At 43.8% G+C, this 57,671-nt stretch carries 46 protein-coding genes and 1 pseudogene (1 of these 47 running past the window's edge); 19 read left to right on the top strand and 28 right to left on the bottom strand.

What is annotated here, in order from left to right:
• A protein-coding gene (locus tag B2866_RS00735; protein WP_296189561.1) for a cation:proton antiporter crosses the window boundary here: on the top strand, window positions 1–801 show its 3' portion. The gene continues 453 nt to the left of window position 1, outside the view; 801 of the gene's 1,254 nt are visible here — the last part of the coding sequence; its start codon lies off the left edge, out of view; its stop codon occupies window positions 799–801.
• A 133-nt stretch (window positions 802–934) separates the two neighbouring features.
• Here B2866_RS00735 and B2866_RS00730 read toward each other — a convergent pair whose 3' ends face one another.
• The 4 genes from B2866_RS00730 to B2866_RS00715 form a co-directional block, all read right to left on the bottom strand.
• Window positions 935–2,365 carry a serine hydrolase domain-containing protein gene (locus B2866_RS00730; protein ID WP_296189558.1) on the bottom strand — a complete coding sequence of 477 codons (1,431 nt, stop codon included), beginning with the start codon at window positions 2,363–2,365 and terminating at the stop codon, window positions 935–937.
• Window positions 2,366–2,533: 168 nt separating this feature from the next.
• The gene (locus B2866_RS00725; RefSeq protein ID WP_313474484.1) at window positions 2,534–3,043 is read right to left on the bottom strand and encodes a beta-lactamase hydrolase domain-containing protein; all 510 of its coding nucleotides are present in this window, start codon (window positions 3,041–3,043) and stop codon (window positions 2,534–2,536) included.
• A gap of 99 nt (window positions 3,044–3,142) precedes the next feature.
• A complete protein-coding gene (locus tag B2866_RS00720; RefSeq protein WP_296189553.1) occupies window positions 3,143–4,057 on the bottom strand; it encodes a MaoC family dehydratase in 915 nt (304 codons plus the stop codon).
• Window positions 4,058–4,363: 306 nt separating this feature from the next.
• Window positions 4,364–5,764, bottom strand: a complete 1,401-nt coding sequence (locus B2866_RS00715; RefSeq protein WP_296189550.1) for a 3-oxoacyl-ACP reductase — start codon at window positions 5,762–5,764, stop codon at window positions 4,364–4,366.
• A gap of 479 nt (window positions 5,765–6,243) precedes the next feature.
• On the opposite strand from B2866_RS00715, the gene B2866_RS00710 reads away from it, so the two are divergent.
• Together B2866_RS00710 and ppk2 are read left to right on the top strand one after the other, a co-directional pair.
• Entirely contained in the window at window positions 6,244–7,959 is a 1,716-nt protein-coding gene (locus tag B2866_RS00710) for an acetyl-CoA C-acetyltransferase (protein WP_296189547.1), read from the top strand.
• Window positions 7,960–8,191: 232 nt separating this feature from the next.
• Window positions 8,192–9,205, top strand: a complete 1,014-nt coding sequence (gene ppk2, locus B2866_RS00705) for a polyphosphate kinase 2 (RefSeq protein WP_296189545.1) — start codon at window positions 8,192–8,194, stop codon at window positions 9,203–9,205.
• Between the two features lie 135 nt (window positions 9,206–9,340).
• On the opposite strand, the gene B2866_RS00700 is transcribed toward ppk2, so the two are convergent.
• From B2866_RS00700 to rsmG, 10 genes are all read right to left on the bottom strand, one after another.
• On the bottom strand, window positions 9,341–9,688 hold the full coding sequence (locus tag B2866_RS00700) for a PilZ domain-containing protein (protein WP_068408248.1): 348 nt from the start codon (window positions 9,686–9,688) through the stop codon (window positions 9,341–9,343).
• Between the two features lie 38 nt (window positions 9,689–9,726).
• Window positions 9,727–10,857: a DNA polymerase III subunit delta' gene (locus tag B2866_RS00695; protein WP_296189540.1), complete on the bottom strand. Its 1,131-nt coding sequence runs from the start codon at window positions 10,855–10,857 to the stop codon at window positions 9,727–9,729.
• Between the two features lie 134 nt (window positions 10,858–10,991).
• Window positions 10,992–11,834: a 3-deoxy-manno-octulosonate cytidylyltransferase gene (gene kdsB / locus B2866_RS00690; RefSeq protein ID WP_296189537.1), complete on the bottom strand. Its 843-nt coding sequence runs from the start codon at window positions 11,832–11,834 to the stop codon at window positions 10,992–10,994.
• A gap of 21 nt (window positions 11,835–11,855) precedes the next feature.
• Complete coding sequence (lpxK, locus tag B2866_RS00685; RefSeq protein ID WP_296189534.1) at window positions 11,856–12,974, bottom strand: tetraacyldisaccharide 4'-kinase; 1,119 nt, start codon at window positions 12,972–12,974, stop codon at window positions 11,856–11,858.
• A 105-nt stretch (window positions 12,975–13,079) separates the two neighbouring features.
• On the bottom strand, window positions 13,080–14,867 hold the full coding sequence (msbA, locus tag B2866_RS00680) for a lipid A export permease/ATP-binding protein MsbA (protein WP_296189531.1): 1,788 nt from the start codon (window positions 14,865–14,867) through the stop codon (window positions 13,080–13,082).
• A gap of 145 nt (window positions 14,868–15,012) precedes the next feature.
• On the bottom strand, window positions 15,013–15,456 hold the full coding sequence (locus B2866_RS00675; RefSeq protein WP_296189529.1) for an ExbD/TolR family protein: 444 nt from the start codon (window positions 15,454–15,456) through the stop codon (window positions 15,013–15,015).
• Window positions 15,457–15,514: 58 nt separating this feature from the next.
• Entirely contained in the window at window positions 15,515–16,246 is a 732-nt protein-coding gene (locus B2866_RS00670) for a MotA/TolQ/ExbB proton channel family protein (protein WP_296189527.1), read from the bottom strand.
• 70 nt (window positions 16,247–16,316) lie between these two features.
• Window positions 16,317–17,438, bottom strand: coding sequence for a ParB/RepB/Spo0J family partition protein (locus tag B2866_RS00665; protein WP_296189524.1), 1,122 nt, complete (start codon window positions 17,436–17,438; stop codon window positions 16,317–16,319).
• A gap of 170 nt (window positions 17,439–17,608) precedes the next feature.
• Window positions 17,609–18,385 (bottom strand): ParA family protein, encoded by a 777-nt coding sequence (locus tag B2866_RS00660; protein ID WP_296189522.1) that lies wholly within the window; start codon window positions 18,383–18,385, stop codon window positions 17,609–17,611.
• A 179-nt stretch (window positions 18,386–18,564) separates the two neighbouring features.
• The gene (gene rsmG / locus B2866_RS00655; RefSeq protein WP_296189517.1) at window positions 18,565–19,281 is read right to left on the bottom strand and encodes a 16S rRNA (guanine(527)-N(7))-methyltransferase RsmG; all 717 of its coding nucleotides are present in this window, start codon (window positions 19,279–19,281) and stop codon (window positions 18,565–18,567) included.
• Window positions 19,282–19,653: 372 nt separating this feature from the next.
• Between rsmG and B2866_RS00650 the strand changes: the two genes are divergently transcribed.
• From B2866_RS00650 to B2866_RS00640, 3 genes are all read left to right on the top strand, one after another.
• On the top strand, window positions 19,654–22,533 hold the full coding sequence (locus tag B2866_RS00650; RefSeq protein ID WP_296189515.1) for an ATP-binding protein: 2,880 nt from the start codon (window positions 19,654–19,656) through the stop codon (window positions 22,531–22,533).
• Between the two features lie 105 nt (window positions 22,534–22,638).
• Complete coding sequence (locus B2866_RS00645) at window positions 22,639–23,811, top strand: helix-turn-helix transcriptional regulator (protein WP_296189514.1); 1,173 nt, start codon at window positions 22,639–22,641, stop codon at window positions 23,809–23,811.
• A 115-nt stretch (window positions 23,812–23,926) separates the two neighbouring features.
• Entirely contained in the window at window positions 23,927–24,589 is a 663-nt protein-coding gene (locus B2866_RS00640; RefSeq protein ID WP_296189512.1) for a TerD family protein, read from the top strand.
• A gap of 128 nt (window positions 24,590–24,717) precedes the next feature.
• Here the strand turns inward: B2866_RS00640 and B2866_RS00635 are convergent, their stop codons facing one another.
• Entirely contained in the window at window positions 24,718–25,698 is a 981-nt protein-coding gene (locus B2866_RS00635; protein WP_296189510.1) for an ion transporter, read from the bottom strand.
• Window positions 25,699–26,387: 689 nt separating this feature from the next.
• Here B2866_RS00635 and B2866_RS00630 point away from each other — a divergent pair.
• Window positions 26,388–27,014, top strand: coding sequence for an OmpW/AlkL family protein (locus B2866_RS00630; protein ID WP_296189508.1), 627 nt, complete (start codon window positions 26,388–26,390; stop codon window positions 27,012–27,014).
• A gap of 163 nt (window positions 27,015–27,177) precedes the next feature.
• Here the strand turns inward: B2866_RS00630 and B2866_RS00625 are convergent, their stop codons facing one another.
• Both B2866_RS00625 and aceE read right to left on the bottom strand, forming a co-directional pair.
• The gene (locus tag B2866_RS00625) at window positions 27,178–28,947 is read right to left on the bottom strand and encodes a 2-oxo acid dehydrogenase subunit E2 (protein ID WP_296189506.1); all 1,770 of its coding nucleotides are present in this window, start codon (window positions 28,945–28,947) and stop codon (window positions 27,178–27,180) included.
• A gap of 38 nt (window positions 28,948–28,985) precedes the next feature.
• Entirely contained in the window at window positions 28,986–31,799 is a 2,814-nt protein-coding gene (gene aceE, locus B2866_RS00620) for a pyruvate dehydrogenase (acetyl-transferring), homodimeric type (RefSeq protein WP_296189503.1), read from the bottom strand.
• Between the two features lie 800 nt (window positions 31,800–32,599).
• Between aceE and B2866_RS00615 the strand changes: the two genes are divergently transcribed.
• Entirely contained in the window at window positions 32,600–32,971 is a 372-nt protein-coding gene (locus B2866_RS00615; RefSeq protein ID WP_296189499.1) for a hypothetical protein, read from the top strand.
• Window positions 32,972–32,985: 14 nt separating this feature from the next.
• Entirely contained in the window at window positions 32,986–33,768 is a 783-nt protein-coding gene (locus B2866_RS00610) for a hypothetical protein (RefSeq protein ID WP_296189497.1), read from the top strand.
• Window positions 33,769–33,926: 158 nt separating this feature from the next.
• Here B2866_RS00610 and B2866_RS00605 read toward each other — a convergent pair whose 3' ends face one another.
• From B2866_RS00605 to glpK, 4 genes are all read right to left on the bottom strand, one after another.
• Window positions 33,927–34,619, bottom strand: a complete 693-nt coding sequence (locus B2866_RS00605; RefSeq protein WP_238060396.1) for a TetR/AcrR family transcriptional regulator — start codon at window positions 34,617–34,619, stop codon at window positions 33,927–33,929.
• A 213-nt stretch (window positions 34,620–34,832) separates the two neighbouring features.
• Window positions 34,833–35,861 (bottom strand): endonuclease/exonuclease/phosphatase family protein, encoded by a 1,029-nt coding sequence (locus tag B2866_RS00600; RefSeq protein WP_296189495.1) that lies wholly within the window; start codon window positions 35,859–35,861, stop codon window positions 34,833–34,835.
• A 403-nt stretch (window positions 35,862–36,264) separates the two neighbouring features.
• Window positions 36,265–36,735 carry a hypothetical protein gene (locus tag B2866_RS00595; protein WP_198329031.1) on the bottom strand — a complete coding sequence of 157 codons (471 nt, stop codon included), beginning with the start codon at window positions 36,733–36,735 and terminating at the stop codon, window positions 36,265–36,267.
• 539 nt (window positions 36,736–37,274) lie between these two features.
• Window positions 37,275–38,867, bottom strand: coding sequence for a glycerol kinase GlpK (gene glpK / locus B2866_RS00590; protein ID WP_296189493.1), 1,593 nt, complete (start codon window positions 38,865–38,867; stop codon window positions 37,275–37,277).
• Between the two features lie 405 nt (window positions 38,868–39,272).
• Here glpK and B2866_RS00585 point away from each other — a divergent pair, with 405 nt between their 5' ends.
• The 4 genes from B2866_RS00585 to B2866_RS00570 all read left to right on the top strand — a co-directional run bounded on the left by B2866_RS00585 (window position 39,273) and on the right by B2866_RS00570 (window position 44,966).
• On the top strand, window positions 39,273–41,054 hold the full coding sequence (locus B2866_RS00585; protein ID WP_296189491.1) for a TolC family protein: 1,782 nt from the start codon (window positions 39,273–39,275) through the stop codon (window positions 41,052–41,054).
• A gap of 106 nt (window positions 41,055–41,160) precedes the next feature.
• Window positions 41,161–42,438: an HlyD family secretion protein gene (locus B2866_RS00580; protein ID WP_296189488.1), complete on the top strand. Its 1,278-nt coding sequence runs from the start codon at window positions 41,161–41,163 to the stop codon at window positions 42,436–42,438.
• A 3-nt stretch (window positions 42,439–42,441) separates the two neighbouring features.
• Window positions 42,442–43,734, top strand: a complete 1,293-nt coding sequence (locus tag B2866_RS00575) for an ABC transporter permease (protein ID WP_296189485.1) — start codon at window positions 42,442–42,444, stop codon at window positions 43,732–43,734.
• The gene (locus B2866_RS00570; RefSeq protein ID WP_296189482.1) at window positions 43,734–44,966 is read left to right on the top strand and encodes an ABC transporter permease; all 1,233 of its coding nucleotides are present in this window, start codon (window positions 43,734–43,736) and stop codon (window positions 44,964–44,966) included. The genes B2866_RS00575 and B2866_RS00570 overlap by 1 nt, the downstream gene beginning before the upstream one ends.
• Window positions 44,967–45,078: 112 nt before the next feature.
• On the opposite strand, the gene sthA is transcribed toward B2866_RS00570, so the two are convergent.
• Both sthA and ppsR read right to left on the bottom strand, forming a co-directional pair.
• Window positions 45,079–46,722 carry a Si-specific NAD(P)(+) transhydrogenase gene (sthA, locus tag B2866_RS00565; protein WP_068404833.1) on the bottom strand — a complete coding sequence of 548 codons (1,644 nt, stop codon included), beginning with the start codon at window positions 46,720–46,722 and terminating at the stop codon, window positions 45,079–45,081.
• Between the two features lie 189 nt (window positions 46,723–46,911).
• The gene (ppsR, locus tag B2866_RS00560) at window positions 46,912–47,808 is read right to left on the bottom strand and encodes a posphoenolpyruvate synthetase regulatory kinase/phosphorylase PpsR (protein WP_296189479.1); all 897 of its coding nucleotides are present in this window, start codon (window positions 47,806–47,808) and stop codon (window positions 46,912–46,914) included.
• Between the two features lie 427 nt (window positions 47,809–48,235).
• On the opposite strand from ppsR, the gene ppsA reads away from it, so the two are divergent.
• The 6 genes from ppsA (at window position 48,236) to B2866_RS00530 (ending at window position 53,730) form a co-directional block, all read left to right on the top strand.
• Window positions 48,236–50,620 carry a phosphoenolpyruvate synthase gene (gene ppsA / locus B2866_RS00555; protein ID WP_296189475.1) on the top strand — a complete coding sequence of 795 codons (2,385 nt, stop codon included), beginning with the start codon at window positions 48,236–48,238 and terminating at the stop codon, window positions 50,618–50,620.
• A 153-nt stretch (window positions 50,621–50,773) separates the two neighbouring features.
• Window positions 50,774–51,760, top strand: coding sequence for an RDD family protein (locus tag B2866_RS00550; protein ID WP_296189473.1), 987 nt, complete (start codon window positions 50,774–50,776; stop codon window positions 51,758–51,760).
• A gap of 297 nt (window positions 51,761–52,057) precedes the next feature.
• Window positions 52,058–52,456 (top strand): 30S ribosomal protein S6, encoded by a 399-nt coding sequence (gene rpsF / locus B2866_RS00545; RefSeq protein WP_068404828.1) that lies wholly within the window; start codon window positions 52,058–52,060, stop codon window positions 52,454–52,456.
• A 16-nt stretch (window positions 52,457–52,472) separates the two neighbouring features.
• Entirely contained in the window at window positions 52,473–52,703 is a 231-nt protein-coding gene (gene rpsR, locus B2866_RS00540; RefSeq protein WP_010198808.1) for a 30S ribosomal protein S18, read from the top strand.
• A 26-nt stretch (window positions 52,704–52,729) separates the two neighbouring features.
• Window positions 52,730–53,239 (top strand): 50S ribosomal protein L9, encoded by a 510-nt coding sequence (rplI, locus tag B2866_RS00535; RefSeq protein ID WP_201619517.1) that lies wholly within the window; start codon window positions 52,730–52,732, stop codon window positions 53,237–53,239.
• 266 nt (window positions 53,240–53,505) lie between these two features.
• Window positions 53,506–53,730, top strand: coding sequence for a hypothetical protein (locus tag B2866_RS00530; RefSeq protein WP_296189468.1), 225 nt, complete (start codon window positions 53,506–53,508; stop codon window positions 53,728–53,730).
• A 79-nt stretch (window positions 53,731–53,809) separates the two neighbouring features.
• Here the strand turns inward: B2866_RS00530 and B2866_RS00525 are convergent, their stop codons facing one another.
• The 5 genes and pseudogenes from B2866_RS00525 to B2866_RS00505 form a co-directional block, all read right to left on the bottom strand.
• Entirely contained in the window at window positions 53,810–54,388 is a 579-nt protein-coding gene (locus B2866_RS00525) for a histidine phosphatase family protein (protein ID WP_296189465.1), read from the bottom strand.
• A 37-nt stretch (window positions 54,389–54,425) separates the two neighbouring features.
• Window positions 54,426–55,301: an adenosylcobinamide-GDP ribazoletransferase gene (cobS, locus tag B2866_RS00520; RefSeq protein WP_296189463.1), complete on the bottom strand. Its 876-nt coding sequence runs from the start codon at window positions 55,299–55,301 to the stop codon at window positions 54,426–54,428.
• Window positions 55,301–56,359, bottom strand: coding sequence for a nicotinate-nucleotide--dimethylbenzimidazole phosphoribosyltransferase (gene cobT, locus B2866_RS00515; protein ID WP_296189461.1), 1,059 nt, complete (start codon window positions 56,357–56,359; stop codon window positions 55,301–55,303). Before cobT ends, cobS begins: the two co-directional genes overlap by 1 nt.
• 68 nt (window positions 56,360–56,427) lie before the next feature.
• Window positions 56,428–56,850 carry a tetratricopeptide repeat protein gene (locus tag B2866_RS00510; protein ID WP_296189458.1) on the bottom strand — a complete coding sequence of 141 codons (423 nt, stop codon included), beginning with the start codon at window positions 56,848–56,850 and terminating at the stop codon, window positions 56,428–56,430.
• Between the two features lie 257 nt (window positions 56,851–57,107).
• Window positions 57,108–57,390: pseudogene (locus tag B2866_RS00505) on the bottom strand (transposase); the annotation flags it as partial.
• Window positions 57,391–57,671: the final 281 nt, after the last annotated feature.

The following is a 57,671-nucleotide window of genomic DNA, read 5'->3' as shown; positions in this document are numbered from 1 at the left end:
GAGGATACACCACGCTTTACGCTGACCTCAGAGGCAGGGTTAAATGACGGTTTGGCGTTCCCATTTGTCTATCTGGCGATTAAAGTAGCGGAAGCTTATAGTAGCGGCCAGCAGTTCACAGGTCAGATGCTGTGGTCATGGTTTACGACTGATGTGCTGTGGAAAATTGGCGCAGGTTTGATAGTGGGAATTGTGGTTGGTAAAGTGCTGGCAAAATTGGTGTTTTCAAAATACAGCCACAATACCACCATCTCTCAAGGTTATGTGGTGATAGCGCTCACCTTACTGGCTTATGGTTTGGCAGAATATGTGCACAGCTATGGCTTCATTGCGGTATTTGTCGCCGCCTTTGCTTTTCGGCGCTCGGAGCGTGAACACAGTTATCATCAAAAGCTGCACGATTTCGCTGAGCAGTCAGAGGGCTTACTGATGTCCTTAGTTCTTGTGGTTTTTGGTATGTTTTTAGGTCAAGGACTGCAAGCTGGCGTTGAGCTGACATGGCGCGTCTATATCGTCAGCTTTACCTTTTTATTATTGATTCGACCGATTGGCGGATTGATTGCTCTATCAGGATTAAAGCTGCCCTATACTGAAAAATATGCCATTTCTGCGCTCGGTATACGCGGTATTGGCACCTTATATTATCTGTCTTACGCCCTCAATCAAGGCTTCTTTGATGAAGTAGACGCCGTTAAACTTTGGATAGTCTGCTCAATTGTCATTTTAGCCTCTATCTTTATTCATGGTTTGATTTCCCCAAGGCTGCTTAAGCTCACGCCTAATAAGCCGCGCCATGGATAGCCATGGATAATTTTGGACGCCTATCTCAAGTATTTTGTGAGTTATAATCTTGCTGCTTATCCTTTAAGCATCTGTATTTCTATTTTTCATACGGGCAACAAGAATATTGAGGTAAGTTCAAGAGTCACGTCTACTAGATTTCAGCATCAATTAAACTTAATACCGCTTCCGTTAGCGCAAACTGACGGACGTCATTGAGCATCGTTATATCAAAATTATGGATAAAGGCAAATGACAATTGCCGTGCAGGATCACACCACGCAACCGAACCGTTATAACCCATGTGCCCAAAACCTTGCGCGCTCATATCAGAAGCTTCACTTTGACACATACTAAACCTGCGATGATAGCCCAAGCGCCAGTTCATTTTCGCCGGCATCACCGCATCCATACCAGTGGTTTGCGGGGTAGAGAGTCGCTTAAATGTTGCGTCGTCAATCAATGTCTGCCCCTGCCATCTGCCGCCGTTAGCTAGCATGGCATAAATAATCGCTAATGCTTGCGCTGACGCCACGCCGTTGGCAGCGGGAATAATGGCTTGTAGCGTTCGTTTATCGTAATAATCGATAGGTTGTTTATTAGCCAGTACGAGGGCTGATTTATAATTGTTTAGATTAAGCTGACTGTTATTAAAGTATAAACGGTTGATTTTTGCTGTATCGAGACTAAGTAGCTCATCTGCCTTTATACTTTCATTTATACTTTCATTTTTACTTTCATTTGCGCTTTCTTGATTGGTTAGCGCTATTTTTTGCCAACAAGCATAGCTTGGTAGATTTGAATAAATGCGCAAAGTATTTTCAGAATCTGCCCTTAACACAGGTTTGCTGCGGCGGGGTCGCGCTTGCGACTGCTGTTGATTACTTTCTTGCTCTGCTGTTTGAAAATATTTAACCAAATGAGCCACTTCATCTACTTTATCGTCTGGTACCCCAAAATAACAGCTGTCTGCAATCCCTAGCGGCGCTGTCAAGTAATGGCGCAAGGCGTTAGCTAATGACATATGGGTAACAGCTTCTATCACGCCGCCCAGTACCCAACCATAAACCAAGGCGCTATAAGCACTCTCATATAACGCGCCGTCTTCAGGCGCTTTTACTGGCATAGCGGCAACTTTTTCTAGCATGAGCTGCCAATCAAGCACTGTGTCATTATCGACATCGATACTTTGAATCGAAAACAAGTTGCCCTGATGTGACATGACGCTACGCAAAGTAATCTGCCCTTTTCCTTGCGCGGCAAAAGCGGGCCAATAATCCGCAATCGCTCGGTCATAATCGAGCATGTGCTCGGAGACCAACACATGCACCAATGTCGCCAACACCCCTTTCCCTGTTGAAAAATTCAGCGATAAAGTATCGGCGCTCCATGATAAATCTACGCGCGCCATCCCAACACTGGCTTGAGCAATACATTGCCCTGCTTGATAAACCACCAAGGTACCGCCAGCTGGCGCGTCATCAAGCTGTAAATCCGTTAATAATTGTTGTAATTTTTGCTGAATAACAGGATCAATAGACGTATTGACGTTTTGATTATCAGATTTTTCATTATTATTTTTCATTCTTCACTCGCTTTATTTATAAAAATGCTTCTTATATCCAAAAAACTGCTTAACTACTTAATGACGAAATTTGCTCATAAAAAAGGCAACCTATTGGTCGCCTCTTTGTTGCATGTCGCTCATATGTAGCGTGTACAGTTTGTCATACATAGTTAGTATGCCATGAGTCTAGCGTGGAACCAATAAACGATTATGAACCTCTTCTTCCAGCTTCGTCAAACCATGACTGCGTCCGCGCTCCAAAGCCGTATCCATTTTGCGTCCACGTAACCAGCCCGCACGCAGTGCTACAGCCGCGCCAGCGCGATTACCAGAACCACAATGCATGACGGTTTTTTTGCCGTGGTACTGACGCAAGATGTTATCAAATGCCAATATATTTAACTGTTTTAAATCGTTAGCCCCGCTGATAGGTAGCTGCTCATAATGCATACCGGCGCGCTCTACCGCCGCGCGCTCATCAAAATTTAGCTCTTCATCTGGCTGCAAGTTAAGCACTAACTCGACGCCAGCCGCCGCTAAAGCAGCGACTTTTTCATCGTTGAGGGCGCCGCATACGATAGTATTTGCCTCTGGACGAAAATAAGGCTCAAAGATACTTGCTAAATTGATACCGTTATCTATAGCGTTTTGTTCGTTAGCGTCGTTTTGCTCATTGACAACGCTTTGGTCTATCATAGCTGAGTTATTAGACTCAGCTACGCTTTTTGCATTTTCATGTAAAGTCATAATGAATAATTGATTGGTAAAATATAAAGGTTAAAAGTATGATGCAATCTACTTGTTTTCGTCTTGCAATTTAATCACTCCAGCAAGATGCGGCTTGTCGTTTTTAGCGCTAAATAAGCCAAACTCGCAAGTATCGGTTGGGCTCTTCAACGCTGCTATCGGCTCAGCGATCAGCTCTACTTCTGCTGGCAAAAAGATAGGTAGCTTAAATGATACATTAACCGTGCAAGCATCTGGTAACTCATCCATCAAGGCGAGGCACTTAGCTTTTGACCACATACCGTGGGCGATGGCTTTTGGAAAACCAAATGCGCGTGCCGATAGTGGATGCAAGTGAATAAGGTTAAAGTCACCTGAAACAAATGCATAGCGACGACCGATATCTTCTGGTACTTCAAAGATACTGTGCACGCCTTCCTCATTTACTAAAGGCTTAACAGTCACTGGACGCGGCGTACTTTTTTTATCTTTGTTGCTTGATTTTTTGCCACGTGACAAATAAGTAGAGGTGCCTTCCCAAATCACTTCGTCGTGTGATTTCACCGTGGTGACAAAATCAAACTGCTGGCCTTGCGCATGGTCACGCAAATTATCAAACTTCACTGCCATCGCTACCGTTTCACGCTCACCGATAGGACGATACTGTGTCACGCTATTATCCACATGCACCAAACCTAGCATAGCAAAGGGGAACGGCTCTTTGACCATCATATTCATCTGCAACGTCTGTGATAAAACAGAAAAATAGGTAATCGGCACTTTGCCGTTGTCGGCGAAACCACAAATCTTACGATAATCATCAAGATTGCTTTGGTCGATGTGTAAATTGTCTACATAATACGTCGCTTGTGGCAACTGATCGCGGCTAACCTTGTCGTTATTACCGATAGGCAATAGGCTCTTGACGATATTGGCATAGGTGGTATGCGCTTTTGGCAACGCATCATAATGTTTGTCTGACATAATAAATCCTAAATGGGGTTGAGCTAACTGAGGCTGGAGCAAATTTTTTGACTATCTGTAAACAGCGAAGCATTCTTTTGTCTGCTTGTTCGTTTATTCATTCATTTACTGGCACATGCTTTTATTCATACCTGTTTTTATCATAAAAAAGCCACCCTCGGGCAGCTTTATTACAATTTATCAGCAATTTTTCGTAAGCATATGTGAGGTCGATTTAAAAATCTTGTCCCTCTTACCTACTTAATACAGGCTTACTCGATATTATTTAGTCATTTATCAAGCAATATTCTACCTATATTTTATCAATTATGCACCCAACAAGCTTTGACCGCAAACACGCACGATATTGCCATTTAGACCACCAGAAGCTGGTGACGCAAGCCATGCAATGGTTTCAGCAACGTCTATTGGTAAGCCGCCTTGGCTCATTGAGTTCATACGACGACCAGCTTCACGAATGGCAAACGGAATGGCTTCTGTCATTTGCGTTTCGATAAATCCTGGCGCTACAGCGTTGATAGTCATGCCTTTAGAGCCATCTTCTAGCTGCTTAGCAGTCGCATTTACCAAACCAATGACGCCCGCTTTAGAGGTAGCATAGTTACTTTGACCTAGGTTACCAGCGATACCTGAGATAGATGAGACGCAAACAATACGGGCATGGTCTTTTAGTACATCATTATCTAGCAAGTAGCGATTCAGCTTCGCAATACTGCCCAAGTTGATGTTGATAACCATGTCCCACTTTTTCTCATCCATTTTTGCCAGTGTCTTGTCACGGGTCACGCCTGCATTATGAATAACGGCATCTAAACCGCCACGCTTTTGCGCCGCTTCTGCGATTTCTTTACCTGCCTCTTCACTAGTGATATCGACGGTTAATACAGAGCCACTGATTTCGCTGGCAACTTTTTGTAAGTCCGCTTGCTGCTGCGGTACATCAAGGCAGATAACATGGGCGCCTTCGCGTGCCAACACACGAGCAATAGCTTCACCGATACCGCGACTTGCGCCAGTGACCAGCATAGTTTTACCGCCTAAGGGCTGCGTCCAATCGACATCAACGTTGTCGCCATTGGTAACACGTACCACTTGTCCTGACACATAAGCTGAGCGCGCTGAGGCAAAGAAGCGTAACGTTGAGTCTAGGTTCTTTTCAGCGCTTTCTGCCACGTAGATAAGCTGGGCGGTGATACCGCGCTTAAACTCTTTACCGACAGATTTCACAAAACCTTCAAGCGAGCGCTGTGCCAATGCCGCCTCAATATCGCTCAAATCTTCTGGTGGACGACCGATAACGATAACACGACCTGATTTTTCGACGCGGCGCGCTACTGCATGAAAGAACTCATACACTTGTTTGAGCTCATCAGCATTACTGATATTGCTGGCATCAAACAATAAAACTTTAAACTTGTCATCGCCGCCGGTATTGGCTTTGGCTTTCACGCCTGCATCAGCCAGCGCGTCTTTTACTGCATCACGGCTATTTACAAATACATCAGCGTGCAAATCTGACAAAATACGGGCAACTGATTCGCTGATGGCAGTATTGTCGCCATCAGCACGGCCAACCAATACACTACCGCGTACTGACGGCTGACCACTATCAAAACGGTCTAGCTCTACTGGCATCGGCAACCCTAAATTTTTTGCCACTTTTCGGCCAATAGAAGACTGCACAAAATCACCATAACGGTCTGACATAATATAATCCTATAATTAATGAGAAGAAAAAAAATTATTAATATGAGTAAACGGGTTAAAAACTGCTGTAACTATACACTTCCATGCAAAACAAGTCCAAAAGCTGCGCCTGTCTATCATAATCTGTAGACAAGCCAGTATACAAGATAGCAACTTTTTCTCGCGTTAAAAACACCCCACTTATGTTAAAATCTAACGTATAAGTTATGGCAAATGCATTTATAGATAACAATATATTATCAAAAGCTTCGTTATGCAATGTTATTAATCAATACTAACCAGTATAATCCGTAGCTATTGATGGCTAGCATTGATTGCCTGAGCTTAAAATTAGCGTCACATCGTTTGCTAAAGAGATACAGTAAGCGCGTAAAAAGCGCCTTATGCTAAGCTTCTCTGCCGTGTATTATGTTTTTCTCTTTTATTTTTATTTTGTTTTTCCCTTTTATTTTCTACCCATATTTTTTAAGGATAATATTATGAGTACTAAAAACAATCACCCTGATAGTCCTGTTGTTGAAACGACCGTTGTAAAAGCTGGTGATAGCCAAAATACCGATACAGCGACTGACGCAGCAACCAAAAAAGCAACAACTGAAGACGCCAAGCAGCCAAATGTTTTTGACACAATGGCAAACTCAAAAACGGCCGAGCCAAAAAAAGCAGACGATAAAAAGTCGAATGCCAAAACAGCGGATACTAAAACAGACAGCGCTAAGAAAGATGACTCGAAAAAAGATGATGCTAAAAAAGATAGCAGCGCTGAAAAAAGCACGAAAGACAGCAAAAACACTGCCACTACTAAGACTAAAGATGATGGCGCGGCTAAAGATGCCAATAAAAAGGCTGACACTGCTGAGACAAAAACAACTGCTACGACGGCCAAAAAATCAAGCCAAACTGGCCTAAGCTCAGGGCAACATCGCGTGGCTATCTTAGGCGGCAACCGTATTCCTTTTGCTCGCTCAAACGGTACATACGCAGATGTCAGCAACACAGACATGCTAACCGCAGCGTTAGATGGTTTGGTTGAACGCTTTAACTTACAAGACGAAAAAATTGGTGAAGTGGTTGCTGGCGCGGTGATGAAATTGAGCCGTGATATCAACTTAACACGTGAAGCAACGCTAAGTACGGCATTGAACCCACATACGCCAACGTATGATATCTCACAAGCTTGTGGTACTGGCTTGCAAGCAACCTTTGCTTCTGCCAATAAAATCGCGCTTGGTATCATCGATTCAGCCATTACTGGCGGTGTTGATACGACTTCTGACGCTCCTATCGCCGTTGGCGATGGTTTACGTAAAGTATTGATTAAATTGGGCGCCGCTAAAGACAATAAACAACGTCTAAAAGCATTAATGGGCTTAAATCCTAAAGATTTGATCGACTCACCACAAAATGGCGAGCCGCGTACGGGTTTATCCATGGGCGACCATCAAGCGATTACTACTCTTGAGTGGAACATCAGCCGTGAAGATCAAGACGAGCTTGCTTTCAATAGCCATAAAAACCTAGCACGCGCGTATGATGAAGGGTTCTTTGATGACCTAATCACGCCATACAAAGGTTTGACTCGCGACAATAACTTACGCCCAGATACGACGTTAGACAAGCTTGCTAAGTTAAAGCCGGTGTTTGGCAAAAAGAACGCCAACCCAACCATGACAGCCGCTAACTCGACGCCGCTAACCGATGGTGCCTCTTGTGTGCTATTGGCCAATGACGAATGGGCCAAAGAGCGTGGTCTTAAACCACTAGCATACATCGTTCATCAAGAAACGGCTGCCGTTGACTTTATCGGTAAATCTGGCGATAAAGAAGGTTTACTCATGGCGCCAGCTTATGCGGTACCGCGTATGCTTGAGCGCGCTGGTTTAACGCTGCAAGATTTTGACTTCTATGAAATTCATGAAGCGTTTGCCTCACAAGTGCTATCGACGCTAGCAGCTTGGGAAGATGAGAAGTTCTGCCAAGAGCGTTTGGGTCTTGATGCACCACTAGGCTCTATCGATCGTAGTAAGCTAAACGTCAATGGCTCATCACTTGCCGCAGGTCATCCGTTTGCCGCAACCGGTGGTCGTATCTTAGCCACTGCTGCCAAATTGTTAGACCAAAAAGGTTCAGGTCGCGCGCTTATTTCTATCTGCGCCGCTGGCGGGCAAGGTGTGACTTGCATCTTAGAGAAATAATATTCTCACTGATGTCATTAGCAATAAGCCATTAGTTAATAAATAGCGTTAAGCTTTTAAAACACCCTTTAATCTGATGATTAAAGGGTGTTTTTTGTTGTGGCTGAAAAAATGACTGCAACAAGCAAACACGGCTCACTCATCGCCTTATTGTAAATATGCTAAAGTAATAGCCATATCAAGAGCCACCACTATGAATAATAACCATAAAAATATTTATTAGGAGATTACGATGAGTAAAGGTCCATCATCTATTGGTCGGCAAACCTTAAGTGCTCCAAAGCGGCAAGAACTGTCAGCACTCGAACAAGACAGCTTTGTTACCCGTATGGACAAAGAAGTGTTTGGCGATGAGCTACGCCGCAAAATGCATCAGGATTTAATAGACAGCTACGATGAAGAGCTGGAAAATGAAATAGACGATTACGTGCGTGACTTTCGTTTTGATGGCCGCGAGATGAGCGAGCAAGAAAAACTCGATCGCCGCACCTATTTTCAAGAATTACTGCGACTACAGCGAGAGCTTATCAAGCTGCAAGATTGGGTGGTTGAATACGGCGAGCGCATTGTAGTGATATTTGAAGGGCGCGATTCGGCTGGCAAAGGCGGCGCTATCAAGCGTATCACTCAGCGCTTAAACCCGCGTGTTTGCCGCGTGGCTGCCCTACCTGCGCCAACCGAACGCGAACAGTCGCAATGGTATTTTCAGCGCTATGTGGCGCATCTACCTGCCGCTGGTGAAATCGTCTTATTTGATCGCAGCTGGTACAACCGGGTTGGCGTCGAGCGCGTTATGGGGTTTTGTACTGATGCCCAGTACGAAGAGTTTTTCCAGTCAGTACCTGAATTTGAGCGTATGCTGGTGCGCTCAGGTATTCGATTGGTCAAATACTGGTTTTCGATTACCGATGACGAGCAGCATTCGCGCTTTATGAGCCGGATTCATGACCCGCTCAAGCAGTGGAAGTTGTCAGCGATGGACTTGCAATCACGCCGCCGCTGGGAAGATTATACCAAGGCCAAAGAAACCATGTTTGAGCGCACTCATATTCCTGAAGCGCCGTGGTGGGTGGTAGAAGGCAATAATAAAAAGCGCGCACGGCTGAACTGTATTGCTCATTTACTTGAGCAAATTCCCTATAAAGAAGTACCGCGCGATGAGATTGAATTGCCTGAACGCAAGCGTGATGATGAATATTACCGCGAGCCAATTCCCGATGATATGTATGTACCACCACGCTATTAGCTAAATGCATGCACGTATTATTTAACAAAATACAGCGCATAAAAAAAGCAACCTTATAAATATAACGGCTGCTTTTTTATTTTTCGCTAAACTTATTAGGCTGCTGGTAAATAACATTCAAGCTCTGTAAAAACACTACATCGTATAAGTCGACTGCAAGCTATCAAGCTTACCGGCCAATAAGCGCTCGACTTCATTTTTGATTCTTAGGCCAGCGACATCTGTACCTATTTGCACCGCAAAACCTGCTGGACGGCCGCTTTGGCTTTTAGAGTTGATCCAAACGACTTTACCATTCATTGGTAGGCGTTCGCTAGAATTGGGCAAAGTGACAGCAATAAACACTTCATCGCCCAGTTTTTGGGTTTTGTCGGACGGCACAAATAACGCGCCATTGGTCACAAAGGATAAATAGCTTGCGTATAACGTTTCCATATCTTCAATATGACAGGTTAAAATCCCGCCACGTCCTGGCATTGCCATAGTCCGCTTCCTTTATAAGTGAGGTGTACTTTTTTAATTTATAAATAAGCCAATTCTTGCATCAGCTTATCATAAGCGAATTTTTCTTGCACATTTTGTTGTAGAGCGGTTTTTATTTCTTGCAGACTATTTATAAAGACCTCTAACACGCTCTCAGTAGGTTGATGACTGTGTAAAGACGCTGGTAAATCAATATCCTTTTGTAGCGCATCAAGACCCAAGCATACGCGGCGTATATCAACGAGCATTAGCTCCGACAATTGAATAAACTCGCTTATACTAAGCTGGGTTTGCCAATAGTCGCTTGCTGCTATGCTACTACGCTTGCCGCTACGCAGCGCTTGCCACGTTGTTAACCATAGGGCGCGCTTGCTATACCATGGTGCTTGCGCAAGGGCGACCGCGGCTAAAGGTGCGCCATTTGCCAACTGTATCAGCTGCTCAATGGCTGCCGTACCGACCGCCTCACGATTGACCGTACTACCTAAAGCATGAGTCACATAGTCAACTGCAACGGCAGGTTCAATGGTCTGTAGTGCTAACTGCTGAACACGGCTTTTAATCGTGGGTAACAGCTGTGCCGGAGTATCACTGATTAAGAATAAATGTACTTGCGCTTGCGGCTCTTCCAAGGTTTTGAGCAGTGCATTAGCCGCAGCAATGGTCATTTGCTCTGCGTAATCTAGCACACAAATCCGCATGCCCTGCCCGCCTTGATAAATAAATGGCTGCAAAGCACGGATATCATCAACTTTTATTTTTAACGCAGCGTTACTGGCAGCTTTGGCAGATTTTTTGTCTTTTGCGCTGTTAGTTGCTGCTTCTTTAGCATCAGCATGGTCGGCACTGACTGGCATACTAATCATTGGCAGGATTTGTAAGCTTGGATGCGTCCCCGATCTGAGCCATTGACAGCTCTCGCAACTCCCGCAAGCGCCAAGCGGATGGCTATCGCGCTCACGGCATAATAACCATGCGACCAAACGCCAGACAAAGGCACGCTTACCCATACCTTGCATGCCTGCCGCTAAGAGCGCGTGCGGTAAAGATTGCTGCGGCATTAATACCCGCTTGGTCAGCTGTGACCACAACTCATTTTGCCACGGTAATAGCGGTGCAAAATATATATTATCCGTCAAAGGCAATGCGCTGGTCATTTCAGTTGTCATTTTAGTTATCTTACTCATAATCGCCTAATCGCCGCTTAATACCTTTAGTATGCTATACATGCTAATACACGTAAAATATTTGAATAATTGAACATACCAATTAGCTTGCTTAGGCTATTGCCAATTATATTGTATCAGCAATTTTGAAAATCAATTAAACTCATGGCATTGAGCCGGTCTAAGTCTTCTTGGGTATCAACGCCGGCTGGTAGATGACAGCTTGCAGTGGCAATAGCAATATGACCACCATTTTCTAAAACTCGTAATTGCTCTAGGCTTTCTAATACCTCGAGTGGCGTTTGTGGCCAGTGTACAAATTGCTGTAACAAGCTAACGCGGTAGGCGTATAACCCCAAATGACGATAAGCGTTTTTTGGTGGTTGCTCCTGTATATTTTTATCGTTTGCCAAAACCACATCACGGTCGCACGGAATCGGTGCACGGCTAAAATACAGCGCGCGCTGTAAATGGTTTGACGTCTGACTGACAACTTTCACGACCGATGGGCGCATAAAAGTCTCGTAGTCCTCGATAGGCTCGCATAAAGTCGCCATCACGCTGTCGCTATCTTGCACTAGTAGTGCTTTGACTTGCTCTAATAATAACGGCGGTACCAAAGGCTCATCACCCTGCATATTGACCACAATATCATGCTCAGCCCAGCCTTTGATAGCAGCAACTTCAGCCAAACGGTCGGTCCCTGATGCATGCTCACTACTGGTCATCACCACATCAAAACCTGCCTCTGTGCAAACTGTAGCAATCGCCTCATCATCAGTCGCAATACACATATCATCAGCAAAATCAGCCAACTGTGCTTTTTCAGCCACCCAAAGTATCATCGGTTTGCCATGAATTTTTAATAATGGCTTACCAGGCAGGCGCGTACTTTTAAAACGCGCAGGAATAACGATATGAGTTTTGACTGGCGCGGTTTCAATTGGCATTGTTGCGGCTGATGCTAAGACTGATGACATGGTTTATTCCTAAAAAATCATTTATGCTTTTGTGCCTTTAGATAAATTAATATTTAAAGCTTTTAATTGCTGCTGTAAGCTGATATAGCAACCGTCTGATAACACTGCAGTCACTGGCAAGACCCATAAGCGATTAATAAGCTCTTGATACTCTTCGCTAAGTGTCTGGCGGCTAGTCATATCTATTAGCAGCGCTCTGATTTTGACCGCGTCTTTACTGGTCACAATAATAGGCTGCTCGCTATACTGTAAAAGCTCATCTAAGCTAAAATCATAATGATCCGGATAAGCATGACCAATGACATCAAAACCGAGCGACAGTAAAGTATCAAAAAAACGCTGCGGATAACCGATACCGCTTACCGCATGTACCCGACCATTTGGTATAGGTGGCATAGGCATTTTTTCTGCTGCAGTTAAACCTTCTATCTCAACAGCAGAAGGCCATAAAGGCTGCAATTTATCCGCTTGTAGATGCATGGTTAAACGATTGGATTGAGCTTGCTTATTATCTTTGGTCGTCCTATCAGTTTTTTCATGGTAAACCACATTGGCACCTTGCAAGCGCGACATGGGTTCACGTAAAAAACCGGTTGGTAGCAGCTGCTGATTACCAAAGCCACGCGACGCATCGACCACAATCCATTCGATATCACGTTGTAGCGCATAATGCTGCAAACCATCATCAGCAATAATCAGTTGTAAGTCAGGATAATCGTTTAACAAAGTGGTAATAGCCTGCTTACGATTGGGGCAAACGGCCATCGCCGCGCCTGTCATATTGACGATTAAACAGGGCTCGTCACCTACGATGCTTGGCAAGCTATCGGCATGCACCAAAGCTGGCATCTGACTGCTATCACCGCCATAACCGCGGCTAATGACACCTACTTTGACACCTTGCTTTTGCAGATGATTAACCAAGGCAATAATCAACGGTGTCTTACCGCTACCGCCTACTGTAATATTACCAATCACCATCACTGCAATAGGCGCACGATAACTGGCAAACAAACCTATCTTATAAGCCTGACGGCGCACCATCGTAATGAATCCATATAACCAGCTGACAGGCAGCAGTAGCCAGAGCCAAGCGGCCTGACGTTGCCAGGCACGCGTCATTGTGGTTTCAATACTCATGGTGATGTATTACTTATCCTATTTATGCAGCCATATTTACTACTAAAGTACCATCACGGCTTGCAGTGGTTTTACTCAAACAATAGCTTTACTCTAACAGTAGCTTTATTCAAAATCACGCGCGTACATTTGCGCATAATGGCCATGTAATTGCATCAGCTCTTCGTGGGTGCCTAGTTCAACAATCTGACCACTATCTAACACTGCAATACGATCAGCCGATTCAATGGTCGTTAAACGGTGGGCAATCACCAGTGTCGTCCTATCTTTCATGACGTTATCGAGTGCTTTTTGAATATAGTATTCTGACTCGTTATCTAAGGCACTGGTGGCTTCATCTAAAATCAAAATCGGTGCATCTTTCAATAACGCACGCGCAATCGAGATACGCTGACGTTGACCGCCTGAGAGCTGCAAGCCTTCAGCGCCAATCTCACTTTGATAGCCATTTGGCATTTTCATAATAAAATCATGGGCAAAAGCGTCTTTTGCAGCTTGCTCGACCTCAGCTTGGGTTTTATCCGCTAGGCTACCATAGGCAATATTATTGAACACCGTGGTATTAAAAAGCACCACTTGCTGATTGACCATCGCTATCTGCGCGCGCAAGCTTTCAAGCTTGATATCGTCAATTGGCATACCGTCAAGTGTGATTTGCCCCGAGGACGTATTTAAAGTACGCGTGAGTAAGTTAACGAGTGAAGACTTACCAGCGCCGCTACGCCCGACCAGTGCTATCGTCTCGCCTGCACGCACATCCAAAGTAAAATCACGCAGCGCTACCGTTGAATCAGGATAAACCAAGCTGACATTATCGAACTGAATGTCACCTGCTAGAGTCGGGCTAAGTATGCCTGTATCTTGTTCTTCTGGCTCATCCAACAAAGTAAAGATTGACTCACCGGCGGCAAGCCCTTTTTGCAATTTTTGGTTGATATCAGTGAGTGAACGCACCGGCTTACTTAATAATCCTGCGGCAGCAATATAGGAGATAAACTCACCCGCCGAGATATTATCTATTACCGCAGGGCGCAGCGCCAACCATACAACGACCGCCATCGCCATCGCCATTAGTAACTGCACCGCTGGGGTATTAATGCTATTGGTCACCACGACCTTCATCCCTTGGCGCAGGTTTTTCTTCGAGGTTATATCAAAACGCTTGGCTTCATACGCTTGTCCGCCATAGTTTTTCACTACCTGATAGCCGCCGATGACCTCATTGGTGATGTGGCTGACACTACCCATGGTTTCTTGAATGCCTTTAGACAGCTTTAGATAGCGCTTTGAAGCCACGCGTATCAGCCATAAAATAGGTGGCAGCACCACAAATAAAATCAAAGTTAAACGCCAATTGCTATAAAGCAAGAAGCCTATCAAAGCCACCACGGTCAAACCATCGCGCAACAAAGTTTTCATCGAATCGGTACTGGCAGCAGTCACCTGTTCAACATCAAAAATAAGCTTGGATGAAATCGTCCCTGCTGGATTTGCCAGATAGAATGAGCTTGGCAAACGCAAAAGCTTATTGAACACTTGAACGCGTAACTCGTAAACAAGATTGCGCGACACCAATGCCGTATAGTAATTACCCAAAAAACTGCCCACGCCGCGGACAAAAAACAGCGCCACAATAATAAATGGAAATAAGTCCTGTTTGCTTTGATCGTTTTGATTGATGGCATCAGTGATATATTGCAATAATTTGGCAATCCAAATCTCTGTTGCCGCATTAATCGCAAAGCCTATTATGACCAATACTAGCGCCCACCAATAAGGTTTAAGGTAGCTTAACAGACGTAATAAAGTCCTATGCCTAGGCGTATTTGATGGCGCTGCCGATAACTTTTTAGCAGAATTTTTTTTAGCGTCAGGTTGATAAGCTTGGCTCATAAAAGCCTCAATTTAGGTATAAGAACAAATGATACAAATGCGGCAGTGGCAAGTGAAGATCAAATAGAGCCGTAAAAGCCTCAAGAATAATGATAGTGGCGCTTGATAATCTCTTTACTATAACAAATATCAAATGCCCTAAAGTTTACTGCGGCGCAGATGTTGGTAAAGGCTGCCCAAGTGGCACAACCGTACTGATATTGAGATTCAAAAAACCCAGTTTACCAGCGATATCCATAACCCGTACCACCGATTGATGGGTGGCATTGGCGTCAGCAGCAATGACAAATAGCATATCACGATTGCTTCCCGCCTCTTGCTGAAGCATGCTGGTCAGCTCGGCCTCATCGCTACTAGCAAGGGTAATGCCATTAACAAGATAACTGCCATCTTCTTGCACCGCCACTTCAATACTGTTTTTTTCTTCTGTTAATGCCACTCCTTCTGCTTCCGGAAGAATAATATTTAAGCGGCTAAAGTGATTAAACGAGGTTGCAAGCAGTAAAAATACGATTAAAAATAATAAACAATCAATCATCGGCGTCAAATTGATTTCAAGTGGCTCAACGGTCGGTTTTCTAAAACGCATATCGCTCTCTTTAATGGTCTTAAATGTACGGATTCAACAAATAAGTGACATCACACAATTAAGTTGCTGTAGCGGCTGTCTCTAAATCCGAGGTGTCAAGTGAAAGCTCATAACCCTTAGTTTTAGTTGTTTCTACACCATTAGCAGGTAGAGAGAGGGTAGAGGCTTGCATATTGTCCAACAATTGATAATCATACAATTCTTGAATCATCAGTCCCGCTTGCGTCTCAAACTGCGCATTGATATCGATAATACGGCGCTGAAAATAACGATAGGCAACCAGTGCTGGGATGGCCACAATCATACCAGCCGCCGTAGTAATCAATGCCTGTGACACGCCAGCAGCGAGCATCGTTGGGTCTTGCATCGCGCCATCCGTAATCGCCAAAAACGACGAGATAATACCCAACACCGTACCTAGCAAACCAAGCAGCGGCGCAATCGCCCCAATCGTACCGAGCATATTGATATTTTTTTCTAACTGATGCACTTGTACACTGGCGCGGTTTTGCATATGCATGGTCATCGAGTCTAGGCCGTATTGACGGTAAAGCAGACCGGTCGCCAAAATATCACCCAAAGGGGTTTTTTCTTTGACATTCATCAGCTGCGTACGACCGATGTCGCCGTTTTCACGTAGACGAGTTATCAGCTGTTCACGCAATCTATTGGGTACAATCTTATTAAACTGCAACGTATGGCTACGCTCGATAATAATTACTAACGCCAATATTGAGCACACCACGATAGGCGTCATCAGCCAACCACCTGCTTTTACCAGCTCCCACATACACACTCTCTTCTATGTTTTTATAAAGTTGTCAAAAGATGGTTTTACGTTTGTATCTTTAATACAAATACTAAGCCTGCGCTTCTATATGTTTTATCAAAGCTGCTAGCTGATCATGATTGTGGAAGAATATCTCAACACTACCCTGCCCATCTTTTTTATGTTTAAGCTTTACTTCTGCGCCTAACATATCAGTTAAGCGCTGGGTTAAGCGCTCAACATCGCGAGACTGTACTTGCTCGGTGCGATTGGCTTTTGGTGCTGGCTGCAAGATTGACTTAACCAATTTCTCAGCCTCGCGCACCGTCATGCCGGCATCGATGATTTTTTGCGCAATGATAGGTTGCTGTTCTGATGATAATGCTAACAGGGTACGCGCATGCCCCATATCTAACGCACTGGTTGCTAAATGATCTTTAACCGTATCGTGTAGCTGATTCAAGCGCAAAAGGTTTGATACCGTGGTACGCGCTTTGCCAACAACTTCAGCAATCATGGCATGACTCATACCAAACTCGGTATGAAAGCGCTGCAGGGCAGCTGCCTGCTCAATCACCGATAAATCTTCGCGCTGAATATTTTCAATCAAGGCCAGCGCAATGGCCAACTCATCGGATAACGCACGCTCAATGGCTGGTATAACCGATTTACCCGCCATTTTTGCTGCACGCCAGCGGCGCTCACCAGCGATAATTTCGTGCGTTACCAACGCTTCGCTTTTATCTTCATTCGCCAGTAAAGGACGAATAACAATCGGCTGCATAACGCCATGCTGTTCAATAGAAGAGGCCAGTTCTGCCAGCGCCGTTTCACTCATATCACGACGTGGCTGATACTTACCTGCTTGCAGACGTGTCACATCGATTTGTACCAAGCTGATTTGGTCTTCAGAGGTACTATTTTCTGTGACGTTCGCGCGAGCTTTATTAGCAGGAGCTTTTTTCATCGTCCGCGCTTTACGATTATTATTGTTAGTAGTTTGTTCAGACACTGGCAAGGCAGAAAGCTTGTTAACAGCCGCAGCTGTGCTATCCTCTTGCTCAATAGGTTGTGGTATTTCGGTTGACTCAGCACGCTCACGCACTACCGTGTCATCTTGTAAGGCAGAGGCGGCAATTTGCTTTTCTTTTTTGATTGACCCTAATAAGGCATCTAAGCCTCGATTGGCAGCCAATCCTCTTTTCTTTGCCATGATTACCTATCCTCTAACGCTAAAATAAAAAGCCAAATACTGCTAAATACCGGCTTACTGATAAATATAATATGCTGTTTTTAATGTTTAACTTAATAAGCCAACTGATGGTGAGCAGCTTTTGATTAAGAACTGATGACCAGCGACTTATAACGATGAGCTTATAACGATTAACTTTGCTTCATTACTTCAGCTGCCAGTTTTTGATACGCGCGCGCGCCTTTTGACCATCTTTCATACGCGATAACTGGTAAACCATGTGCTGGCGCTTCTGCTAGACGAATATTTCTTGGAATATGTGTCTTATACATAATATCGCCAAAGTGCGCCTCTAATTCAGCCGACACATCACGCGCTAAGGTATTACGCGCATCAAATAAGGTTCTGACCACCCCGCGAATATAGAGCTTAGGATTAAGTTCGGTAAGACGCTCAATCGTCTGCGACAAGTCCGCCAAACCTTCTAACGCATAATATTCACACTGCATCGGAATAATAACGCTGTCGGTGGCAACCAATGCATTAATCGTCAATAAATTTAAGCTTGGTGCACAGTCGATAATCACATAATCATAAGCCGGTTTATTGGTCGAGATTTGATCATTGACCAACTGCGCCATTGCCGTTTTAAACAGCTCATGGCTATTGGTTTTACTCATTAAAGTGATGTCCATCCCCGCCAAATCACGGTTGGCGCCGATGACATCAAACCCAGCTGGGCTGCTCACAATCGCCTCAGACAGCGACACCCCATCGAGCAATACATCAGCGATGGTCAAGTCCAATGCGTTCTTATCGACGCCCGTGCCACTGGTCGCATTACCCTGAGGGTCTAAGTCAATCAGTAGTACATGCTTGCGCTTGGCCGCTAAGCTGGCGGTCAAATTTACTGCCGTCGTGGTTTTACCCACGCCGCCTTTTTGATTCGCAATCGCTATGATTTCCATACACTCACTCAATTTAATTAGAATCTGTTACTGATTTTACTAAAGTATGTTCGCTACTTGGGCGTGTTATTTTACTCAAATACCTGACACTTACCTATAAGGCTATTTAGACAGCAGCGTACAAATCATTTATGACTATAGAACAATTGTTGCCTCGTATAGCGTTACGTGCTCATAGCTTAGACATTTTTATAAGATAATTCAATTAAATGACGACTATCTTGTAAACGTGGTACTTTTAATGGAATCGTCTTTATCTGCCAAACCTCACTTAACGCCTGTAGCTCTTCATTACTTGGTGCTTTGCCTTTCATCGCGCATAAATAGCCATTTTCTGCCAAGCGCGGCTGAGCCACTTCAACAAAATCAATCAAACTGGCAAAGGCTCTTGAGGTGACCACCTCATAGCTGGCTTCATGCGCTTCAATACGCGAGGCGATTGGGTGCATGTTAGTCAACCCAAGCTCGCTGCTGATTTGCTTAATAAACCGAATCTTTTTCTGATTGCTATCGAGAGCAGTACATTGGCGCTCAGGCTGACAGATAGCAATAATTACCGCTGGCAAACCCGCTCCTGTACCAATATCAAGCAGCGACCCTGACGGTAAATGCGTTATAATAGCCAAACAATCGATGATATGTTTGATCAGCGCTTCGACTGGATCGCTAATAGCGGTCAGATTATACGCTTTATTCCATAATAAAAGCTGGTCTAAATACAATAATAACGTACGCTGCTGCTGCACGCTTAACGTAAGACCCAACTCATCTATTGCTTGCCCCAGCATAGTTGCCAGTGTAGGTAATTGCGCACCGAGCTTTACAAAGCCTGTCGGGTCAATATGGCTTTTACCCGTGCTAGCAGATGATGATGAAGTTTTAGTAGAATCTGACATACGGGCTATCCAGTTTTGACATGTGAACCGTCTATTTTATCATGCGCTCCGCCCATTGAATAGTTGCAGATTGCGCCAATGTACGCCATCTTATACTATCTACGCCTATGTTGAGGGCTTATCTTCTTCAATAACCAGCAAGTCATGGTAGCAAAACCTCCATTGTTGCAGCCTAATAAGCCAAACCTCTCACTTTACTATGATACAAAACTGTGCTGAATGTCTTGTCTAAAACGCGCCGATATCTTGTAAGATGTTCTTATTTACTCTCATAAATGTAAGCATGATTAAAAACACATTCCTAAACTTAAAGCGCAAACAGCAAAAAATCAATAACCATTCCGCCCTTTTAAAACGACTTACTATATAACTATGACCGAACCGCAAAACACCCATATAAATCAAGACTCAAAAGACAGCAAATCTATGGCAACACCTGTTAAAAATTCAGCAGTAACAAAAGCCTCTAAGCCAGCCAATACAAAGCCGACGGCAATAAAGTCGGACGAGACTGATGAGCAAGAGCGCACTTTAGATACGCCTAATATGCCTCATCCGGTATTTATCGAGGTTAATGAGCGCTGCCTTATTAGTGCCGAGCAGCTTAAGCGTTATACCAATCCTGATGAACTACCGAGCGATACCCGCACTGCCCCTGATTTAGATGTCGGCTTTGGGCAACAGCGCGCCCTAAAAGCCTTGCAGACGGCGCTGGATATTCATGCCAGCGGCTATCACGTATTTGCCGCAGGCGAAAATGGCTTAGGTAAACGCACAGTGATCAGTCGCTTGCTACAGCGCATTGCCGCTGATGCACCGACGCCTGATGATTGGGTTTATGTGCACAATTTTACTGATCCGCGTACACCGCAAGCACTGCGCCTACCTGCCGGGCAAGGGCAGATATTGCAGCAGCAGGTCAATCAGTTGTGGCAGCAAGCCAAAAAACGACTTAGCCAACGTTTTCGTAGCGACCAGTATCAAAGCAAAATAGAAACGATTAAAAATGAGACCCATCAAAAAGAAAGTCAGGCTTACGACGACCTAAACACCGAGGGTAAGCAGTACGATTTGGCACTGACGTTTCGCGCATTTGATAATAAAGCGGTATTTGTACATCCTAGCAAATTATCTACCGAGGAAAATAATCAGAGCACGGACCATTTAAAAATTTCTAGTAGCCAAAAAAATCAAACAACAGCAGAAAAAACTGCGCACCCTACTAAAAACAATCTTGATGATGATAATGCTAACAGCGAGTATGGCAACGAATACAGCAATGACTATGGCAAAAGCGAGTACGAAGCTGAGCTGAATAATTTTGCCCAAAAAAACCATATGCAAAAGCGCTTAAGTCAGCTAACCATCGCTTTAGAGCAATTAGAAGACGAAGCCAATGATGCCATTGAAGCGCTGCATCGCAATATTGCCCGTCGTGCGCTGCAGCCTTTATTTACGCCTATTTATGAGCAATTTTCTGCTCATCCCTTGATCGTTGATTATCTCAAAGCGGTATTCGCTGATATGGTCACCCATGTCGAGCGTATCGTCAATGGTGATGATGAGGAGTTTGTGACGGCAGTTCTGGCGACGACTCCGAGCCGCTATGCGGTCAACGTTATTGTTAGCCACACGCCAGATAGTGGTGCACCCGTTGTCTTTGAAGATTTGCCGACGCATTTAAACCTATTGGGTCATGTCGAGCAAATCACCCAATTGGGCACAGTAACCACCGATGTCAGTATGATTCGCGCTGGCGCCCTGCACCGTGCCAATGGCGGTTATCTATTGTTAGAAGCCAGTCATCTCCTTGAGCATCCTTACGCTTGGCAAGGCCTTAAGCGCGCGCTGCAATCACGTAAAATCAGGCTATCCAGCCTTGAGCAGATGCTGACCTTAACAGGCAGCTTGTCACTTGCGCCCGCACCCATTGACCTTGATATTAAGGTAATCTTGCTTGGCGAAGCGGATTTATATTACGAACTACTAGAGCTGGAGCCGGAGTTTGATGCGGTATTTAAAGTACGTGCCGATTTTCATGACGATGTAACTCGTAGCCCTGAGCACGAATTGGCCTTGGTGGCAAAAATGGCAGACATCATTGATTATGCCAATCTCTATCCTTTTGATCGTAGCGCCCAAGCCGCCCTACTTGAGCATTTAAGCTTACAAGCAGAAGACCAAGACCGCTTAAGCTTGCATAGTGATTTATTGATTAAGCTATTGCACGAGTCCAACCGTCATGCACGTTTAAGCGGTAAAAATATCGTTAGCGCCATTCACGTCACCCACGCTATTGACGATATGGACGAACGATCAGGATATTTGCGCGACCTTTATTGGGATGAGTTAAAAAATGGCCAGCAGCTGATTCAGACCCAAGGCGATGCTGTCGGGCAAGTCAATGCACTCACCGTCGTCAGTTACGCCGATAGCGAGTTTGGTATGCCCGCTCGTCTGACCGCAGTCATTCAGCCAAATATTGGCGCGGGCGAAATCCTCGATATCGAGCGCGATGTGGATTTGGGCGGCAGCTTACACGCCAAAGGTATGCTGATTATGACCAGCTATTTGCGCGCCCTATTTAGTCAGCATCATGCGCTAAACTTTAGCGCCTCGCTCGCTTTTGAGCAAAGTTACGCCCATATCGATGGTGATAGTGCGACGGTCAGTGAAGGCTGCGCGCTACTCTCCGCCTTGGCAAACGTCCCTATCAATCAATCTTTTGCGATTACCGGTTCGATGAATCAGTTAGGCGAAGTCCAAGCGGTTGGCGGCATCAATTCTAAAATCGCTGGTTTCTTTGACGCTTGCCGCGAGCAAGAGCTGACGGGGCAACAAGGCGTGGTCATTCCAATAGCCAACGTCAAACAGTTAATGCTACGTGACGACATCATCGCCGCCGTTCAAGCAGAGCAATTTCATATTTATGGCGTGCAGACGCTTAGTGAAGCCTTGACTCTAATGACCGGCCTGCCTGTCGATACCATGAATAAAAAAGGTCGCTACCGTAAAGACACCCTATTTGGTAAAGTGTTAAGTCGTTTGATGCTTTGGGATGAAAATCAAAACGCCGATGACGAAGTCGATGATAAAAAAACAAAGAAAAAGGACAAAAAGAAGCGTAAGGCCAAGCGTCAAAAAAAACAAGATAAGCAAAAAAAAGCCAAGAAAGAAAAAGGTGATATAGATACAGGTTCAGACGTAAACCCAGACGCAACTATAGAAGCAAATACAGAAGGGCATCGCTAGACGTTGTCCTGCTTTTCTGCGATGATTAACTTTTTGCGATCGGCTTCCATAATAAATAACGCCCTTATGAAAATTAAACTCGTGACTGAATAAAGGTTATCTTTAATGACTGTACATTCTACTGACGCCAATGCTCTTCAAGCGCAAGCAGCTGTTGATGATTCAGCAACTGCCCTAGTGCTAGGAGACGTGCCTAAAAAAGTTACTGAGCAAAATGACGAAGTTACTGCAGAAAATAAAGCGTCTGAGGAAGCAGCAGATAATCGTCATGGCGCCGCGACGACCGCGCGGCAATGGCAAGTACTGTCGCAGTTGCAGCGCAATCGCTGGGTAGGCACCACCCATGTCTACGAGCAACTTAAATTGGCAGGTTTTGATATCAGTTTACGCACCGTGCAACGCGATTTAAATGCACTTGCTAAGCGCTTCCCTATCGAAAAAAATAATGCCAATCCGCAAGGTTGGCGCTGGAAAGACGATGCGCCGCTGCAAAGCTTACCGCATATGAACTTATCGCAAGCGGTTGCCTTTAATATGGTCGAAGCCAATCTAAGCCAGCTGCTGCCACCGGTTATTTTAGATGAGCTTTTTCCTTGGTTTGATTTGGCACGCCGGCAACTGAAAAACAGTAAAGTCACCCATTCATGGATTGACAGAGTGCGTATTGAGCCTGCCTCGCAGCCTTTGATTGCGCCGCATATTGATTTGGAAAGTAAAGACAACATTTACCACGCACTGTTTTATCAATTACAAATAAAAGCCAGTTATACCCGCAGCGATAAATCACAAGCCAGTGAATATACCTTAAATCCTATCGCCATCATTCAGCGTGGGGTGATTATTTATCTCTTGGCGACGCGCACCGATGATCCAGAGATGATTATCCGTACCTTTGCCCTCCACCGCTTTACCAGCGTTGAGATACTAGAAAGCGCGGCTCAAACACCAGATAATTTTCAATTAGATACCTATTTAGATGCAGGTGGCATGGGCTTTAGCCATCCTCTATTTAGTCAGCTGCCCAATCATGGCAAACATACCGCCGTTGAGCTACAATTTACCAAACAAGCGGGCAAAAGCTTAACGGAAAGTAAGCTTAGTGATGACCAAACTGTGACCATCAATAACGATGAAACCCTAACCATACGTGCGACCGTTAACTTAACCTCGCAGCTGGTTTGGTGGTTACGTGGTTTTGGTAGCGGTTTATTAGACGCCAAACCCGCACTCCTCTATCAAGCGGTTTTAGATAAACCAATAAATGATGAGCTGCAATAACAAAGAAAAATAGCTCATTATTAATGACGATAAAACCTAATAGCTATACTCAAATGCACTGACGCTTATATTATTTAAAAAACAATGGCGAAATTAAAAACCCAAAAGGAATATTATGTCAACCACTACCCCATCACCATTACTTTCAGACAGTTTAAGAGGGCTGGGCTTAGATACGGGGACATTATTTTTTGCGCTCAATTATGAATTCACTAAAATTGAGCAAAAAGGCTTATTTAAAAACCTAAAGAAACGCCTTAAAAAAAATGCAGGCGCGATTGATATCGATTTGGCCTGCGTACTATATAACGACAACTGCACCATCAGCGATATCGTTTGGTTTAAGCAGTTACGGGATAAAGCAGAATCTATCAAACATCAAGGTGATAGTCTCAACGGCAAAGACCGCGGCGAGCAAGCGATGTACCTTGCGCCGCTTGACCAAGAGCAAATCAGGCTTTATTTGGATAAAATACCTGCGCATATTACCCATATAGCCTTAATCGCCAACTCCTATCACGGCCTACCTTTTAGTAGAGTCAAAAAAGGCGAGATACATTTAAGTGATGATGAAGGCAACCGCGTTTTTGAAATTAACTTAAAGCAGCTACCACGTGATTGTGTAACACTTTGGGCAGCGCACTTGCGCCGAGAAGTCGACGATTGGCATCTGACTTTAGAAAGTCTGCCATTACCGGCAAAAGATTTAGCAACCGCCGCGCAAGAAGTGGCTCATGAATTGGCACGCGCTCTACCGATTACGCCAGCTATGAACTGATATATAACCAATATCGGATTGGTTTTTAGCTGTCAATTAAAAAACCTATCGATTAAAAAGGGCAAAATGCTATTGAGATTTCACGTTTTGCCTTTTTTATTTTTGTCCAAAATTTTTAACTATTCGCTTTATTCTAACGGCTCACCGCAATGCGGACAAAAATTCTTTTGCCGCACTTCCTTTTCTCGGCGCTCAAGCTCTTTTTCACGCAATACTTGCAGCACTATCTCTTGTGCTTGCTCTTTGTCTAGTCCAAGCTCGCGGCGAATCTTTTCAATCATCATCTGATTTTGCACCAAATCAAAATCACTATCGACCAGTTGTTCGCGAAAATCTTGCTCGAGCTCTTCTCGGCGCTGACTGAGCTCATTTGCCAGACCCGTCGCCAAAATACCCGCTGGCAAAGCCGCAAGACCAACGCCGAGTATGGTGATAAGTGCACCCAATATCTTACCAGCACTGGTGATAGGCGTGACATCTCCGTAACCAACCGTCGTCAGGGTGACCACCGCCCACCACATAGCTTTGGGTATCGACTCAAACTCCTCGGGCTGGGCGTGGTTTTCGACCAAATAAATGCCACTCGACGCCGTCACAATCATAATAATTAGGATAAAAATGACCGCTTGAAACGAGCCTTTTTCTTTACTAATAACCACCAATAAAATACGCAATGAGGCAAAATAGCGGGTAAGTTTCAGAATCCGAAATAGACGCAAAATACGTAAGAAGCGCAAATCGATACTGACAAAGAAATTCAAAAATGCGGGGGCAATGGCAATAATATCAATCAATGCAGATGGACTTTTTAGCCAATCCCAGCGCTGACGCCACGTCGTATTATCAGGTTTGGCTTCAGCGACACTCCATAACCTCAGTAAATACTCGATAGAAAATACCACGATAGATAAGTTTTCAAACCACGTAAAATACGCCTGATACGGATAATACCAGTTGTCGACCGACTCAGCGATGACCGCCGTGACGTTCGCCATAATCAAAAAAATGAGAAAGTAATCGACATAGCGACTAAAGAGCGTGTCATGCTCATCGTTTTGGAGAATGTTATAGACGAAAAGACGCAAGCGCCGAATAGATTGGAATAGCATGCCGTCCCTATGTGGTGTAATATCGGTTTTATGTTATAAAAATCAGATAGGAGATATCAACAAAAAGGCAGTTGCGCTTGCAGCATCAATGAGGATTTTTAAACAATTTATAGCAATTTTTTTTAAACATTATGATTATACAAAATTTATGTAATAAATGTAGGTCGCGATTAATAATACCACTACCGTGGCAAAAAAGACCAAACGTAAAAAGCGTTCATCCGCCCGTAATTGATTGCTTAAGTTTTGTGCTGGTAATAAAAACAAGCCACATTTAGGGCAACAGGCATCCATTTGGTTTAAAAGCTTAATTGAGCGAGCATTTTCACAGCGCAGCGGAGAGTTACTACAATAACCGAGCATAATATCCAATCTATCCTTCTATCTGTTTATTTCTATTTATTCATTTCTATCGTTTAATAATGACAATTGAAAATGCAGGTTTAGCATAAGAAGAGTATTTAAAAATAGAAAGGGTAATTTAACCTATAAAATCCGCCATGACTGTAACATACAATACAATTATGCCAACTTCCTGTTTAAAACCTTACTTCTCGTGAGGTTTTTGTATTATAATAGAGAAATAATGTTACGAGTTATATCTTAACTCTGACGTTATATAACGGTCACTGATGCCATCCCTCATTAGAAACTGACCAATAACATCTATTATGTTGAGGAACTTAACGATGAAACTACAATCCCTAGTTTTAGCTGCTGCAACTGCCCTTACTATGACTACTGCTTTTGCAGTACCTGCTGGTACTTGGTCTATCGCTGCTGGCGCACATTATGTTGATCCTAAAAGCGATAACGGTACTTTAAATAACGGTCTATCTGTTGATGTTGATGGCGATGTACGCCCAACCATCAGTGGCGAATACTTTATCGCTAATAACGTTGGTGTTGAACTACTAGCAGCAATTCCATTTCATCATGATTTTGATCTAAATGATGCAGCTGGCAATCGTGTTTTGACAGGTAAAACTCAGCATTTACCACCTACTCTTTCACTACAATACCATTTCGATGGCTATAACACGCCTATGAACGTGAAACCTTTTGTTGGTGTTGGTGTGAACTACACGACTTTCTTTAAAGAAAAAGTTTCTAACGGCGCGGACCTAGATCTTGACGATAGCGTTGGTGTTGCTGGCCATATCGGTCTTGATATTCCATTTGCACCGACTGAGTCATTCCGTATCGATGCACGTTACATGGACATCAAAACTGATGCTAAGTTGAACGGTGTAGATGCTGGTGAAATCGATATCAGCCCTTGGGTATATGGCGTTGCTTTCGTAAAACAGTTCTAATATAGTCCATTGCTATAAACTGAACACCATAAATAAGAGAAGCCAGCTTAATAGCTGGCTTCTTTTTGTCTGGGTATAGATATTTTTATAATAAAGGATATAAAAAAGACCATCCGCAGATAGTCTTTTCTATTAACCATGATATGTTTACTTAACCCTAAAACTATAGCAAGATACGGCGTGGATCTGCCAATAAGCTTGCAATATAGCGGGTAAATACCGCGGCATCAGCGCCATTAATCACGCGATGATCGTAAGACAAAGATAACGGCAACATCAGACGCGGCTCGAAAGATTGCTTACTAGCATTCCAACGCGGCTGCATACTGGCTTCTGAGACCCCTAAAATACCTACTTGCGGCCAATTTACCAGTGGCGTAAATGCGGTACCACCTAAGTTACCTTGACTAGATATCGTAAAGCTTGCACCTTGCAATTCTTTAGCCGTCAGCTTTTTATCACGCGCTTTGACCGCAAGCTCACCTATCTCAATGGCAATTTGCTTTAGGCCTTTATCTTGCACATTTTTGATAACAGGGACAATCAGGCCATCATCAGTCGCAACCGCAATGCCCATATTGACGCTTTTACGTAAGATAACTTGGGTATTATCGTCACTCAAATGACTATTAAAGCGCGGATGCTGGGTTAATGCATAAGCAGTTGCTTTAACGACAAAAGCCAAAATAGTGAAGCCGATACCTTCCGCTTTCATAGCACCTTTAAGCTCACCACGTAACTTTTCAGTTTCCGTGATGTCAGATAAGTCAAACTGCGTCACTTGCGGCAATAAGGTATTATAATTAAGCTGCGGTATTGAGACTTTTTGTAGACGGCTTAAATCTTGTACTTCGCTCTCGCCCCATATCTCAGCATTGCTCATATCAGGTAAGCTTGGCAGGCTCGAGCTTACAGTACTACTACTGGTAGGCGCAGTTTTTTGCTTACTTAAGCTGTCTTTTACATGCGCAAACAAATCTTCTTTTAAAATACGGTCGTTAAGCGCAGAGCCAGTCACTTGGGTGATATCAACTCCTAGCTGACGCGCAAGCTTACGCACGGCAGGACCAGCATAGATATCGACCATTTTTTCATTGACTTGCGATTCGGTTAGCTTAGCATTTGCAGCGCTAATATTAGTCGTAGACTTAGCGGCTTGTTTAGGCTCACCAGTCGTTTGCGACTTAGCTGACTGATCAGCTGATTTCGTTTGCTTGGTTGATTCAGCTGGCTTGGACGCTTGCGACTCAGAAGTATCAGCCTTAGATTCACTAGCATTATTATTGGCGCTCTCTGAACCCTCACCAATAATCACGATAAAATCTTGACCATTGGCGACCATATCACCCGCTTGCACCAATATTTCTTCAACCTTGCCTGCTTCTGGTGCTGGCACTTCGACCGACGCTTTATCAGATTCAATGAGCAAAATGGATTGATCCGCAGTGACCATATCACCGACACTGACCATGATCTCAGACACTTGCGCTTCATCGACGCCTAGGTCTGGCAAAGCATGCGTGGTTGCTTTTCCTGCTTGCTCGCTTGCTTGTTTTGCTGGTTGAGAAGCATTTGTCTCAGCTGGATTAGTATCTGCTTGCTGATTATCCTGCGCTGCATCTTTTTTGTCGGCAGCAGCGTCTGTTTTGTTTTCTGTATCAGCGCTAGTGCTTTGACTGTCGCTGTCACTGTCACTGTCAGCATCATTATCGCTTTCAAGCTCAATGAGCACCATACCTTCGCTGACTTGATCGCCTACTGCCACGCTTATTTTAGTCACTTTACCGGCAGCCGAGCTTGGTACTTCTACTGAGGCTTTATCAGATTCTAATAAAATAATATTGTCGTCTTTTGCAATAACGTCGCCAACTTCGACCATAATCTCACTGACTTCGGCGCTATCAACACCCAAATCGGGGGCTTTAATGTCCATCCGTAATTCTCCTTTTATTATATTGCCTTGTCTTTCGGCTATTCTTTGATGTCGTCATCATTGAGTAAGGCGGCATCGGCTGGATCTTCTGCGCGACCTTCGCTACTTATTTCGTCATCATCTTCACTGACAAACTCTGGCACAGGGTTCGGATGTACATTGTCAGGACCTGGGGCATCTGGGAAATGATCATAATGAGGCTGCTGTTGCCATGCAGGCGGTTGATCCGCTTCGATACCAAAGCTTGAAATCGCATCTTTTACCAGACGCATTTCAACCTCACCTTCATCAGCTAAGCGCTTAAGCGTGGCAACCACAATGTGCGCGGCATCGACGTGGAAGAAGCTACGTAACTGCTCACGGGTGTCTGAGCGACCATAGCCATCAGTACCTAAAGTCGTATAAGGGCGATTGTCAGGCAACCAAGCGCGGATTTGCTCTGGATAATTGCGCATATAATCGGTTGCTGCGACGACGATACCTTCGTGCGGGGCAAGCTGTTCAGTGACCCATGGCACCACTTCTTCATCCATTGGATGCAGGCGGTTATAGTCATCACAAGCCATACCATCGCGGGTCAGCTCGTTAAAGCTGGTTACGCTCCAGACGTTAGATGAGATATTAAACTCATCTTTTAGTATTTTCGCCGCTTTTTGCACTTCACGTAAAATCACGCCTGAACCTAATAGCTGAACTTGGCTTGAACCATTGTCTTCTAATAAGTACATTCCACGCTTGATGCCTTCTTCCACGCCTTCTGGCATAGCAGGTTGTTCGTAGTTTTCATTCATCAAAGTTAAGTAATAATAAACGCGCTCGCCCTCACCATACATGCGGCGTAGACCATCATGCATAATCACTGCCAGCTCATAACCGAAGCAAGGATCATAAGTCACACAGTTCGGTACGACGTTAAATAAAATTTGTGAATGACCGTCTTGATGCTGCAAGCCTTCGCCGTTTAGCGTGGTACGACCAGCCGTTGCGCCAAGCAAGAAGCCTTGCGCCTGACAGTCACCCGCTGCCCATGCCAAGTCGCCAACGCGCTGGAAGCCAAACATAGAGTAATAAATATAAAGTGGAATCATCGGCAAGGCGTTGACAGAATAACTGGTTGCCAGAGCAATCCATGTACTCATTGCACCCGCTTCGTTGATACCTTCCTCTAACATATGACCATCGATGGCTTCTTTATAGCCCATCAAAGCTTCACTATCCTCTGGCGTATATTTTTGTCCAGAAGCTGAATAAATGCCCAATTGGCGGAACATACCTTCTAGACCAAAGGTGCGCGCTTCATCAGGAACAATAGGCACAACGCGATCTTGGATATCTTTATTTTTTAGCATGGCTGCTAGCAAGCGCACAAACACCATGGTAGTCGACTGCTCTTTACCATTACTGCCTTTTAGCACGCGATCGAAAATAGACAATTCTGGAATATTTAATGGAATATGACCACTACGGCGATTGGGCAGATGACCACCTAAGGCTTCACGGCGACCTTTTAGGTATTTCATCTCCAGCGAATCTTCTTTTGGACGATAAAACGGTAGCGTTTCTAACTCTTCATCGGTAAACGGCAAATCAAAGCGGTCGCGGAAGTACATCAAGGCTTCATGATCAAGTTTTTTGATTTGGTGCGTTTTATTGACCGCTTGGGCTTGATTAGACAGACCATAGCCTTTAACCGTTTTCACCAAGACCACGGTCGGTTGGCCTTTAGTTTTCATGGCTTCACTAAAAGCAGCATAGACCTTCATCGGATCATGACCGCCACGGTTTAAGCGTGAGATATCATGGTCAGACAGCTCGTTTGCCATCTCCTCTAACTCTGGATATTTACCAAAAAACTCTTTACGTGTAAATTCAGGCGTACGGGCTTCATATAGCTGATATTCACCGTCGACCGCTTCTTCCATGCGATATTTAAGCACGCCTGTCACATCTTTATCTAACAAGGTATCCCACTGACCGCCCCAAATCACCTTAATCACGCGCCAGCCTGCACCGCGGAATACCGACTCAAGCTCTTGAATAATCTTACCGTTACCACGTACAGGACCATCGAGGCGCTGTAAGTTACAGTTAACGACCCAAATTAAATTGTCCAACTTCTCACGACCAGCAAGCGAAATGGCACCCAAGCTTTCTGGCTCATCAGTTTCGCCATCACCCAAGAACGTCCAAATCTTGCGATCTTCTTTTTCTAATAAACCGCGGTTTTCCATATAGCGATGCACGTGCGCATGATAAATGGACATAATCGGACCCAAGCCCATCGACACGGTTGGGAACTGCCAATAATCTGGCATCAAATATGGGTGCGGATAGCTTGACAGGCCCTTACCGCCCACTTCACGGCGAAAATTATCCAGCTGCTCTTCATCTAAACGACCTTCTAAATAAGAGCGCGCATAAATACCGGGCGCTGAGTGGCCTTGATAATAAATCATGTCACCGCCGAAATGATCGCTTGCCGCCCGAAAGAAATGGTTAAAGCCGGTTTCATAAAGGGTCGCACTTGAAGCAAAAGTTGCTAAGTGACCGCCTAAATCATCATCATTCTTATTGGCGCGCATAACCATAGCCAAAGCATTGTAGCGAATCAAAGCTCGAATTTTGCGCTCGATCGTCAAGTCACCTGGGTACATTGGCTCATCTTCGACCGCGATGGTATTGATATAAGCGGTATCGAGACGGTTAAATGGCAGCCCTTCTTGTACCGCCATGTTATATAGCGCTTTTAATAAAAACTGTGCCCGATCCTTATCGGCATGTTTGATAACGGACTCAAAGGCTTCCAGCCATTCTTGGGTTTCGGTGCTATCAGCATCCTTATAATAATTCATCTTTATTAATCCTTTTTATCAGTCAGCCCTGTACGATAACAGGGTGTTATTAAATCAGAGGGTGGTACGTATCTTAATGAGCAATCGATTGACTTGATGCCTTCCCTATAACTTCCTTGCCGCATCTAAGCATTGCATTTACGTTCATGGTTATAACAGAGAATTTTAAATAAATCGTATCACTGTAGAGTAGCATTAGGCGCAAATAAACACCGTTGTAAAATTAAACGGTAGTCACTATGCAATTCTCACTATCAAATGATAATGACACTCTATTATAGGTACTTATTGTGGATTTGTTTATAGCTATGGAGAAATGCCGATATGACAAGTATTTTTGAAATAAATAGTGATTATTCTTTTTGTGATATTTTAGAATATTGTTTAGTCGTTTTATTTTACGGAGCCACTACTTAAATTTAGCATTTTAATGTGTTTAGACATACAAAAACTACCATTCGTCCGTTTTTTAGAGTTGCTATAAGATAATTGATAAAAGACATTTATAATCTAGTAGAGAGCTATAAAAACAAAAGCGTACATATTTATAACTGCACAGATTAGCAAATATTTCAACACCCCTATAATTAAATAGCATCTTTCTTATAATTACCTCATAATCTCTAAATAATTAAAGTGGTATCTCATTTAACATTGATACAGTCAGCAATTAGATAGCGATATGGGAATTAAGGAAGAAATATACTATGAATTGCCTTAGATTTTTAAAGGTTATTTTGTCAACAGTTCTATTATTTATGCTCTCATTAAATCTGGGATATGCTAATAATGGAGTAAAAATGGAACTGACAACTAATAAAGTAGTGAGTGATGAGCAAGGCAAAGTAGTTTATATACCTGTCAGAACTGCTCTAGTAGGCACTATTATCCAGTATAAAGCTACTTACACTAATACTTTGGCCAAAGATATCAATGACTTAATTATTACTCTGCCAATTCCTTCAAGTATGACATTTACTGGTGAAGCATATCCTACTAGTGCTCAAGCTAGTACCGATGGAAAAAACTTTGCTGATATACCCTTAGTGCGTCAAATAGCTGGAAAAATGACTAATACGCCACTTTCTGAATACCGCTATATCCGTTGGAATATCAAACTTTTACCTGCAAGAAAATCTGCCAATGTATCTTTAAATACGACAGTCAATTGAATAAGGTTGTTCTTATGCCTCACACTAGCACTCAAGCCGCTGGCTATAAAAAACCTTTATATACTGTCTTATCAGCTGCGTTACTATTATCAGCGGTTTCTTGTGTATCAACAACAGGCACCGCGCCAAAAGAGAATGCTCTAAAGACAGCAGATTACTGTCTTAGCAGCAACAATACTGAAACCTTAGCCTCTTCTAAAGCTCAAAGCACACAGCAGCGTGCTATGGATTGCATGCTGAACGAATTACAAACTTATCAGCAAAAAAACATGAGCGCGCGGCAACAATACTTTGCTTACAAAGCCCAAGCTTGGCTAAACTATGCAAATCATAAAGACAGTATGAATAGTCGCTCAGACATTGGTGTGGAAGCTGCCCAAACGGCAGAAAATATCTTGCAAGCGTTAAAAAATGATAAGGTTGAAGAGCTTGCACTTATTGATGACATTCCGTCTACTTCTGCACTCATGCGACCTGATTTATGGGCAACTCTAAGTGCACTTAAAGATAGTGGCGGTATCAATAGTGCGGCACGCGAAATCGCCCTTAGCGAAGTCTCATTAATATGGGCAGCTACCGACCAGTGTGAGCGCGGCGCAAAATCATCGAACAGTCACTTTCGGATGGCCGATCGCTGGCTTGAGCAAGCGCGCGAGGCTTTCGTCAATGCCCACGACTCAAGAGTGAACGTCGCTTTAGAAAACCTTATCGTGCGCTATTATGAAGAATACGCGCCTTTAGATTCAAGCGATGACCGTTGTAACGGTCAAGCGTTAACAAAGATTGATAAAAAGTAGGTGACTTATGCTTGTATTGAATAGTCTTTGACTACACAATAAAATTTCAATCAATGTTTAATAAACGTTTATTAAACACGCCCAAAAAAAAGCCGATATCATGTCGGCTTTTTAACATCTGTTATTTAATTTTACATTCTAGGCTAACTCAATAAAAATTAACGGTTTTTACGCGGTAATTTTTCTGGTAAATAGCAGCGCAGATAGGCGATAGACGCAGTATTAGCTTCTTGCAAATACTTATCAGTAATGCTCTGATGACGGCGATAAGAAACCGTAAAAATGGCATTGATAATGCTAAAGGTAATCAATAATACATCTTGAATATCTTCGAATTTTGGCATCTCATAACGCTCTGATAAGCGCTTATAGACCAATTGTACCACTTGATTGTCCATATGCTCACCATAGCTGTCTCCTTCAAAATCAGGCGTATTGGTGTCATAAATCAATTTGGCTTTGGTTTGGTCTTCATCAAATATTTGTACACAGCGCTCAATCAGCGCGGTCAAATACGCTTGCCATCTGTCATAATCAACCGTTTCAACAGTGGTAAGCACTTCTAAAATATCGATAGCATTTAAAAAACGCAGGGCTAAAAATATCGCTTCGATATTTGGGAAGAAATGATAAGCAGAAGCTCTTGGAATACCCGCTTCTTCGCAGACAGCCGCCAAAGTGATGTCGTTAATTGCTTGAGTTTCACTCAATTTTTTCGCGCCCATCAATAGTTTTTGACGGCGTGCGCGGCCTTGCTGACTGGTAAATTTGAATTTGTTCGGTACCAGCTTTTTCGCCAGCTCAGAATCTACCAGTACATCTTCAATCTTGTCGTCTTTATTTTCAATCATCATAAATCTCTTAAGGTTACGCCCTATCTTTATATAGTCTTCATCAGATAGTATTTGTCCTAAATCGAAGGACTATTTTCTATCAACCGGTAATTTGGGCCAATAGCACCGCTACTATACTAAAATGAAGCAGCATGATAAACGCTTGTACACTATCAAGCAAGGGACATGAATAGGTTAAAAAATAACTCACTAATTACTAAGTAAACGGGGTTAATTGTGAAGTTTAATTTTCGCTCTTATAATACCATGATCGATGACTCTATCGGCATAATCCCACTTTAAATGATCATTAAAATAGTCAACTCGTTCAACCTGACCGAGCGAAAACTTACTATCAGGTAAAAACTCTTCTGAAACAAATAACTGGTCAATTACTTCAGGCATACCTTGATAAATATGCGTGTAAGCAACATCTTTCATCCAACCATAACGTGCTTGGATACGAGCGGCGTCAAACAACGCGACATCGCGCATACTCTTATCATAATTGACTTCGCCTGTTTCGCTCATCAATTGGGTAGTCACACTACCGGTGACATCGTTCATATCGCCTAATAAAATCAGTGGCTCACGCGTATGATGCAGGCGCTCAATAATGGACATACGAATAGAAGCGGCCTCTGCGGCGCGCATACACAAACTACGCAGCTTGGCACGAACGCGAATATTTGGATCGTCCATATCCTCTAACAACTGACCGTTTTCATCGCGTAGGAAAAAAGCCCGTTTGCTTTTTAAATGCGCAGTGACAATCGTAATCGGTTGCCCAAAAGCATTGACTCGTAATATAAGTGGCGGACGATTAAAACGTTCATACAGACCGATATCAGGAATATCAATGACCGCTTTTGGTTCTACCTCTTCTAATAAGGTACTTTCTAACTGCTCAAACCGGGTAATAATTCCGACAGCTGGCGTCTGTTGCGCGCCTTTGCCTTGGGTATAAGGACTGGCGTTATCATTACTTGCCAGCGGAATGACCACATGCTCAGGTTTGAATCCTAATGCTACCGCCAATGCTTCGAGCGCATGACTGTCCCACACTTCTTGCACTGCAATGATATCGGCATGTGCCTTTGCCAGTAAGTCGGTAATACCGCGCAGCTTATGTTGGTATTCGTTATCGCTATAAGCCGGCGCGTTTTCATAATAAATTCGATTGGGGTTAGCGAAGTTAAGTAAATTGGCCGTTGCTATATAAAACTGCTTAGGGCTATTGTCTTCAGCGTTATTAACCATGAATTACCTATTATTATTATTTTTGATAATGGTGTTTTTTATGAGTACCTTTTTATAAGTCTCTTTTTATAAATATCTATGTTTGACATCCACTTTTAATAAGAGCGTCTATCAGTATATATTCATATATAACAATATACATTAAAAAAGCCTCCAAAGAAATCTTTGGAAGCTTTAAAATAACATAAAATTGGCGATATTAATCGGTTGGTAGAGCCGGTCCTACAATCAAACTAACTCTAGTAATGAAGGGGTAAGTTTTCGTATCCTTTGCTTACTTATATTAAATAAGTCATTAGCTAAACTTAATTACTCTATTTAATAAATAACAGTTTAATAAAGTACGGCTTACCTCTTACATCACCTCAACTTTTAGTCGGTATGTTATGCCATTATTCTCTTATTATGACACACGGTTCCATGCATCACGTGAGGCACGGCGCGCTTCATTCCACTCCAAACGCGATTCGCCTTTGACTTCATGCCATGAGCGCTCTAAGTCTGATTCATGATCTTCAAAACGAGCATCAGCTGGATAACGAGCGCGATTTGCATAACCTACCGCATACGCTGGATGTAAATCACGGTCGAAATCATGACCTTCACGGTAATAATCGGCATTGGCATGTTCTGCGCGCCAGTAAGCTTCTTCACGAGTAGGATCAATCGCTTCTGCTGCTGCGTGACCTGCGCCGCCACCAACGATAGCACCAATAGCACCACCGATTAAGGTTCCTAGTGGGCCTGCCATCGTACCGATTGCCGCGCCTGCTGCTGCACCCCCAACACCACCAATACCAGTACCGATTGGATGTGAACCTGGCTCACCTGTAATTGGATCAGCGTTTAAATCTTCTTTGCTTTCTTTTGACATGTGCTTAACGGCAGTACGGTCAATGGCATCATGGTCATTGATGATATTGTCATTTTCATGAGCAACGACTCTATTGCCATTAATATCGCGGTCAGTACCAGCTAAGCGGCGTTCGTTATCATCGATAATGCGCTCTCTGTCGCCCACTTCAACATAATCATCATTTACTACGCGGTTATTAGGGTCGGTAATACGTCCATCGTTATTCATAATATTATCCTTAAATTATTTGTTATGTATTAGAGTTATTTATGACTAATTTATAAGGCGTTAAATTTAACAAACCATGCGATATTAGCGTTCACTAATCAAGATAATGATTAGAAACTAACTTTTATAAATTAGCCGTGTTGCTTAATTCATCTAAAGTATAGGAACTTATGGATAACGACCGATACACAGATTATGTAAACTATGTCCAAATTACGATTGCCTTGCGTTACAGCCTGTATCTTTATCACTATTTTGTAGGGCAGCAGAGTATTTTGAGTAATTTATAAGCGTCTATTCACCAAAGCTTTGATTTTTCATTTAAATATCTATAAGACTTTTAGCGCTCTATCAATCGCTTGTTGCCACTTATCAAGATGCTGTTCACGTCTATCCGCAGACATTTCAGGCTCAAAGATGCGATCAATCTGCCACGAGGCTTGTATCGTAGTCTCATCGTATAGACCGGTTTTTAATCCCGCTAATAAAGCTGCCCCTTTAGCGGTAATCTCTGTGTCTTTAGGGCGTAGCACCGGTACGCCCAATAAGTCGGCTTGAAACTGCATGAGCAAGTCGTTATTCGCCGCACCACCATCTACTCTTAATTCAGTCAAAGGGTGCGGGCTGTCTTTTTGCATGGCAATCAGCACATCGTAAGTTTGATAGGCAATGGCTTCTAGCGCGGCGCGCGCAATATGGGCTTTGGTCGTGCCACGGCTCATACCGGTAATACTGGCATTGATATCTGAGCGCCAATAAGGCGCCGCAAGCCCTGTAAATGCTGGGAGCAATACCACCTCCTCACTACTATCTACTTGCCGCGCTAGATGCTCAACCTCACTGCTTTGTTGAATCATGCCAAGATTGTCACGCAGCCATTGAACAATAGCGCCCGCCATAAACACACTGCCCTCTAAGGCATAAGTGACTTCTCTCTTGGGCGGCTGTAGCAAGCGTCTGCCAGACTGCACAATTTGATCAAAGGATAGATTGTCTGGGCGGGTTGGCGTTGATTTGCGTTGCCAAGCAATGGTCGTCAGTAACTTATGCTCGCTCAGTTTCGGCTCTTTACCAATATTCATCAGCATAAAACAGCCGGTGCCATAGGTGTTTTTTGCCATGCCTGCATCAAGGCAGCCTTGCCCAAACAGCGCCGCTTGCTGGTCACCTAATACCGCCTGAATGGGAATTTGTTTAGCAAACAGTCCTTTTTTTGTTTTACCAAAATCGCCATCAGATGGCAGTACCTTGGGCAATATGTTCATCGGTATACCAAAGCAGGTACAGAGCTCCTCCGACCATGCCAGTTTATGGATATCATATAATAAGGTACGACAGGCATTGGTAACGTCAATGACATGCTCACCGCCGGTTAAATTATAAATAAGCCAGCTGTCTATGGTGCCGACTGCAATTTCACCTTTATTGGCGCTTACCCTTAACTTAGGCTCGTTTTCTAACAGCCATGCAATTTTACTGGCGCTGAAGTATGGGTCTAAACGCAAGCCTGTAAGACGTTGAATCTCACTGGCCATATCTTCATGCCCATTATCTGTCTGAGCGCTCGCGCTTTTCGCAGCAAGCGTTTTGCAATAGCTGGCAGTACGTCGGTCCTGCCAAATAATGGCGGGCGCTAGCGGTTTGCCTGTTTGCTTGTCCCACATCACGATAGACTCACGCTGATTGGTAATTGCAATACTGGTGACATCGGTCGCCAGCAGCCCTGCTTGGTTAATCACATCATGGGCACAGCTAATCTGCGTTTGCCAAATCTGCTGCGCGTCTTGCTCAACAAAACTTGCCTGCGGGGTTTTCAAAGTCGTCGGCTGCTGCGCCATTTTAATCGGGCGAGCATGGTCGTCATACAATATCGCCCGACTCGACGTCGTACCTTGATCTAGCGCTAAAATATATCCTGCCATTACTCGCATCCTATTTTATATAATGTTATTTTTTATCGGCTAATTTTTATAAGGTTCTATGGCTATGTTTCACTAAAGTGTGTTTTATTAAAGACAGTTATTGCATGGTTTGGACTGCGGTTTTAAAGACCTTTTATCTTTGACAGGTTTTATCACCAATTCATAAATAATGCTATTATCTGTCTTGAAGTTAGACACTTAACATAAAACTGGCAGCCATTCAACGCAAAACAAGCAAATAGTGAGCATTGACCCGTCACCATTGTGCCACTACAGTGTACGCTTTGTTATAAATAACCAATTTTTGCTTTCTATTAATGGTCTATAATATTGCCCTGTTTGACTCCCTGCTAGAAATCTTGCGCTTTAAACACTTTGCATTCTAATTAATGGCTTATGTGACTTATGAAATTTGCTTTATCGACTCTGTCTACTGCTGTGATGACGGTTACGCTCATGGGCTTAGCCGCGTCTCACTCCGCAAACGCCAATGATAATATTAACACGTCCCAAAATGAAGTAGCGCCCGTTGTCGTGACACAGATTGTTGACGCAGATACGCCAAGCAGCCTGCAAGGCAGTAGTGGTATTAAAAACAGTATTAAAAATGACCATATTCAAAACCATACCATTCAAAGAAACGGCTCTAAAATAGGTCACACTCAAACTTATAAGAGCCCTGCGCAAAAAAGCATCATAAAAAATAAAGCCGCGCCGATAGAAACACAGCCAGTTAAAGCTGAGCCAAACGCCCACTTAACCACCCTCATCGACCCCATTACTCATAAAAGCATTGACAATAGCTACCCGTTAGAAGTTTCTAGTTTGCTCAGTCTTGAGCAAGCGCAAAATATTTTATTGCAAGTTTCACCAAAAATTGCCGCCAATCAAGCCGCGATTGCTGCCAGTGAATATGAAACCGATGCGTTAAAAACCATCGACCATCCGTTAGTATTTGCGCGCGTTTCCGCCACTGCTTATAACTTGGACGCCGATGTTGATTTATCATCAATTAAAAACGCTATTATCAACGATGTGAATAGCAGTATTGATGGTATCGACCCACCGATAGATATAGAAGATTTACCAGATTTTGGGGAGTTGGTCGGTGACCGTATCCCAGAGACTTACGACTTGAAGCGCTCGGGTTCAACGACGGGTGCAGGCCTTGGCGTGGTATGGCCCATTTATACTGCCGGGCGCACAGCGGCATTGACAGGCGCCTCCACTGCCCGTACCCAAGAAGCCGTCGCCGATAGCATCCTGGATACCAACGAGCTTTATAACACCTTAATTGAGCGTTATTTTAAGGCGCAATTGGCGATTATTGCCGCTTATTTACGTGACGATGCTTATGATACGGTGCAGCAAGTTGACCATATGGCGCAGCGGCTTTTTGAAGAAGGCTTTATCTCACGTGTTGATCGCTTAGAAGCCCAATCGGCGCTCGCCGATGCAAAAAGTGAATCGGTCAATGCCAATAATGATGCGCGTCTGGCAATGATGGCGCTACAGCGTTTATTGCGTACCGATTATCGTATCAAACCGAGCACCCCTCTATTTGTTTCTAGCCGCCCTCTGCCTGATGTGAACTATTTTCAAGATTTGGCACTGAATAATCATCCAGGTCTGCAAAAAGTCTCGGCCAAACGAGCGCAGGCGCAGCAACTACATGCCCTATCTGATACCGGCTACAAACCTACGGTCATGCTTTATGGTTATAGCCAAGTGGAAAAAGACCCCAGTTGGGTCGCTGGTATTTCAGCCAGTTGGAAGCTTTGGGGCGGGCTTGATAAAAATGCGTCTTTAGCTTCCAGTAACGCCAAAATACGCCAAGCAGATTTGTCAGAGATAGAAGTCAGTGACAACCTGCTACTGCTCGTCGAAAAAAACTGGCACGATGTCAATAACGCCCAATCACGCTATCAAGCCTTGCAAAGCAACGTGGATTTGGCAGCAGAGGTATTGCGCTTACGTCAACTTGGACTACAAGAAGGTGTGAATACGCCCATCGATGTGGTACAAGCACAGACACAATACCTAAAAGCGCGCACCGAGCAAGCACAAGCAGCAAATACTTATGTACAGTCCCTTGCCGCCTTGATGCAAAGCTGCGGTACACCGCTTGCTTTTAATGCCTACCTGAACGCCGCTGATATTCGCCTACCAACCTTATATGACAAGTAGCTTATTTAGTAAAACGTATTCAATAATCATATGAATTGCCAAGAATAAATAACGCCAACACTATTCTGCTTATTATCGACTTTATCGCTTTAGGAATCTCACTGTCATGACTGAATCTAATAACGAATCAGGCGACTCACGCAAACTACCTGCTGCAGACCAAACTGCTGAAACAAACCGCAGTCATCATGAACAAACGCCCGTTGATGCTGATGCGCTTAATGACACTAAACCGACTGAATCCGGCTTTGATAGTGCTGATAGCGTCGATAGTACTAATAGAATCGACAGCACTGATATTGACCAAGAGCAAGCGGTGCCGCCTTATAAACGCGAGCCTGCAAAAGCGGATAAATCTGCCGTGATAAAAAAGGCGATTTTGGTACTTGTTGTGCTGCTTGTTTTAGGGGCAATTGCTTATGGTTTGTATAAAAGCAATCAACATAATGAGCCTGAAATCATCACCTTACAGGGGCAGATGCAAATGCAGCAAACGTCTATTGCGGCAAAGGTGCCGGGGCGTATTGCACAAATTATGGTTACAGAAGGTGATGCGGTGACGGTCGGTCAGCAGCTTATTGAAATGGACTCACCTGAGATTAACGCTAAAATCAATCAGGCGCGTGCTGGCAAGCAAATGGCGCAAAGCCAGCTTGATAAAGCAGAAAACGGTGCCCGCCCGCAAGAAATCGCGCAAGCAAAAGCGGCTTGGCAAGCCAATAAAGCGGCGTCTGATTTGGCAGAAAATACTTATCAGCGCGTCAACCGTCTTTATGAAGAAGGTCTGATGGCACGGCAAAAGCGCGATGAAGCTTATGCGCAATATTTAGCCACTCAAGATAAGACAGAAGCGGCGCGCTTACAGTATGATTTGGCAAAAGAAGGCGCTCGCAGCGAAGACAAGTCTGCCGCGACAGCGCAAGTTGCCCAAGTCGATGCGCAACTAGAAGAAGCACTGGTCGCCAAAGAAGAAGCGAATTTAAAAAGTCCAATTGCCGGTATCGTGGATAATGTCATCGTCAACGCTGGCGAAGTCATTGGGCAAGGCGTACCGCTGCTTACCTTGGTTAATACCGACGATCAATGGGTGGTACTCAACGTCACTGAAACCTACTTAAACCAGTTTGCCATTGGGCAGCGTTTTATGGGTACGATTCCTGCTTTATCCTCGCCTGAAAAGCCTTATACCAAGCAGTTTACCGTTTATGCAACCTCAACCTTATCTGACTTTGCTACATGGCGTCCGACCAATAACAACGATGGTTTTGATGTGCGCACCTTTGAAGTTAAAGCGCGACCATCAGCACCTGATAGACGTATCCGTTCGGGGATGAGCGTGGTTGTCAATATCAATCCAGCCCTTGCCAATCAGACCAAAGAGTAAGCCATGCGCCTGACTGAGCAAAACGGGCAACGCGGCGGATTAATCGGCGCTTTTATACGCAGTGCAGCCTACGAGCGCCGGTTTTTAGCCAAAAACCCGTGGGATTTGAGCATGGTGGTCTGGATACCTCTTGCGACCGTGCTGTTGATTTGGTGGATTTTTTCACAAATACAAATCACCGATTTACCCATTGGCGTCGTGGATAACGATCGTGGCCCTGTTGCCAATACTGCGGTGCGTTATTTAGAAGCCAATCCTAACCTGACAGTCAGACAGCTTTATCACTCGCCAGCAGCAGTAGAAGCAGCGCTCCTGCAACGTGATATCTATGCGGTGGTTATTATTCCAGAGGATTTCTCGCGCAATATTTCATCGAGTAAACCGGCGCCGATTGTATTGCAAGTAAATGCCCAATACGGCACTCATTCTGGCATTATCCAAACCAGTGTACAATCGGTGATTGGGACGCTATCGGCAGGCGTTGAAATACAGCGTTTGGTCAAAAAAGGCATGGCACCCTCGCAAGCAGCGATTGCTTACTCGCCCATTGGTATTCAGCGCATCAGTTTGTTTAATGCCGCTACCGATTATCAACAGTTTTTAGCATCAACGGTTATCCCAGCGCTGCTGCATATCTTAGCCATGGTCATTGGCGCGACGACCATTGGGCGGGAATTACGCGATAAGAAAATAGGCGTTTGGTATGACTTTATTAATAGTGGTCAGCCTGATTTAACCACTATTAAAAATAGCCAGACGACGGCAGTACCAGCTGAAGATAATAAGCCAAGAAAAGCCAATATTTCGGTTTTGCTATTTGGTTTATTGGGTAAGTACTTTTGGCCCATGCTGGCTTATAGCTTATGGTCAGTTCTGGCATTATGGCTCGCCACGCCGCAGCAAGCGGTCGCTACCAGCTCAATCATGGCGACTTATATTGGTCTGGTATTATTGATGATGTTGTCGTTTTGGCTTGGCGCGATATTTACTTTAACCTCATTTTCATTACGCATGGGTTTATCGTCTACCGGTTTTATTTCAGCGCCTTCTTATGCATTTGCTGGGGTAACGTTTCCTTATATCGCCATCAGTAAAAACGCTCAGCATTGGTCAGATGCCTTACCATTGACCCATTACCTTAAGCTGCATATAGCGCAATTACAGATGCAAGCGCCGGTTGCCATCTCACTACCCATTGTCTATGGACTGACGCTTGCGACGATTGTCACTATGTTTTTAGCCGCCTTATTGAGCAAGCGCGCGCTCGCACATCCTGAACGCTGGGGAGCACGCTAATGGTTATGACACCAAAAGAGCCTTTATCTCAAGAAAACCTCATAGCAACAAAAAATCAGCCGTCCAATGCTACATTAGAGGCAAAAACTCATTCGCCATCACAGAACTTTTTCGGCAGTTTTTTGCAAACTATCAAAGACGTCTTTTCTGATAAAGGCGTACTACTACTGCTCATGATTGCGCCGATTATTTATGGCTTCTTTTATCCTTGGCCGTATTCAACCGAAGTGGTCAATCATGTGCCCGTTGGTATTGTCGATCAAGACAATAGCAATTTGTCTCAAACCATCGTTCGTTACGCCAGTGCCAGCCCGCAGCTCGATACCAAGCGTTTTTTAAATGAGCAAGACGCTCAACAAGCGATGTGGTCCGATGATATTGCCGGCTATATGATTATCCCAAGTGGACTTGAACAGCAAGTCTTATCTGGCAAAGCAGCAAGCGTCAGCGTATTAGGCAATGGTGGTTATTTTCTATTAAATAAAAACGTTCAAATGGGTTTTTTGCAGGCGGTCAGTACGGTTTCAGCAGGCGTTGAGATTAAAAAAAGCGTGGCGCAAGGGGCGTATTCTGCGACCGCAGCGGCAAATACCCAAGCGGTACCGTTAAGAATCATCCCTTTATATAATCAAACCGAAGGCTATGGCGCTTACGTGGTGCCAGCAGTCGCTATTCTTATTCTGCAACAAACCCTGTTGATGTCGACAGCGATGTTAATTGGGACGTGGTATGAGCAGCGTCGTCATACCGCCAGTATTCGCGGCTGGCTTGGCCGTATTGCAGCGCTCAGTATGTTCAGCTTTATCATCGGCTGCTTTTATTATGGCTGGACCTTTGAGCTGCATCATTATCCACGTGGTCAAAACATGCTTGGCAGCTTGTTATTTTTGTTGCTATTTTGCCCAACTGTCGCCACGCTTGGCTGCGTGTTTGGGCTGTGGTTCCGTCAGCGTGAGCGCAGTATGCAAATCTTGATTTTTAGCTCGCTACCGATGTTTTTTGTCAGCGGATATCCATGGCCTGCCAATCAATTACCAGAGTTTTTACAAATCATCCGCTGGGTCATACCGACGACACCTGGTATTAATACCTCTGTTCAGCTTAATCAAATGGGCGCGAGTGTGGCGCAAGTCGCGACTGGTTTTTACGCATTGGCAGGACTGTGGGCATTTTACTTTTTATTACTGCTACTTTTTCGCTGGCGTACCAGCCAAAGCAAAACCGCCTTTTAGTATAAAAACATATGGATAGTATTGGCGTTTATGCTATAAAAAATACCTCAAAAAAAAGCGCCTACTCGATAAGCAGGCGCTTCTTTATTTATCTGACTTGATGGTGTTTGGGTTAAAAAACGCGATTTAAACCATTGAGAGCGGCGACGCGATAGGCTTCTGCCATCGTTGGATAGTTAAAAGTTGTGTTCACAAAATACTCAAGCGTGTTATTGCACTTCATGACCGCCTGACCAATGTGAATAATCTCTGAGGCGTGATTGCCATAGCAATGAATGCCTAAAATTTCAAGCGTCTCACGGTGGAACAAAATCTTTAATACGCCCGAACGCTCACCAATGATTTGCGCCCGTGCCAGATGTTTGAAGAACGCCTGCCCGACTTCATAGGGGACCTTTTCATCGGTCAGCTCTTGCTCAGTTTTACCGATACAAGAAATCTCAGGGATGGTATAGATACCCGTTGGAACGCTTGATACTGGCTCGGCATCACTGTCACCAACCATAAACGCTGCGGCACAGCGTCCTTGATCGTAGGCCGCTGATGCCAATGATGGCCAACCGATGACGTCACCAGCGGCATAGATATTTTCCACGCCGGTGCAATAGGTGTCATCTACTTTTAGCTGACCACGGCTATTGGCTTCCAGCCCAATGGCTTCTAGGTTTAAGCCTTCGGTATTGCCCGAACGTCCATTTGACCAAAGAATGGCATCTGATTTGATACGCTTGCCACTTTTTAGATGCAAGACCACATAATCATCATGCGTCTCTAGATGGTCAATCTCTTCATTGCTACGAATCAAGACGCCGAATTGTCTAAAGTCATGAGCGATGGCATCACTAATCTCACTGTCTAAATAATTGAGCAATTGATTTTGGTTATTGATTAAGTCAACTTTATAGCCAAGACCAGTAAAGATAGAGGCATATTCACAACCGATAACGCCTGCACCATAAATGATGATTTTTTTGACCACATAATCCATTTGCAAGATTTTATCAGAGTCAAACACACGCGGATGGTCAAAGTCTAAAATATCAGGACGATAAGGACGGCTTCCAACGGTAATAATGGCTTTATTAAAGGTCACGGTTTCAAAGACGCCGTCGTCCTTTTCGACACTCAAGGTATGCGCATCAACAAAGCTCGCCCAACCATGTATCACATCAATACGGTTGCGCTCATAAAAACGGGTATGGGTGCTTACTTGATTGCGTATGACTCGGCGCGCATTGGCCAGCACGCGGTTTAGGGGAACTTGCTGATACTCCATCGCCTTAGTAAACATAGGGTCACGGCGAAAGTTAATCAGGTTAAAGACCGATTGACGCAAAGCCTTACTTGGAATCGTGCCCACATGGGTCGAGTTACCACCAACCTGTTCACGCGGATCAATCACTGCGACTTTTTTACCCGCCTTGGTCAGCTTCATCGCCGCCGCTTCACCAGCAGGCCCTGCGCCTAGGACAACGGCGTCATATTCATACTTATGCTTGTCGCCTTTGATACGCTGCGAGTCTTTGGTAAAAGGGGTTTTAATATCGATGCGGATATCATCAAGCGGATTGACCAAGTCAGGGTGATGCATGATATCTTCAGTAACTTGCTCATGGGTTTGCTCAATTTTTGCTTTTTTAGTTTTGCCTTCAGTATGCTCAGGGTTCGGCGCGCGGCCGCTTTCTTTATTAGACACCTCGGTATGAATGTCTTTACCCGTGTCATTGGTCGCGTCGCTTATCGGTTTGCTTCCCATCGTATCCTCTTTTATTAATTTATAAATCTGTGTGTTTTTTAGACTATGAATATCTACAAGTAACGATCAAGTTAGACTCATAGCGCTAAAGCGTGCCTACCATACGTGCTGATAGGATATTTTGCAATATTGGCGACAGTTACGTTATGGCCATAGCCGTTATTCGTTATGCGCTGTTGATTAATCCCTTTAGCCGATACGGCGTTTAAGTCCCGTCATCTGCAAGATACGTGTGGCAATCTCTTCAACAGACATCTCAGAGACATCAAGACTTGGAATCCCTTGCGAGATATAAATGCCCTGTATGGCGCGTTGTTCTTGCTGACATTGCTGATAGCTAGAATAACGGCTGCCCGCGCGGCGTTCTTGACGAATTTTTACCAAGCGATCGGTATCGATTAATAGGCCAAATAACTTGTGCTTATGCTCACGTAAGGCTTTTGGTAATTGATTGTCATTTAAATCTTCTTCAGTTAACGGATAGTTTGCCGCTCGAATACCAAATTGTAGCGCCAAATACAGTGAGGTTGGGGTTTTACCAGAACGCGAAACGCCGATAAGAATGATATCTGCGGCATGATAATGACGAGTACGTGCACCATCATCGTTATCTAGGGCAAAATGCACGGCATCAATACGTTCTTTATAAGTTTCAGAATCAACGTTATCATGCGCATGGCCCGAATGCGCGTCCGGCTCAACACCCGTCTCTTCTGCTACTCGGCCGATTAGCCCTTCATACATATCCAAATTACAGCTATGCGCTGAGTTAATTTTTTCTCGAATTTCAGGGCTGACAATCGTATCAAACACCAAGGGCAGTAACCCATCACGTTGGTAGGCCATATTGATTTGTTCGACCGCTTCTTCAGCACGATCTAAGCTATCGACATAAGGCAGTACCCGAGTCTCAAAAGGCACAGAAGCAAATTGACTTAAAATAGCGCGTCCAAGGGTTTCTGCGGTAATCGCCGTCCCATCAGAGATAAAAAATGCCGTTCTAATATTTTGGTCGTTATCTACTTGCAACGCTTGTTTGTTTTGGATGGTCGGATTGGCTGCTTCGGGCGGATTGTTTGCAAACATAACGTGAACACCTTGGTTAAAACCTCAATAAGCGCTTTTATTTAGCGCAGAAAATCTTTAGCTGATTGTTCTTTATGCCCTATATTATACGCACAATAGCTGTCTAATAGAAATCTATGTTACAGGCGTACACTTAGTAAACGCTATACAATAAAGGCATTTATTAAGGGTATTTATACATTTGTCTTATTGCTATAAAGGAAGGTTTTGTATTGGCAACTTTTTCCTCTAAAAATCAATTATATTTCGCTTCTTACTATATTCAAGTAGCCAAATATTAAGGTTTTTCCGCGCAAATATGTAGCAATCGCCACAATTTGTATATTTTTGACGATTTATTTGGTTCTAGGTATCGAAATTAGGCAAATATAGGGGTATAATCGACCGTTATAATCTTTACTAAATAACCTTATTTTCTGGAGTTATCATGGCAGCGCAATCTACAGCACTTGTAATCAATCTTGATCAGCTAGGAAAAGATGACATTGAGATGGTTGGCGGCAAGAATGCCTCGCTTGGCGAGATGATCAGCCATCTATCTGATTTGGGTGTCAGCGTTCCAGGTGGCTTTGCGACCACTTCAAATGCGTTCAATCGCTTTTTGACAGAAACAGGCTTACTTGACAAAATCAACAACGAGCTTAAAACCCTTGATGTGAATGATGTCAATAAGCTTGCTGAGACGGGTAAAAAAATCCGTACTTGGATTATTGAGCAAGAGCTGCCAAGCGACCTTGAGCAAGAAGTGCGTCAGTCGTTTGAAACCATGAGTGGCGGCGAAGACATCGCGGTTGCGGTACGTTCTTCTGCGACTGCTGAAGATTTGCCAGATGCGTCATTTGCCGGTCAACAAGAAACCTTCTTGAATATTCGTGGCATTGACAACGTCCTGATTGCCATTAAAGAAGTATTCGCCTCTTTATATAATGACCGCGCCATCTCTTATCGTGTGCATAAAGGTTTTGAGCACGAAGGCGTTGCCCTATCTGCTGCTGTACAGCGCATGGTACGTTCAGAAACTGGCGCTGCTGGCGTGATGTTTACCCTAGATACCGAAAGTGGCTTTGATCAAGTGGTCTTTATCACCTCAAGCTATGGCCTAGGTGAAATGGTTGTGCAAGGTGCGGTCAACCCTGACGAATTCTATATCTCCAAAAAATTGCTTGAAAATGGTAAGCCTGCGGTCATTCGCCGTAATCTAGGCAGCAAGCATAAGAAAATGATCTATGGTGATGAAGGCAGTACCACTAAGTCTGTCAAAACCGTCGATGTGGAAAAACAAGAGCGCATGCAGTTCTCTTTAACCACTGAAGAACTAAACTCGCTTGCCAAACAAGCCATGACCATTGAAAAGCATTACGGTCAAGCGATGGATATCGAGTGGGCAAAAGACGGCGACAGCGGTGAAATCTTTATCGTACAAGCACGTCCAGAAACCGTTAAGAGCCGCCAAGACAGCAATGTCATGGAGCGTTATATCATCAATACTGGCGATGCTAAAATCCTATGTGAAGGTCGTTCAATCGGTCAACGCATCGGCGCTGGTAAAGTACGTATCGTTAGCAATCTAAACGAGATGGACAAAGTACAAGACGGCGACGTCTTGGTATCGGATATGACGGATCCAGATTGGGAACCAGTCATGAAGCGTGCTTCTGCCATTATCACCAACCGTGGTGGTCGTACTTGTCACGCGGCGATTATCGCCCGTGAGCTTGGCGTTCCAGCTATCGTTGGTTGTGGTAATGCCACTGAATTATTGGTTGATGGTCAAGACGTCACTGTTTCTTGTGCTGAAGGTGATACTGGCTTTATCTATGAAGGTCAGATTGATTTTGAAGTACAGACCAACTCTGTTGAATCTATGCCAGAGCTTGCCTTCAAAGTCATGATGAACGTGGGTAACCCAGATCGCGCCTTCTCATTTACCCAAATGCCAAACGAAGGTATCGGTCTTGCGCGTTTAGAGTTCATCATCAACCGTATGATTGGCGTGCATCCAAAAGCGCTACTAAATATGAACAGCTTACCACGTGAAATCGCCCAAGCTATCAATGAGCGTATCGCCGGTTATGCCTCACCAGTCGATTTCTATGTGGATAAATTGGTCGAAGGTATCTCAACCTTAGCCGTAGCCTTTATGGATCAACCAGTTATTGTGCGTATGTCTGATTTTAAATCAAACGAATATGCTAACTTGCTTGGCGGTAAATTATACGAGCCATCAGAAGAAAACCCAATGCTTGGTTTCCGCGGCGCCAGTCGTTATGTGTCTGACAACTTCCGTGATTGCTTCGAGCTTGAGTGTAAAGCATTGAAACGTGTCCGCGATGAGATGGGCTTGACCAACGTTGAGATTATGATTCCATTCGTTCGTACCGTTGGCGAAGCAAAAGAGGTCATCGAGCTACTCGCGAAAAACGGTCTAAAACGTGGCGAAAATGGTCTGCGCGTCATCATGATGTGTGAGCTACCAACCAACGCCCTATTAGCAGAAGATTTCCTAGAGCACTTCGATGGTTTCTCAATCGGTTCAAACGATTTGACTCAGTTAACGCTAGGTCTTGACCGTGACTCAGGTATCGTCTCACATCTATTTGATGAGCGTGATCCTGCGGTTAAGAAGCTATTGTCTATGGCGATTGAAGCTTGTAACAAAGCGGGCAAATACATTGGTATTTGTGGTCAAGGTCCATCAGATCATCCAGATCTTGCGTTTTGGCTCATGGAACAAGGTATCAACTCAGTGTCACTAAACCCTGACTCAGTGCTAGATACTTGGTTCTTCTTAGCTGGCGAAGAAACGAAATAAGACGTAACGTTACGTCACAGCGTTAATTGACAGAGTCATTTAATATACTACCATTAGGGTCTATTTGATTTTTTCAAATAGACCCTAATATAATGTATTAGCGAAAGTGACTTGAAAAAGTGACTTAAGATATGACTAACTATGTAGGCAATTATGCAGATTTTCCTTGCTCGAAATAACGTACAAGCGGGTCCATACACGTTGGATCAGCTCAATATTATGCTCGCCTCAGGTGAAGTGGTATTAGATGATTTGATGTGGCATGAAGGTCTAGATCAGTGGCAGCGTGTTGGTAATTTAACCAATAATCAGACTTATTATCGTCCTGCCCCTATAGTGTCGGCAGATGATAATGACTCTATTATCAATAACGTCACTATCTTCCCAGAAGATTCTGCTAGTAGCACCTCTAAAGATGACAAAACGGTATCGCTAGACAGATTGTATGGTAAGCCTGAACGCCCAGCAGAGAATGCTAAAAATACCAAGCTGGACATGACCACCAATCGTCAATATACGCCCAATAAAAATGTGTCATTAAATAAGTCTGCTGCAGTCAAAGCCGCCTCGCCTAAAGATAAAGTCATCGGTGATGTGGTGCTTGCGCCGATTATGTCACGGGTGTTAGCGACCGCAATCAATGGTTTGCTCTATGTATTAGCGATTTTACCGCTGGTCATGGCGTTAATGAAAATGGATGTGGACTATACCAAATTTCAAAACATCCAAGATATGGATGCCGCATACCAGTATTCCATGACATTGATGGAAAGTATTCCTAGCAGTACTTTGATGATGTCACAAGTGATGGTGTTTGGTTTGTTTGCGCTGCAGCTGGTGTTTATTACCTTGCGTGGGCAATCACTTGGTAAGCTGATTACTGGTATTCGCGTCGTCGACCAAACTACCCATCGCCTGCCATCTTTTACCAAGCTTATCGGCATGCGTACGCTACTACTGTTTATTATTTACAACTTATTATTCTCATTTACCAGCTTTTTAGGTTTTGTGGTTATTATTGTTCATTATTATATGGCCTCAAAAAGTCCTGAAAACATCGGTTGGCATGATAAACTGGCTAAAACTTTGGTGGTAAAAGCCGATAATAGCCAACTGGTCAAACAACCAAAAATAAAATAATGAATTTATAAGTTTATGATAAAAACCATTGTTATAAATATCACAAGGTTAATTAAAAAGTGGCGTTTATGCGCTGCTTTTTTATGGATAAAGCTATATTTATGTCTTTTATTATTTATTGACAGACGCTCAGTCATTAACCTTTGTGTTAAGCGCTGAGTACTGTTATAATACGGCGCTTTATAAACTAAGCTTATTGCTATTGTTTTTGCAAAATTCGATAAGATTTGGGCTTACCTTATAAATCTCCTTGCTATTAACATAGGGTTAATAGCTACTAATCCGTAAGGAGTCATAATGCGACATTACGAACTGGTGTTACTTGTACACCCAGACCAAAGCGACCAAGTGGTCGGCATGGTTGAACGCTATATCAAGTTGGTTCAAGACAACGGCGGTACGATCCATCGTCTAGAAGATTGGGGTCGTCGTCAATTGGCTTACCCAATTAACAAAATTCACAAAGCTCATTACGTTCTTTTCAACGTTGAAACTGACGGTGAGACTTTGGCTGAACTTGAAGAATTATTCCGTTATAACGACGCGATCATTCGTAGTCTAGTTATGCGCCGTGACGAAGCTGTCACTGAAGAGTCGCAGTTAGCCAAGAATGCCGATGAAAAACGCGCACGCAAAGCAACGACTCGTCGTCCAGACAATCGTGAAAACGACGACAACGACAACAGTGAAGACTAATTAAAGGAGAATACTCATGGCACGTTTCTATCGCCGTCGCAAATTCTGCCGTTTCACTGCTGAAGGCATCACTCACATCGATTATAAAGATGTTGAATTGCTAAAACAGTACATCAGTGATAATGGCAAAATCGTACCAAGCCGCATTACCGGTACGTCTACTAAATACCAGCGTCAGCTGGCGACTGCTATCAAGCAAGCTCGTTATTTATCGCTACTTCCATACACTGATAACCATCAGGGTTAACCGTTAACTTTAACTAGGAATGACTCATGCAAATTATTTTGTTACAGCGTATCGTCAACCTTGGTAAACTCGGTGAAACTGTCGATGTGAAACCAGGTTACGGACGTAACTTTCTTATCCCTTTGGGCAAAGCACTACCTGCAACTAAAGCAAACATTGAAAAGTTCGAAGCACGTCGTGCTGAACTTGAAGCTGAAGAAGCAAAAGAAGTAGCGGTTGCTCAAGAACGTGCTGACGCGTTAACTGACGTTAATGTTATCATGCGCGCAAAATCAGGTGACGAAGGCAAGCTATTTGGCTCTATCGGTACTCGCGATATCGCTGAAGCATTGACTAACTCAGGTCTAGAAGTTGACCGTGCTGAAATTAAGCTACCTGAAGGCACACTACGTCAAGTGGGCGAATACAATGTTGATATTCAACTACACCATGACGTAACTGCTAGCATCTTAGTAACCATTCTTTCTGAAGATGGCGACAACGAAGATGCAGCTGAAGAAGTTGAAGACGACAACGAAGATTACTCAGAAGAGTAATATTTGAATAGTTGGTGGTAGTGTAAACTTACTACCCTTCTAAGAAAGCCAGTAACGTCATGTTGCTGGCTTTTTTTATGCTTAAAATTTGCTAAGTGCTTATCTATATAGTTAAAAAGTACAATATTATTTTTTAGCAATAGATAGTAATAAAACACCTGTACAACCTATACCTAATGATAAAATACTGCTTATAAAGTCATCTTCATTAATATCAAGGCTATTGCTATCCTATCTGTATTTAGTCATAGATAAAATGGGACGATATGATAAACACTGATGACAAATTAATATGCATCCAAGGTAACGAGTTTTATAGACAAGGTGAAACCTACAGGGTCGGTAGAATTGTAAATAATAAGTATTTTCAGATATTGACTGGCGACAACGCTGACCATTGGTATGCAACATTAGACGACGAAGGTATTTACGTCAGTTTCGACTCGATGGACGCCAAAGATAATAAAGCGTGGTTTGATAAGATAGACTAAAAGCTTTTTATTGATGTATTAATGAAAGAAAAATAATTATAAAACTTATATTTAAAAGTATTACCCAAAAAGCTGGCCATTACAGACAGTCAGTTTTTTTTGGTTGAAAATTTAGTTGAAGATATTCTAAATAGTTCACTACTCGTGGCCAATCAGTGGCTTTCTTCGGCACTTCTTGTCCAGCAACTATCATACTAGCAGCATTTATCCAGCCTGCATGACCGACTGCTAATATTGGGTTTTGACCACTATTTTGCGCAGCTATCTCATTTACCCAGTTTTCCACACGCTCAAATAACTGCTGTAAACTCTCGCCGTCATTAGGAGCAAAATCCGCAAAATGCTCACACCAGTCGTCAATCTGTTGTTTGGGTATTTTAATCCAAGGTAGACCGTCCCAGTCACCAAAATCAATCTCTGCCAGCTCAGTTGCGACACGATACCGAAAGCCATGCTGCACCAATATTTCCCCAACTTTTAAGGAGCGCTGTAGCGGGCTGACCCAAATCACTTTTGGTAATTGATGCAAACGCACGAAGCGCTGTATTTTATTAGCGAGGCGTTTAATTTTCCGTTTATCGACACTGATATCAGTCTGTCCGATACAAAAGCCATTAGCTGCAATGGGCTTTGGATGGCGCCAAATATACAAAACCATTGGCTATCATTATCCTTTTTAAATCTTACGCTTAAAATTAAATAAAAGGGTTCGAGGCAGCAAGTCCGATATAAATAGCGATTTCACTTAACTGCTGCGTGGCACCTAACCCATCACCGGTATAGCCATCTAAACGCCTGCGTAACAAGCGCCGCATATAATCCGTCGCTACGATGCCTAGTAATAAAGCCAATGACCATTGCCAAATACCAATTTGCTGCACGGTATTAGGAAATAGGAGCACGACGAGCACGCCTGCTAGTATGAGCCAACCACTGCTCAATAGTCCTTGCAATGGCGTCAGTTGCTGCGCCATCGGTTTGGCTTTAGCATGCTCAATCTCACCTCCGTAAGGCAACAGCGCCAATAAACTAATACATAATAAGCGTGAGGCCGTATGTCCAATAATCAGCGCCACGATAGCCACTAATAATTGCATAGACGCCAATAAGCTGATTTTGATAAGTAACGATGAGACCAAACCTAGTACACCATAAGTCCCTAAGCGTGAGTCTTTCATAATGGTTAAAGTACGCTCGCGAGTCAGACCACCACCTAGACCATCACAGCTATCCGCAAGTCCATCTTCATGAAAAGCGCCAGTTAGCCTAATCCCAAAGGCTGTACTGACCACTGCTGCGACTAAAGGCGTGAATAAAAAACTACACAGCCAAAATATACCTGCACAAATCAGCCCAACCAGCAGACCTACCCCAGGAAAATGACGGCTACTTTGGTGCAACCATTGCGGATTGTAATTGGCAAATTGCGGTACGGGCAGGCGCGTTAAAAACTGCACCGCCACCAACAATAGACGCCATTCATATTTTATAAATTGACCAATGCTGTGTTTAGAAGAAGATTGGGATAATGAATTTGGTTGATGCGATGGCTTTTTTGATAATTGTGACATTAGCTATTTTGTCCATTAATACCTGCATCATTAAAACTTGCCATCTCATTGATAATGGAACAAGCTGACTGTAATAATGGATACGCCAGTGCCGCGCCACTGCCCTCGCCTAGGCGCATACCCATATTAAGTAATGGCTCAGCATTGAGCAGTTTTAATAAATGCGCGTGTCCCGGCTCGACCGAATGATGAGCAAAGATAGCATACTTTGCCACACCGGGCGCTAGGCGCTCAGCTGCCAACAACGCGCTACTGGCAATAAAACCATCGATTAAAAGAATACGGCGCTCACTGGCGGCCTGAATCAGCGCCCCTGCCATCATAGCAATCTCAAGCCCACCCAACGCAGCAAGGACGTCGAATGGCGCTTGTGCTTCGCTATGACGCGCCAATACTTGCGTTAAAATAGTCGCCTTGTGTTGTAACCCTGCATCGTCAAGACCGGTGCCGCGACCAATACAATCATTAATCGGTGTATTGCCCAATCTTGCCAGTAATAAACTAGCGGCGGACGTGTTACCAATTCCCATTTCACCGACAATAAGCAAATTGCCCACTGAGTTTTCGACAACCTTCATGCCGTTCTCTAATGCCGCTAAGCATTCTGCTGCTGTCATGGCGGGCTCGGTTAGCGCATCACGGCTACCGTGACGGACTTTATAATCGAGCAATTGCGCATGGTATTTAAAAGGAGAATTGGCAAAATCGGCATCGACACCAGCATCGACTACTTTTAGCTCAATATTATGCTGACGGGCTAAGACATTGATAGCAGCGCCGCCTTGCAAAAAGTTATAAACCATCTGCGCCGTCACCGCGCTAGGATACGCGGATGTGCCATGCTTGGTTAGACCATGGTCGGCAGCAAATACCCGAATTTGCGGCTGATTAATTTGCGGCGTGGTCGTACCTTGAATCAATCCCAACTGTACCGCGAGCGCCTCTAAACGTCCAAGGGCGCCAAGTGGCTTGGTTTTTTGGTCAACGATTTGCTGCAATTGCTGACGCAGCTCGCGATTTTCTATATTTGCAATCGTCGGCGCTATAAATGTGTTCAATGTGTTCAATGCCTTCAAGGAAATTATCTTAATTTTTATCTAGATAAAACAAAACTTGCCGTTTAGATTTACTCTGCCAAAAGTGTCGCTAGCAATTCATTTATCTCAACTTTGAACTCTCTGTCTTCGATTTTATTGGCGCTGATTTTAGCATTCTGCAGACTTTTGATCGCAGCATCAGTTTGACCCAACTCGATTTGCAGCTCAGCCATAGAAAAAGCAATCGATGCCAAATGGTCTTTTGAATTAATCGCCGCCGCTTTATCTAATGCTTTTTGATAAATAACCAGCGCCTCATCCAAATCTTCGGTAAAATCAGCCAATGTCTCCCATTGTTCAGGATGGTCTTTATCGCTTTTTTCATTTTCGATGCAAAGTTCCTTTAGCTGCGCATATAACGCGTCAAAGGTTTTTTGATCATTTTTACTGTCTGCTTCTAGCAGTTTTTCTGCTAACACATAAATGGATTTATATATTTTGGTATTAATCATAATGGGTGACCCTATTGGTTGTGCGTTAAATGCATTAAACGCTGTTGATTATAGACTAATTTGTATCAATAGCTCATAGAAAAGGGTGTGACATCAATCACACCCTTTTATTTTATCTCGCTTTCAATCTTAGCACCTACGGTAGGCAGTTAGATTCAGTCATTAAACGCTCGTAATTATTCAGCAGCGATAACGGTAATCTCGACCAATAACTCAGGACGAGCCAGTGTTTTTTTCTGGGATATTATTACAGCTTAAATTTGTGCAGGCTCAAAGTTACCATTACGGTCTCTTGGGATGGATATTTCAAGATCGCCGCTATCCCTGCGGACGGTCTTTTTAGTGTGCCCGTTACGCTTATTGGGCTTATCTACCTTCTCATGCTTAGAATAGCCGAGATGGTCTTCCATTTCAGCTTCAAGGGCAGTGTCGATAAAGAATTGCATGAGCTGCTTTTGAAAGTCTTTGATGCCATCAAAGCTATTCATGCTACTAGCCATTTGCTCGGCCAGCTTTTTTAATGTCAGATTGGGTAGTCATTGCTTATTCTCCTGTTAGTGGATTATAAGCAGTTACACACTTTTTAGGAAAGGCTCTTTTTATTGTCAGGCTGCGTAAATCAAATCTTCCGAGTTCAACTTTACGGATTTGACGGCAGGGGTAAGGCTTTGCTATGGTGAGTAAGTCTGATAACGCGTATTGCTATCTTAATCCTTCGATGAGCCTTGCTTTTGACTGCTTTCTCCTCCGCTCTGAGCCCTGCATCGAGCTTTTTTAGATAGGTATTCTTCGCTCGTAGATATAGTGTATCAAATACAAAA

Source organism: Psychrobacter sp. UBA3483, assembly GCF_002377905.1.
Classification (GTDB): domain Bacteria; phylum Pseudomonadota; class Gammaproteobacteria; order Pseudomonadales; family Moraxellaceae; genus Psychrobacter.
This window is presented reverse-complemented; position numbering and strand designations above follow the sequence as displayed.

Bases quoted from the DNA above. Each gene is read 5' to 3' on its own strand.
- B2866_RS00550 (WP_296189473.1), top strand. From the start codon at position 50,774: ATGCAGATTTTCCTTGCTCGAAATAACGTACAAGCGGGTCCATACACG.
- rplI (WP_201619517.1), top strand. From the start codon at position 52,730: ATGCAAATTATTTTGTTACAGCGTATCGTCAACCTTGGTAAACTCGGT.
- sthA (WP_068404833.1), bottom strand. From the start codon at position 46,722: ATGGGAAGCAAACCGATAAGCGACGCGACCAATGACACGGGTAAAGAC.
- B2866_RS00725 (WP_313474484.1), bottom strand. From the start codon at position 3,043: ATGATAGACCAAAGCGTTGTCAATGAGCAAAACGACGCTAACGAACAA.
- ppsA (WP_296189475.1), top strand. From the start codon at position 48,236: ATGGCAGCGCAATCTACAGCACTTGTAATCAATCTTGATCAGCTAGGA.
- B2866_RS00710 (WP_296189547.1), top strand. From the start codon at position 6,244: ATGAGTACTAAAAACAATCACCCTGATAGTCCTGTTGTTGAAACGACC.
- kdsB (WP_296189537.1), bottom strand. From the start codon at position 11,834: ATGTCATCAGTCTTAGCATCAGCCGCAACAATGCCAATTGAAACCGCG.
- rsmG (WP_296189517.1), bottom strand. From the start codon at position 19,281: ATGTCAGATTCTACTAAAACTTCATCATCATCTGCTAGCACGGGTAAA.
- B2866_RS00625 (WP_296189506.1), bottom strand. From the start codon at position 28,947: ATGGACATTAAAGCCCCCGATTTGGGTGTTGATAGCGCCGAAGTCAGT.
- ppsR (WP_296189479.1), bottom strand. From the start codon at position 47,808: ATGTTTGCAAACAATCCGCCCGAAGCAGCCAATCCGACCATCCAAAAC.
- B2866_RS00660 (WP_296189522.1), bottom strand. From the start codon at position 18,385: ATGGAAATCATAGCGATTGCGAATCAAAAAGGCGGCGTGGGTAAAACC.
- msbA (WP_296189531.1), bottom strand. From the start codon at position 14,867: ATGAGCCAAGCTTATCAACCTGACGCTAAAAAAAATTCTGCTAAAAAG.
- B2866_RS00630 (WP_296189508.1), top strand. From the start codon at position 26,388: ATGAAACTACAATCCCTAGTTTTAGCTGCTGCAACTGCCCTTACTATG.
- B2866_RS00715 (WP_296189550.1), bottom strand. From the start codon at position 5,764: ATGTCAGACCGTTATGGTGATTTTGTGCAGTCTTCTATTGGCCGAAAA.
- B2866_RS00525 (WP_296189465.1), bottom strand. From the start codon at position 54,388: ATGGTTTTGTATATTTGGCGCCATCCAAAGCCCATTGCAGCTAATGGC.
- B2866_RS00700 (WP_068408248.1), bottom strand. From the start codon at position 9,688: ATGGCAATGCCAGGACGTGGCGGGATTTTAACCTGTCATATTGAAGAT.
- B2866_RS00615 (WP_296189499.1), top strand. From the start codon at position 32,600: ATGGAACTGACAACTAATAAAGTAGTGAGTGATGAGCAAGGCAAAGTA.
- B2866_RS00665 (WP_296189524.1), bottom strand. From the start codon at position 17,438: ATGGCAAAGAAAAGAGGATTGGCTGCCAATCGAGGCTTAGATGCCTTA.
- B2866_RS00650 (WP_296189515.1), top strand. From the start codon at position 19,654: ATGACCGAACCGCAAAACACCCATATAAATCAAGACTCAAAAGACAGC.
- B2866_RS00670 (WP_296189527.1), bottom strand. From the start codon at position 16,246: ATGTGGGAGCTGGTAAAAGCAGGTGGTTGGCTGATGACGCCTATCGTG.
- aceE (WP_296189503.1), bottom strand. From the start codon at position 31,799: ATGAATTATTATAAGGATGCTGATAGCACCGAAACCCAAGAATGGCTG.
- B2866_RS00600 (WP_296189495.1), bottom strand. From the start codon at position 35,861: ATGGTTAATAACGCTGAAGACAATAGCCCTAAGCAGTTTTATATAGCA.
- B2866_RS00575 (WP_296189485.1), top strand. From the start codon at position 42,442: ATGCGCCTGACTGAGCAAAACGGGCAACGCGGCGGATTAATCGGCGCT.
- B2866_RS00605 (WP_238060396.1), bottom strand. From the start codon at position 34,619: ATGATTGAAAATAAAGACGACAAGATTGAAGATGTACTGGTAGATTCT.
- B2866_RS00610 (WP_296189497.1), top strand. From the start codon at position 32,986: ATGCCTCACACTAGCACTCAAGCCGCTGGCTATAAAAAACCTTTATAT.
- B2866_RS00510 (WP_296189458.1), bottom strand. From the start codon at position 56,850: ATGATTAATACCAAAATATATAAATCCATTTATGTGTTAGCAGAAAAA.
- glpK (WP_296189493.1), bottom strand. From the start codon at position 38,867: ATGGCAGGATATATTTTAGCGCTAGATCAAGGTACGACGTCGAGTCGG.
- B2866_RS00675 (WP_296189529.1), bottom strand. From the start codon at position 15,456: ATGCGTTTTAGAAAACCGACCGTTGAGCCACTTGAAATCAATTTGACG.
- B2866_RS00720 (WP_296189553.1), bottom strand. From the start codon at position 4,057: ATGTCAGACAAACATTATGATGCGTTGCCAAAAGCGCATACCACCTAT.
- B2866_RS00595 (WP_198329031.1), bottom strand. From the start codon at position 36,735: ATGTCAAAAGAAAGCAAAGAAGATTTAAACGCTGATCCAATTACAGGT.
- B2866_RS00635 (WP_296189510.1), bottom strand. From the start codon at position 25,698: ATGCTATTCCAATCTATTCGGCGCTTGCGTCTTTTCGTCTATAACATT.
- B2866_RS00640 (WP_296189512.1), top strand. From the start codon at position 23,927: ATGTCAACCACTACCCCATCACCATTACTTTCAGACAGTTTAAGAGGG.
- B2866_RS00580 (WP_296189488.1), top strand. From the start codon at position 41,161: ATGACTGAATCTAATAACGAATCAGGCGACTCACGCAAACTACCTGCT.
- rpsR (WP_010198808.1), top strand. From the start codon at position 52,473: ATGGCACGTTTCTATCGCCGTCGCAAATTCTGCCGTTTCACTGCTGAA.
- B2866_RS00585 (WP_296189491.1), top strand. From the start codon at position 39,273: ATGAAATTTGCTTTATCGACTCTGTCTACTGCTGTGATGACGGTTACG.
- ppk2 (WP_296189545.1), top strand. From the start codon at position 8,192: ATGAGTAAAGGTCCATCATCTATTGGTCGGCAAACCTTAAGTGCTCCA.
- B2866_RS00530 (WP_296189468.1), top strand. From the start codon at position 53,506: ATGATAAACACTGATGACAAATTAATATGCATCCAAGGTAACGAGTTT.
- cobS (WP_296189463.1), bottom strand. From the start codon at position 55,301: ATGTCACAATTATCAAAAAAGCCATCGCATCAACCAAATTCATTATCC.
- B2866_RS00695 (WP_296189540.1), bottom strand. From the start codon at position 10,857: ATGACAACTGAAATGACCAGCGCATTGCCTTTGACGGATAATATATAT.
- B2866_RS00730 (WP_296189558.1), bottom strand. From the start codon at position 2,365: ATGAAAAATAATAATGAAAAATCTGATAATCAAAACGTCAATACGTCT.
- B2866_RS00570 (WP_296189482.1), top strand. From the start codon at position 43,734: ATGGTTATGACACCAAAAGAGCCTTTATCTCAAGAAAACCTCATAGCA.
- lpxK (WP_296189534.1), bottom strand. From the start codon at position 12,974: ATGAGTATTGAAACCACAATGACGCGTGCCTGGCAACGTCAGGCCGCT.
- rpsF (WP_068404828.1), top strand. From the start codon at position 52,058: ATGCGACATTACGAACTGGTGTTACTTGTACACCCAGACCAAAGCGAC.
- B2866_RS00645 (WP_296189514.1), top strand. From the start codon at position 22,639: ATGACTGTACATTCTACTGACGCCAATGCTCTTCAAGCGCAAGCAGCT.